The 57,671-nt window shown below is 40.3% G+C and carries 54 protein-coding genes (2 of these 54 running past the window's edge); 22 read left to right on the top strand and 32 right to left on the bottom strand.

Translation table 11 applies throughout. The annotated features are described in order from the left end of the window. The 3 genes from BM291_RS03995 to BM291_RS03985 form a co-directional block, all read right to left on the bottom strand. Positions 1-665, bottom strand: the 5' portion of a protein-coding gene (locus BM291_RS03995; protein WP_092894870.1) for a CBS domain-containing protein. Its footprint begins 1 nt before the window's first position; only the first 665 of its 666 coding nucleotides appear in the window; the start codon lies at positions 663-665; only part of the stop codon is in view: it crosses the left edge, with 2 bases visible at positions 1-2. A 93-nt stretch (positions 666-758) separates the two neighbouring features. Next, positions 759-1,958 (bottom strand): chromate efflux transporter, encoded by a 1,200-nt coding sequence (gene chrA / locus BM291_RS03990; protein WP_092894869.1) that lies wholly within the window; start codon positions 1,956-1,958, stop codon positions 759-761. A gap of 3 nt (positions 1,959-1,961) precedes the next feature. Further along, positions 1,962-2,939: an isopenicillin N synthase family dioxygenase gene (locus BM291_RS03985; RefSeq protein WP_092894868.1), complete on the bottom strand. Its 978-nt coding sequence runs from the start codon at positions 2,937-2,939 to the stop codon at positions 1,962-1,964. A gap of 74 nt (positions 2,940-3,013) precedes the next feature. On the opposite strand from BM291_RS03985, the gene BM291_RS03980 reads away from it, so the two are divergent. Further along, positions 3,014-3,781 carry a hypothetical protein gene (locus tag BM291_RS03980; protein WP_092894867.1) on the top strand — a complete coding sequence of 256 codons (768 nt, stop codon included), beginning with the start codon at positions 3,014-3,016 and terminating at the stop codon, positions 3,779-3,781. A 39-nt stretch (positions 3,782-3,820) separates the two neighbouring features. Then, positions 3,821-5,095, top strand: coding sequence for a serine--tRNA ligase (gene serS / locus BM291_RS03975; protein ID WP_092894866.1), 1,275 nt, complete (start codon positions 3,821-3,823; stop codon positions 5,093-5,095). Between the two features lie 160 nt (positions 5,096-5,255). On the opposite strand, the gene BM291_RS03970 is transcribed toward serS, so the two are convergent. The 10 genes from BM291_RS03970 to BM291_RS03925 all read right to left on the bottom strand — a co-directional run bounded on the left by BM291_RS03970 (position 5,256) and on the right by BM291_RS03925 (position 12,727). Continuing rightward, positions 5,256-5,639, bottom strand: a complete 384-nt coding sequence (locus BM291_RS03970; protein WP_092894865.1) for a DUF3037 domain-containing protein — start codon at positions 5,637-5,639, stop codon at positions 5,256-5,258. Continuing rightward, positions 5,617-6,411, bottom strand: a complete 795-nt coding sequence (locus BM291_RS03965) for a HipA family kinase (RefSeq protein ID WP_092894864.1) — start codon at positions 6,409-6,411, stop codon at positions 5,617-5,619. The genes BM291_RS03970 and BM291_RS03965 overlap by 23 nt, the downstream gene beginning before the upstream one ends. A gap of 119 nt (positions 6,412-6,530) precedes the next feature. After that, the gene (locus BM291_RS03960; RefSeq protein WP_092894863.1) at positions 6,531-7,412 is read right to left on the bottom strand and encodes a bestrophin family protein; all 882 of its coding nucleotides are present in this window, start codon (positions 7,410-7,412) and stop codon (positions 6,531-6,533) included. A gap of 75 nt (positions 7,413-7,487) precedes the next feature. Continuing rightward, the gene (coaE, locus tag BM291_RS03955; protein WP_092894862.1) at positions 7,488-8,093 is read right to left on the bottom strand and encodes a dephospho-CoA kinase; all 606 of its coding nucleotides are present in this window, start codon (positions 8,091-8,093) and stop codon (positions 7,488-7,490) included. Next, complete coding sequence (locus BM291_RS03950) at positions 8,086-9,048, bottom strand: YbbR-like domain-containing protein (RefSeq protein ID WP_092894861.1); 963 nt, start codon at positions 9,046-9,048, stop codon at positions 8,086-8,088. Before BM291_RS03950 ends, coaE begins: the two co-directional genes overlap by 8 nt. A gap of 8 nt (positions 9,049-9,056) precedes the next feature. Continuing rightward, positions 9,057-9,374, bottom strand: a complete 318-nt coding sequence (gene yajC, locus BM291_RS03945) for a preprotein translocase subunit YajC (RefSeq protein WP_092894860.1) — start codon at positions 9,372-9,374, stop codon at positions 9,057-9,059. Between the two features lie 2 nt (positions 9,375-9,376). Next, positions 9,377-9,919 carry a DUF1573 domain-containing protein gene (locus tag BM291_RS03940; RefSeq protein WP_245786763.1) on the bottom strand — a complete coding sequence of 181 codons (543 nt, stop codon included), beginning with the start codon at positions 9,917-9,919 and terminating at the stop codon, positions 9,377-9,379. A gap of 96 nt (positions 9,920-10,015) precedes the next feature. Next, on the bottom strand, positions 10,016-10,318 hold the full coding sequence (locus BM291_RS03935; protein WP_092894859.1) for a YtxH domain-containing protein: 303 nt from the start codon (positions 10,316-10,318) through the stop codon (positions 10,016-10,018). A gap of 7 nt (positions 10,319-10,325) precedes the next feature. Then, the gene (gene nusB / locus BM291_RS03930; protein ID WP_092894858.1) at positions 10,326-11,510 is read right to left on the bottom strand and encodes a transcription antitermination factor NusB; all 1,185 of its coding nucleotides are present in this window, start codon (positions 11,508-11,510) and stop codon (positions 10,326-10,328) included. Positions 11,511-11,626: 116 nt separating this feature from the next. After that, positions 11,627-12,727, bottom strand: a complete 1,101-nt coding sequence (locus BM291_RS03925; RefSeq protein WP_092894857.1) for a Glu/Leu/Phe/Val dehydrogenase dimerization domain-containing protein — start codon at positions 12,725-12,727, stop codon at positions 11,627-11,629. Positions 12,728-12,872: 145 nt separating this feature from the next. Here BM291_RS03925 and BM291_RS03920 point away from each other — a divergent pair, with 145 nt between their 5' ends. Both BM291_RS03920 and BM291_RS03915 read left to right on the top strand, forming a co-directional pair. Then, entirely contained in the window at positions 12,873-14,663 is a 1,791-nt protein-coding gene (locus BM291_RS03920; RefSeq protein ID WP_092894942.1) for an ABC transporter ATP-binding protein, read from the top strand. Positions 14,664-14,751: 88 nt separating this feature from the next. Continuing rightward, complete coding sequence (locus tag BM291_RS03915) at positions 14,752-15,069, top strand: hypothetical protein (protein WP_092894856.1); 318 nt, start codon at positions 14,752-14,754, stop codon at positions 15,067-15,069. A gap of 66 nt (positions 15,070-15,135) precedes the next feature. On the opposite strand, the gene BM291_RS03910 is transcribed toward BM291_RS03915, so the two are convergent. The 7 genes from BM291_RS03910 to hemW form a co-directional block, all read right to left on the bottom strand. After that, positions 15,136-16,503: a peptidylprolyl isomerase gene (locus BM291_RS03910; protein ID WP_092894855.1), complete on the bottom strand. Its 1,368-nt coding sequence runs from the start codon at positions 16,501-16,503 to the stop codon at positions 15,136-15,138. A 52-nt stretch (positions 16,504-16,555) separates the two neighbouring features. Further along, complete coding sequence (locus tag BM291_RS03905) at positions 16,556-18,556, bottom strand: peptidylprolyl isomerase (protein WP_092894854.1); 2,001 nt, start codon at positions 18,554-18,556, stop codon at positions 16,556-16,558. A gap of 87 nt (positions 18,557-18,643) precedes the next feature. After that, positions 18,644-19,057, bottom strand: a complete 414-nt coding sequence (locus BM291_RS03900; RefSeq protein ID WP_092894853.1) for an ATP-binding protein — start codon at positions 19,055-19,057, stop codon at positions 18,644-18,646. A 1-nt stretch (position 19,058) separates the two neighbouring features. Beyond that, positions 19,059-19,391, bottom strand: a complete 333-nt coding sequence (locus BM291_RS03895; protein ID WP_092894852.1) for an STAS domain-containing protein — start codon at positions 19,389-19,391, stop codon at positions 19,059-19,061. A gap of 3 nt (positions 19,392-19,394) precedes the next feature. Continuing rightward, a complete protein-coding gene (locus tag BM291_RS03890) occupies positions 19,395-21,470 on the bottom strand; it encodes a SpoIIE family protein phosphatase (RefSeq protein ID WP_092894851.1) in 2,076 nt (691 codons plus the stop codon). A 119-nt stretch (positions 21,471-21,589) separates the two neighbouring features. Then, on the bottom strand, positions 21,590-21,901 hold the full coding sequence (locus BM291_RS03885) for a DciA family protein (RefSeq protein ID WP_092894850.1): 312 nt from the start codon (positions 21,899-21,901) through the stop codon (positions 21,590-21,592). A 14-nt stretch (positions 21,902-21,915) separates the two neighbouring features. Next, complete coding sequence (hemW, locus tag BM291_RS03880; protein ID WP_092894941.1) at positions 21,916-23,037, bottom strand: radical SAM family heme chaperone HemW; 1,122 nt, start codon at positions 23,035-23,037, stop codon at positions 21,916-21,918. A 46-nt stretch (positions 23,038-23,083) separates the two neighbouring features. On the opposite strand from hemW, the gene BM291_RS03875 reads away from it, so the two are divergent. The 8 genes from BM291_RS03875 (at position 23,084) to porN (ending at position 32,406) form a co-directional block, all read left to right on the top strand. Beyond that, positions 23,084-24,787: a BamA/TamA family outer membrane protein gene (locus tag BM291_RS03875; protein ID WP_139229029.1), complete on the top strand. Its 1,704-nt coding sequence runs from the start codon at positions 23,084-23,086 to the stop codon at positions 24,785-24,787. A 2-nt stretch (positions 24,788-24,789) separates the two neighbouring features. Beyond that, positions 24,790-25,911 (top strand): DUF4271 domain-containing protein, encoded by a 1,122-nt coding sequence (locus BM291_RS03870; protein WP_092894848.1) that lies wholly within the window; start codon positions 24,790-24,792, stop codon positions 25,909-25,911. Positions 25,912-25,943: 32 nt separating this feature from the next. Beyond that, positions 25,944-26,717: a uroporphyrinogen-III synthase gene (locus BM291_RS03865; protein WP_092894847.1), complete on the top strand. Its 774-nt coding sequence runs from the start codon at positions 25,944-25,946 to the stop codon at positions 26,715-26,717. A gap of 77 nt (positions 26,718-26,794) precedes the next feature. Next, on the top strand, positions 26,795-27,775 hold the full coding sequence (locus BM291_RS03860; RefSeq protein WP_092894846.1) for a PorP/SprF family type IX secretion system membrane protein: 981 nt from the start codon (positions 26,795-26,797) through the stop codon (positions 27,773-27,775). A 170-nt stretch (positions 27,776-27,945) separates the two neighbouring features. Next, positions 27,946-29,040, top strand: a complete 1,095-nt coding sequence (gene porK, locus BM291_RS03855; RefSeq protein ID WP_092894845.1) for a T9SS ring complex lipoprotein PorK/GldK — start codon at positions 27,946-27,948, stop codon at positions 29,038-29,040. Positions 29,041-29,099: 59 nt separating this feature from the next. Next, positions 29,100-29,903: a type IX secretion system motor protein PorL/GldL gene (gene porL, locus BM291_RS03850; RefSeq protein WP_092894844.1), complete on the top strand. Its 804-nt coding sequence runs from the start codon at positions 29,100-29,102 to the stop codon at positions 29,901-29,903. 39 nt (positions 29,904-29,942) lie between these two features. Beyond that, on the top strand, positions 29,943-31,556 hold the full coding sequence (porM, locus tag BM291_RS03845; protein ID WP_092894843.1) for a type IX secretion system motor protein PorM/GldM: 1,614 nt from the start codon (positions 29,943-29,945) through the stop codon (positions 31,554-31,556). Between the two features lie 31 nt (positions 31,557-31,587). Further along, positions 31,588-32,406 (top strand): type IX secretion system ring subunit PorN/GldN, encoded by an 819-nt coding sequence (porN, locus tag BM291_RS03840; RefSeq protein ID WP_092894940.1) that lies wholly within the window; start codon positions 31,588-31,590, stop codon positions 32,404-32,406. A gap of 16 nt (positions 32,407-32,422) precedes the next feature. On the opposite strand, the gene uvrC is transcribed toward porN, so the two are convergent. The 3 genes from uvrC to porW all read right to left on the bottom strand — a co-directional run bounded on the left by uvrC (position 32,423) and on the right by porW (position 39,224). Then, a complete protein-coding gene (gene uvrC, locus BM291_RS03835) occupies positions 32,423-34,228 on the bottom strand; it encodes an excinuclease ABC subunit UvrC (RefSeq protein ID WP_092894842.1) in 1,806 nt (601 codons plus the stop codon). Between the two features lie 64 nt (positions 34,229-34,292). Next, on the bottom strand, positions 34,293-36,599 hold the full coding sequence (locus BM291_RS03830) for a penicillin-binding protein 1A (protein WP_092894841.1): 2,307 nt from the start codon (positions 36,597-36,599) through the stop codon (positions 34,293-34,295). 3 nt (positions 36,600-36,602) lie between these two features. Next, on the bottom strand, positions 36,603-39,224 hold the full coding sequence (gene porW, locus BM291_RS03825) for a type IX secretion system periplasmic lipoprotein PorW/SprE (RefSeq protein ID WP_092894840.1): 2,622 nt from the start codon (positions 39,222-39,224) through the stop codon (positions 36,603-36,605). Between the two features lie 145 nt (positions 39,225-39,369). On the opposite strand from porW, the gene BM291_RS03820 reads away from it, so the two are divergent. The 8 genes from BM291_RS03820 to BM291_RS03780 all read left to right on the top strand — a co-directional run bounded on the left by BM291_RS03820 (position 39,370) and on the right by BM291_RS03780 (position 46,770). After that, positions 39,370-39,597, top strand: a complete 228-nt coding sequence (locus tag BM291_RS03820; RefSeq protein ID WP_092894839.1) for an AtpZ/AtpI family protein — start codon at positions 39,370-39,372, stop codon at positions 39,595-39,597. A gap of 448 nt (positions 39,598-40,045) precedes the next feature. Then, entirely contained in the window at positions 40,046-41,089 is a 1,044-nt protein-coding gene (atpB, locus tag BM291_RS03810; RefSeq protein WP_092894837.1) for a F0F1 ATP synthase subunit A, read from the top strand. 37 nt (positions 41,090-41,126) lie between these two features. Next, positions 41,127-41,387 (top strand): ATP synthase F0 subunit C, encoded by a 261-nt coding sequence (gene atpE / locus BM291_RS03805; RefSeq protein ID WP_092894836.1) that lies wholly within the window; start codon positions 41,127-41,129, stop codon positions 41,385-41,387. A gap of 72 nt (positions 41,388-41,459) precedes the next feature. After that, on the top strand, positions 41,460-41,954 hold the full coding sequence (locus tag BM291_RS03800) for a F0F1 ATP synthase subunit B (RefSeq protein ID WP_092894835.1): 495 nt from the start codon (positions 41,460-41,462) through the stop codon (positions 41,952-41,954). A gap of 9 nt (positions 41,955-41,963) precedes the next feature. Further along, on the top strand, positions 41,964-42,524 hold the full coding sequence (atpH, locus tag BM291_RS03795) for an ATP synthase F1 subunit delta (RefSeq protein ID WP_092894834.1): 561 nt from the start codon (positions 41,964-41,966) through the stop codon (positions 42,522-42,524). A gap of 25 nt (positions 42,525-42,549) precedes the next feature. After that, a complete protein-coding gene (gene atpA, locus BM291_RS03790; protein ID WP_092894833.1) occupies positions 42,550-44,127 on the top strand; it encodes a F0F1 ATP synthase subunit alpha in 1,578 nt (525 codons plus the stop codon). 64 nt (positions 44,128-44,191) lie between these two features. Continuing rightward, positions 44,192-45,064, top strand: coding sequence for an ATP synthase F1 subunit gamma (atpG, locus tag BM291_RS03785; RefSeq protein ID WP_092894832.1), 873 nt, complete (start codon positions 44,192-44,194; stop codon positions 45,062-45,064). 146 nt (positions 45,065-45,210) lie between these two features. Then, a complete protein-coding gene (locus BM291_RS03780; RefSeq protein ID WP_092894831.1) occupies positions 45,211-46,770 on the top strand; it encodes a sulfatase family protein in 1,560 nt (519 codons plus the stop codon). A 181-nt stretch (positions 46,771-46,951) separates the two neighbouring features. Here the strand turns inward: BM291_RS03780 and BM291_RS03775 are convergent, their stop codons facing one another. After that, positions 46,952-47,590 carry a GDSL-type esterase/lipase family protein gene (locus BM291_RS03775; RefSeq protein ID WP_092894830.1) on the bottom strand — a complete coding sequence of 213 codons (639 nt, stop codon included), beginning with the start codon at positions 47,588-47,590 and terminating at the stop codon, positions 46,952-46,954. Positions 47,591-47,857: 267 nt separating this feature from the next. On the opposite strand from BM291_RS03775, the gene BM291_RS03770 reads away from it, so the two are divergent. After that, complete coding sequence (locus BM291_RS03770) at positions 47,858-48,697, top strand: hypothetical protein (RefSeq protein WP_092894829.1); 840 nt, start codon at positions 47,858-47,860, stop codon at positions 48,695-48,697. Here BM291_RS03770 and BM291_RS03765 read toward each other — a convergent pair. Beyond that, entirely contained in the window at positions 48,694-50,052 is a 1,359-nt protein-coding gene (locus tag BM291_RS03765; RefSeq protein ID WP_092894828.1) for an acyl-CoA dehydrogenase family protein, read from the bottom strand. The two genes, BM291_RS03770 and BM291_RS03765, sit on opposite strands and share 4 nt — an antisense overlap. A gap of 188 nt (positions 50,053-50,240) precedes the next feature. On the opposite strand from BM291_RS03765, the gene BM291_RS03760 reads away from it, so the two are divergent. Next, complete coding sequence (locus BM291_RS03760) at positions 50,241-50,840, top strand: class I SAM-dependent methyltransferase (protein WP_139229028.1); 600 nt, start codon at positions 50,241-50,243, stop codon at positions 50,838-50,840. On the opposite strand, the gene BM291_RS03755 is transcribed toward BM291_RS03760, so the two are convergent. The 7 genes from BM291_RS03755 to BM291_RS03725 form a co-directional block, all read right to left on the bottom strand. Next, positions 50,832-51,725 (bottom strand): AraC family transcriptional regulator, encoded by an 894-nt coding sequence (locus BM291_RS03755; protein WP_092894826.1) that lies wholly within the window; start codon positions 51,723-51,725, stop codon positions 50,832-50,834. The genes BM291_RS03760 and BM291_RS03755 overlap by 9 nt on opposite strands. Before the next feature lie 58 nt (positions 51,726-51,783). Further along, positions 51,784-52,062 carry a DUF983 domain-containing protein gene (locus tag BM291_RS03750; RefSeq protein WP_092894825.1) on the bottom strand — a complete coding sequence of 93 codons (279 nt, stop codon included), beginning with the start codon at positions 52,060-52,062 and terminating at the stop codon, positions 51,784-51,786. 191 nt (positions 52,063-52,253) lie between these two features. Further along, positions 52,254-53,603: a neutral/alkaline non-lysosomal ceramidase N-terminal domain-containing protein gene (locus tag BM291_RS03745; protein WP_092894824.1), complete on the bottom strand. Its 1,350-nt coding sequence runs from the start codon at positions 53,601-53,603 to the stop codon at positions 52,254-52,256. A gap of 158 nt (positions 53,604-53,761) precedes the next feature. Then, a complete protein-coding gene (locus tag BM291_RS03740; RefSeq protein WP_092894823.1) occupies positions 53,762-54,925 on the bottom strand; it encodes an AIR synthase related protein in 1,164 nt (387 codons plus the stop codon). A gap of 121 nt (positions 54,926-55,046) precedes the next feature. Then, complete coding sequence (gene hemH, locus BM291_RS03735) at positions 55,047-56,075, bottom strand: ferrochelatase (RefSeq protein ID WP_092894822.1); 1,029 nt, start codon at positions 56,073-56,075, stop codon at positions 55,047-55,049. 101 nt (positions 56,076-56,176) lie between these two features. Continuing rightward, positions 56,177-57,412 carry a cation:proton antiporter gene (locus BM291_RS03730; protein ID WP_092894821.1) on the bottom strand — a complete coding sequence of 412 codons (1,236 nt, stop codon included), beginning with the start codon at positions 57,410-57,412 and terminating at the stop codon, positions 56,177-56,179. A 6-nt stretch (positions 57,413-57,418) separates the two neighbouring features. After that, on the bottom strand, positions 57,419-57,671 hold the end of the coding sequence (locus tag BM291_RS03725) for a universal stress protein (RefSeq protein WP_092894820.1). 578 nt of this gene lie beyond the right edge of the window; only the last 253 of its 831 coding nucleotides appear in the window; its start codon lies beyond the right edge, outside the window; its stop codon occupies positions 57,419-57,421.

Here is a 57,671-nt window from a genome sequence, read left to right as displayed (position 1 = left end):
TAAATATCTAAAAATCTTAACAAATTACCGATTCTGTCCTCTTCGCTAGTTACGCCAGATTCTTCTTGATAATGATCTATAATTTTATAGCCGAATCGCTCCAACGTTGCTTTGATGTGTCTAAGTTCTGTTTGATCGAGCTTCAAAGTGAGTTTGATCTTAGAATCATCCAAAGGATCAGTAGTGATAAATGAGCTTAGAACTTTGGCATTTTCTGATTCGATGATTCTAGAGATCTCGGATAGACTATAATCGGGCATACTCAAAGATAGAATCACTACACTTCCCTGCGATTTTATAGAAAGACTATCAGCAAAAGCAGCAATGGAATCCTCCATAGTCACGATTCCTAAATAATTTGATTCCCTGTCTAGAACTGCTACAATATTTGAATTTTGCTCTGAGCTGACTCTAAGCACATCGTAAATGTGTTTATCTGAAAAAACCCAACAATCAGGATTTGAGGGTTCAATATCAGCAATTAGGGTGTCTGGATTATTTATTTCAAATATCCTTTCCTCTTTGATCAATCCTAAAAAAACACCTTTATCGATAACTGGAAGTACGTCAGTTCTGATTTCTTCCATCCATGCTAAAGCCATTCCAGTTTTGTCAGAAAGCTTTAGTGGTGGGATCAGATTATTGATGTATTCGTAGGCGTGCATAGAAGAAAGATAGGGAATGAATTTAGATTTTAAAACGTGACTTGGGCTATTCTTGTTCCTTTTGGGGGAAATAAGCTGGGCATTTCTTCCGATTTATAGAAAAAAGCTATTGTAAATAATGCCTAATACTACACCACCAGCGATGATTAGAGGCGATGAGATTTTAGTGAACTGTAGTAACACATAGGTAGCTAATATGAAAATAATATTTAATCCATTTGCTTCAAGGGGCTCAAAAAGCAAGTAGGCAGCAGCAATTAACATCCCGCATGATACGGCGTTTATTCCCTCCAAAGCTGCTCTTACAGGGCGATATTTCTTAAGCTGATCCCAAAACCTGATCACAAAGAATATAAGGAAGATTCCAGGTAAGAATATTCCGGCAGCTGCTATAAATCCACCAATAAAGAAACCAGCTGTTCCAAATTCCTTCATCGAAAGTGCTCCTACATAAGATGATATGCTGAATGTGGGGCCTGGAATACCTTGAGAAATAGCATATCCTGTCAGAAATTCTTCCGAAGTGAGGAAATGTTTGAAGTCTACAAACTCAGTATACAAATACGGAACAAGTACTTGGCCGCCTCCGAAGATCAGACTTCCATTTCGATAGAAGTTCTCGAAAAGAATGACTGGTTGATATTTGGTGACCGCTCCCAATACCGCAGCTAAAATTAATACCCCGCCCCACAGGTAGAAGTTGGACCATTCGATGACCAGTGGAGCATCTTTCTCCTGTTTTGGTTGCTGCTTATATTTGATAGAGGTACTCAACCCTCCGATAGTCAGTAATACAGGGAAGATATAGGGGGAGCTATAGAAGAATGATACAAATGCAGAAATCAGTACCAGTACCATTGCTTCGGTGGTCTTGATGGTCTTTCCTATTATCTTTTGTGCGGCAAAAATGATAAAGCCAATTGCCATGGGTTGGATAAACCTCGCAAAATCCAATGCCCCAGGAGTATTCTCTTGAAGAAAGAAAATGAGCATTGCCGCAAAAATCATGAGTAAAGTGGCGGGCAAAATCCAGACAATGAGGGCAAGGTAGGCTAAGTTCGGACCACCAACTCGGTAAGCGATGGCACAAACTAGTTGAGTGGAAGATGGGCCGGGGAGCATGTTGCATAATGCATTCAGCTCCCATAGCTCATCTTCCTGAATATAGGCACGCCTAGTCACCATCCGCTCTAATAGCATGGCAAGAAATGCTTGCGGGCCACCAAATGCAGTTAGTGAAAGTGTAATTGTGTCTTTCAGAAATAAATAATATCGGACCTGTTTTACCGACATCCCTTATTTTCTGAGTCCTAGTTCACGAAGGCGTTCTTCCAAGAATTCACCTGCAGAGACATCTTCGAATTGTTTTGGATGATCTGTATCCACACAGCTTTCTAGGCAGGTAAGATCCATTTCAGAGCGCGGATGCATAAAGAATGGGATTGAGTACCTGCTTGTATTCATCTTTTCTCGAGGTGGGTTGACCACACGGTGAATGGTGGATTTCAATTTCTTATTTGTCAATCTCTCCAACATGTCACCCACGTTCACGACCAATTGATCAGGTAGGGCAGTGATTGGGATCCATTTCCCATCTCTTCTCAATACCTGAAGTCCATCTGCACTTGCTCCCATTAATAAAGTGATCAAATTAATGTCCCCATGCTCAGCGGCTCTTACTGCGTCAGCAGGAACTTCATCTGGGTTTTCAATGGGGAAGTAGTGGATTTGTCTTAGGATGGAATTTCCATGTGCGACTTTGTCCTCGAAGTAATTTTCGTCCAAATCCAATGAAAGCGCGATAGCTTGAAGCATGGCTTTGCCTGCACTTTCCAATGTGCGATACGCTTCATTTGCATCGTTTTGAAATTCCGGAAGTTCGGAAGGCCAGATGTTTGGCGGGTATTCGGCTTTGATAGGATCTGAGTCAGGGATTCGGCTGAGTTCCTGCCCAACATGATAAAATTCCTTTAAATCACCAGTGTTTCTGCCTTTGGCATGCTCTTTTCCCTTACCTGTATAGCCACGTTGAAATCCGATTTCTGGTTTTTCGTAATTGGTTTTGATTGTATCAGGGAGTTTGAAAAAATCTTTGATGGACCCATAAAGTCTATCTTGGAGATCTTGTGACAAACCATGATTCTTAATTGCCACGAAACCAATGTTTTGGTAAGCTTCTCCGAGTTTCTGTACAAATGCTGCCTTTTGGGCTGGAGAGCCAGAGGTGAAATCAGCTAAGTCTAAACTTGGTATCTCGTCAAATAGGATTTCCATATGGGTTTGTATTATAGTTATACGTCTAATTTATCTTTAAAATTAAATATCTTTAAACTCAATTTACATGCTGTATGAATAAAATCCTGACTTTACTCTTTTTGATTTGCCTTTTATCAGCTTGTTCTGCCGAAAAACAGCGAGTGAACGAGGAAGTAGTAGTAATGCCTCCTAACAACGATGCACAAGAACCAGATGCTCCTCAGGTAAAATTTTTTCAATATGAAGATCAAGCCGCGTACCCAGATGCAATACTTGAATTATATACCCCATTGGGAAATCAGATTTTCAAACCGGGGAAGGTGCCTTTTGAATTTAATGTCAAAAATTTTCCGTTTGACTTGAGTGCAACCAAAGAGTTTAAGCTGTATAATATATTAAATGGTGGCGATCCTGTTGGCTTTTATTCTCCAATCTTCCAAAGAGAGCTTACTTTAGGGAGTTATCGCGTAGTCGCCTACTTGGTAGATGAAGAAGGATTGGCTTTGAAAAATTTTGGCAACTATGTGGATAGAGACTTTCAGGTAGGTGAATCTAGACCTTTTCCTTATTCAGCCGAACCTTACCTTGCTTTGAATTTTCCTAGGTCAGATCAGTTCTACGAGGTTGGAAGCGAAGTGATTATTGATTTTCTGGTAGTAGGAGGCGATATGAAGTTGGATGGACTAAAAGTGGTTATTGAGGTAAATGATCTAACCTATGAAATAGATCATATGGCCCCTGTTCGCATAGAGAATTTGCCAGCTGGTGCTTATCAAGTGAAAGTGAGATTGCAACGATCTAATGGAAAAGAGCTAGATGGCCCATTTTCAAGTGTGAGTAAAGCCATCATTGTTCGTTAACATGCTTATCTTTGAAGCTTCAATTTCAAAGATTTTAAGATGCTTTTAGTTAATCAAATTCGAGAAAACTTCGACGGCGTACTTGCCGGACTTCAAAAGAGAAATTTCCCAAATGCAGAAGCTGTACTGAATCAGGCAGTTGAGCTGGACGAGTTGAGAAAGTCGAGCCAGTCAGAGCGTGATCAAATACAAAGCGAATCGAATGCAATTTCGAAGGAGATTGGGATATTGATGCGTGAGGGAAGAGCAGAAGAGGCAGTTAAAATCAAAGAGAAAACAGCAGAGCTTAAAATTCAGGTTAAAGACTTGGAAGAGCAAAACTCTAAGGCTGAAGCCGATTTGCTCGCTTTGCTCTATACCATTCCTAATGTTCCGCATGTATCTGTTCCTGCTGGCAAATCAGCGGAGGACAATGAGGTGGTATTGGAGAACGGAGCAATTCCTGACTTATATGAAGGTAAGCTTCCACACTGGGACTTGATCAAGAAGTACGACATTATTGATTTTGACCTTGGTGTGAAGATCACTGGGGCAGGATTCCCTGTTTATAAAGGCAAAGGCGCTAGACTTCAACGTGCACTCATAAACTTTTTCTTGGACGAAGCTTTAGCACAAGGCTATTACGAGATTCAGCCACCAATTTTGGTGAATGAAGACTCTGGTTTTGGCACTGGTCAACTTCCGGATAAGGAAGGGCAGATGTATTATGCTGATGCGGATAAATTGTATTTGATTCCAACAGGGGAGGTTCCAATCACGAATATTTATCGTGATGTGATACTTTCTGAAAGTGATCTTCCTATAAAAAATGTAGGTCATTCTCCATGTTTCCGTAGAGAAGCAGGCAGCTGGGGAGCGCACGTAAGAGGGCTAAACAGACTTCATCAGTTTGACAAAGTAGAGATCGTGCAGATCACTCATCCTGATAAATCCTATGAGACTTTGGAAAGCATGAGTTCTTATGTACAAGGTCTGCTGCAAAAGCTTGAGTTACCTTATCGCGTACTAAGACTTTGTGGAGGTGATATGGGCTTTACTTCTGCTTTGACATATGATATGGAAGTGTATTCTGCCGCTCAGGAGAGATGGTTGGAAGTTAGTTCTGTTTCTAACTTTGAAACATACCAATCGAACCGACTGAAACTGCGTTTCAGAGGAGCTGATAAGAAAACCCAGTTAGCACATTCTCTGAACGGTTCTGCTTTGGCATTGCCTAGAATTGTAGCTTCTATCTTAGAGAATAATCAAACACCTGATGGAATAAACATGCCGAAGGTGCTTCATCCGTATTTAGGATTTGATAAGATTTCCTGAGAAATACGACTATAAAAAAGCGTGAAGATTATTTCTTCACGCTTTTTTGATTTTTAGGCAATTCCAGTTAGCTCTCGCTTAGGTATATCGGCTTGTTTTTTTAATCCGATGGTTGATAGGTTTTTTTCTTAATTCTTGAATCTTATAGCTCAAGTCTACATTACCGCACATTTTCATCAAAAAGCCTTTCCAGCGTTTTCTCCAAATCATCGGCAAAGCCAGAATGCGGTCTTGAAGTTTGGATAATAGAGCTTCTAACCGCCGTTAGCCATCTGAATCTTGAGGCTAAATCCATCGTCGCGATATTGCCTCCATTGTTTGCGCCAGCGCATATTTTTTCAAAAGAAGCCAAATTCAATTGTATCATTTCTACGTCAGCCAAAGGATCTAACATCAACAATTTCTTAGAATCAAGCTGAATCTTGCTCCGCAGAAAGTCTCTTTTCCAATGACAGATTACTACTCCGACATTGATAAATTCTTCTCTCTCCACCCGTGGTACTACGCGGATGACGGCATATTCATATAAGTGCTGTTCTTGCATCTTGAGCTTCTTTTATGAATTGATCAGAATAGGAAAGGCGAAGAGTGAGGAAGTCTAGGTAGACTTGTCTGCTCTCTTCAGCATCTTCGGAATCGCCACCAGCAAGTAGCCATACCTCAGGTATAGTATTTACGATTGCTTTGATTTTTTCATGTGTCAAAATCTTTTTGAAATCTTCATTCACTGCTTCTAGCTCCGAGGCTACAGGAAGGAGCACATGGTTTTTGATAATTGGGAATGGGCCTTCTGCATTTTTTCTCCAATTAACCCAGGCATGTTGAAACAAAAACGACGCTCCGTGATCGATCAGCCAAAGCTCTCGATTCCAAATCAGCATGTTTGTGTTTCTAAAAGTTCGATCCACATTTGTGATGAACATATCCAACCAAACAATTTGCGAAGCTAACTTTGGGTCTGTGCTCATGGCTACAGGATCATAATTGATGGCACTGGAGAGGAAGTGCAATGCAAGGTTTAATCCCTGACTTCCTTTTAGAAGGTCTTGGATTTCTTCGTCTCCTTCCGATCTGCCAAAAGCAGGATCTAAATTGGCAAACACGAGTTCAGGAACTTTCAATCCCAAAGCTCTTGCAATTTCTCCTCCTAGCAGTTCAGCTATAAGTGCTTTTTCGCGCTGACCTGCTCCCCGAAATTTCAATACGTATTTGAATCCGTCATCCGCATCTGCCAGTGCAGGCAAGGAGCCGCCCTCCCGTAAAGGCAGGATATAACGTGTCACGTTTACCGTGCGAAGAGTTACATTTTCGTCCATTAGATTTTCAAAACTGGTAGGTATGGTTTAGATAAGCACTATTGGCTTAGACAAAGTTCCTATTTGAAATACCGAACAAATTCTCAGCAATCAAAATTACAGGGAATATGAAGGCGAGTTCAAATTAATTCTTGAACATGCTTTTGAATGTTTTCAGACAATTTACCCATGGGTAAATCATTTGCGTCATTGCCAAAAGGCTCTTCGATTTCTTCTGCGACTATTTCCAAGCTGGCTAACACGTAAAAAATGAATGTGACAATAGGAGCAGCATAATAACCTAGCGAAAAAACATAGCCAAGCGGTAAGGTAAGTACATAAGCTAGGATGAATTTTTTGATAAAGGAACTGTAAGAATAAGGAATCGGGGTGTTCTTAATTCGCTCGCAAGCTCCGCATATATCAGTGAATGAAACTAGTTCATTATTTAAAATGATCAATTGATCACCTGTGATCTTTTTCGCTTTATAAAGGTCATTTACTTTGGCAAACATCAATTTAGCCACTTGGTTTGGGACATGCTTTTCGGGGTCGATCTCAGGCTTTATTTCTCCATCTTTCTCGTCATCCAGCATATACATAGTTACGTTATTCTGTAAATGTTCCTTTAGCGCGAAAGCATAAATCGGAATAGTTCTTCTGAAAAAGTGTCTGCATTCTTCATCCTCGTTGTCCAGAATTCCGGCTAATTTGATGGCTAAGTTTCTGCTGTTATTTACCAGTTGACCCCAAAGCTTTCTGCCTTCCCACCATCTGTCGTAGGCTGTGTTTGTGCGAAAAACAAGTAGCAGTGAGATCACGAAGCTTAGCAGGCTATGCATAATAGGGATATTCTGTACCCAACTATTCTTTCCGATATTCAGGTAATCCATTTCTAGCCAAGCTATTCCTAGCGAGTAAAGAAAAATCACAACCATGAATGGACCAAGCTTGACTAGCGTATCAGATTTTTGGACTAAAAACAGAATTTTAAACCAGTCCTTAGGATTGTAGGCTTTCATAATTGATCAAAAGTGTTTTGTAACCGAAAGAAGAAAAATAGGGATAATGGTCCTTTTATCACACACTTGAGATGTCTAATTCTCTGAAATCAGTTGCTGATGGATTTTTAGAACCTGCGGAATCAAGAGCTTATTATCTGTATTCTTGATAACAAAATCAGCTAATTCGTTTTTCTGCTCATCGGGGAGTTGTTGATTGATAATTTGATTGACCTGCTCTTCCGAACGAAAAGGATCTCTCATCAGTGTTCTTGCAATTCGTACTTTAAGAGGGGAGCTGACATTAATCACATGGTCCAACGAATCATTACTTCCTGTTTCGAAGATCAAAGCTGCTTCTTTTAGCACGTAAGGAGCAGTTTGCTGAAATGCCCAATCCTTAAAATCCCGTCCAACCGCAGGATGAACAAGTGAATTAATTGTTTTTACTTTCGGTGGGTCGGAAAAAACTGTTTTTGCTAGAAAATCCCTATCAAGAGCTCCGTCACTAAGGTAAGACTCCTCTCCAAATGCATCTTTAATCTGACTTTTGAGATGTTCGTCATTTCCCATCAACCACTTGGCTCGATCATCAGCGGAATAGATAGGAATACCTAGTATTGAAAAAATTTTGGCTACAGTAGATTTACCAGATCCGATTCCACCGGTGATACCTACCAAAATGGGACTGTGATTACTCATATTTCAGCTTCAGGATTTCTGGAGTGATCACTACTTTATCTAAGTAATCAGGCATTGGCTTCACTTGAACCGTAATCGTGCTATCCTCTTTGTTTCTTTTGTAGTAATCGAGAACGGCTTCGAATTCAATATCTTTTAATTCAGCTACTTTTCTACCATCGATTAGATAGGAAATCATTATAACGACTTCATTATCCAAGGTAACTGATTTTGGAAAATTCATTTTATTGATTTTCAGCCTTTTGTTTCCTTCCAGAAAGGCGATGACATCGAATTTAATTCTGATGTCCTTATTTTCTATCTGTACAAGGTTGATCAAAGAGTCAGGTACCTCAAGAGTAATCACTTTGTCTATTGACTTATTGATGCGCGTTTCGTCTAGGCTAATAGGGAAGTTGCTATCCAGGCTGTCCAGAATTGAACTAGGCCCTCTAAGAGTGATTGTTTCCGAGCTAAAAGTAACTTGGTCAAAAATCCTATAGTTCTTAGCCATGGAAAAGCTATTTGAATCAAGAACTGGCTTTACTTTGATCGACTTAATTTTGTCTATTTTAAACTTAAGAGAATCGTCGAGTACGGAGACGAGTTGGGTAGGAGAGAGGAATTCACCCAGAGATCTTTTGAGATCGGATGTAAGGAGGTAGTTTTTTGCAGCAGGATTTTTAATCTCAATAGGATAAGCGTCGTTGTTGAAGTTGAAATACTTTCTCAGGAGATCCCAGCCATTACCAGAAATTTCTATTTCCAACGTTTTTGGTAGCCCTGCTACAGCGATAAACTGGTTTTGATCGTAAACAATCTCCACTGGAAAATCGACAATAGTATTATAATCGTCCTTATTCAGGGCGTTTAAAATCCAAAAAGTGGTAGCTGCTGCAATGCAGAGGACTACCACTTTCAGATTAGAGAGTTTTTTGGGAGAAATCCTTTGGGAGGATTTTTTAGTTTCCGGCAAAATTCAATTTATTTTTTTATTTCTGGCTTCTTTGAGAAATCTAGAGAAATAGCTGATTTTTCCACTTTGACTTTAAGGCCTCTGTCAAGCTCAAGCATAACGGCATCGCCTTCTACAGAACTTACTTTACCATGAAGTCCTCCGATGGTCACTACTTCATCTCCTTTTTTTATTTCTTCAATAAATTTCTTGCTTTCCTTTTGCTTCTTTTGCTGAGGTCTGATCATAAAGAAATACATGATCAGAATAATTGAACCGAATAGGAAAACTTGTCCTAAAATTCCACTACCACCTGCGGCAGCTTGAGCTAATACTGTAGAAATCATAATTATCGTTTAACCGGGCCTACTGGTGCGGCCGCGCCTGCAATTTTTGGAGTAACTGTACCTTTTAATCTTAATCGGGTTACAGCTGGGTTTGTATTAGCTTGGATGCTGACAGTAGGAGCTTGAGCGCCTGACTTAGCAGCAGAATTGAATACAACTTTCACATAACCTTCATCGCCTGGCTTCACTGGTGCTTTGGACCAGTCAGGACTAGTACAACCACATGATGCGGTGATATTAGAGATTACTAATGGAGCTTGTCCATTATTTGTGAATTTGAAGATATGCTCTACTACTTGGCCTTCGTTGATAGCACCAAAGTCATATTCCATTTCTGGAAATGCAAATGCACCCTGCGTAGCTGGGTCAGCCACAGAAGTAGCCTGAGCATTCACTGGAGTTACCGCTGTGTTACCGGTTTCTAGTTGAGCAATTTTGTCTTCGAGTGCCTGAATCTTGGCATCTTGATCACTTTTTTGGTTACATGAAGTTCCCAATGCAAGTGCGACGGTGAATACCGCCATATTCAATACGTTGATTTTCATCTGTATATGTTTTGTTTTTAAATGGTCATATGGAATCTCGCTTTATCGATTATCATTCCTTTGTATAAGGATATGTCGCGCTCGATTTCATAACGATTAATTATTTCCTTGATTGATTTGATCTATTAATTTATTGACATCGCTAAGCAGGTTTTCTGCTTTGTTCTTAGCTTCAGAAATTACGCGCTTCCCTTCGGTTTTTGCCTCATTTAGATGCATTTCTTTTCCATCTACTAAGTCATCGATCAATTCCTCTAATTCTTTCTTGTATTTAGAAAGTTTGAAAGAAAGTCGATCACGGGTGTTTGTTCCCGCGTCAGGTGCAAAAAGTACCCCAAGTGCTGCGCCCGCGCCTGCACCTAGAAGGAATGCGATGAGTGAATTACTGCTCTTGCTCATAGTTATATTATTTATTGTCCAAAAGGCCTCTACCGCTCTTACGGATTTCTCCACTTTCGGTTAACTCTTTTGCCATAACATCTAGCAATCCATTGACAAATTGCTTGCTTTTGGGCGTGCTGTAGGTTTTAGAGATATCGATGTACTCATTAATACTTACTTTGACTGGGATGCTTGGAAAGTTTTTCATCTCTGCAATTGCCATAGAGATAATCACCTTATCTGTAAATGCCAGTCTTTCAATATCCCAGTTTTTAGTTTTTTGAGAAATAAGAGCTTTACTATTTATGTCATTTTCAATGGTGAAGTTAAAGATATTTTGAAAAAACTCCTTATCCTCATCCCAGTTCATAGCAATCTCTGGCATTTGGCTTTCATTTTCTTCATGAAGGTTAGCCGCATTTTTCAAAACCTTTGATGCTAAGCTTCTCACAACGGATTTATCTTCTACCCAGTTAAGGTCTTTCTCTGAAAAGAAATTGAGGATAACTTCGTTTTTGAAAATCACTTTTTTCAATATGTCATCTGCCAAATCAAAATCCTGCTCTAGCGTTGGGCTTTCCAGTTGAAGGTAAGCCTGATAATGGTCCGATGGCTTCACATAGTCTCTAAACCATTCTCTTATTTCAAGTTCAATATCATCCAAGTGTACATTGTATCTAGCTATTGCGCCTTTGTACAGATTAGATTCTCGTAGTGTGCGTAAGACTTGGTTGTTTGGAAGATTCAATTCATTCCCAAACCCAACTGGATTGTTGCCTGCGAATTTCTTTTTCTTCTCAATTTCTTTTTCCACATGTGCAGTAAAAGCCTGAAGTAGCTCAATAGCCAATAGATAGAGCTGTGGGATGCGTTCGGCAGATACTACCATATTCTTTAAGAGGAATTGGTGATCCTTTTCGTTTGCATCATGAAACTTTGTCAAAGCCTCCAATACGACTTGCTTTACTTTGCGACTAGCGTCGCTTGATTTCAGCAGGTCTTTAGAAGTAAGGTTTTGATCAAAAAGCTTGATAGCTTCCTCAGCCTCTTTATTAAGTGCGGTTTTATCTTGCACTTCCATGCTGTTCAGATCCGGCATGAATGAAGTTCGGATAAAATCTTTTGAGAGGTTTAGGTTGGAACCCTTGCACTGTTCGTATGCATATAGGTTTTGAAAAGCCTTTACTCTGAGTATTCTTCTGTTTAGCATGTCTTCGAAATGAGTTGCAAATATAGGTAATTTGACGGGGCTATTGCCTAGTTGGCATAGACAAAAAAACCACCGGAAGTCATTTCCGGTGGTTTAGAAAAGGATATGGTTAATGCTTAAAAAGAAAGCTTCACTCTTCCGATGGCTTCAATTCTTGCTTTTGCTGTTTCTATTGCAGCTTGCTGAGCAGGGATATTTTCCTTTTCAGATTTGTCCAAAATACCTAAACAGGTATCATAGATTTTTTCAGTTTGCTTGTAAACGGTCTCTCTATTGTATCCGCCAAAGTACTCAGCGCCTACATTAATTACACCGCCAGCATTGATCAGGAAGTCTGGTGCATATACTATTCCTTTTTCTACTAGAATTCGGCCATGTTTGGCTTCGTCCTTCAGTTGGTTATTTGCACCGCCGGCAATCACTGCACATTTCAATCGATCGATAGTTTGATCATTGATAGTAGCACCTAGAGCACAAGGAGAATAAATATCCATTTCCATGTCGTAGATTACATTTGGGTCCACTACCTGAGCTCCTGTAGCCTTAGCTACTTGCTGTAATTTGTCCTCGAAGATATCAGTCACTAATACATGTGCTCCTTCTTTGACCAAGTGTTCTATCAAGTATTTACCTACTTGACCCACACCTTGAACTCCGATTCGCTTTCCTTCTAGCGATTCCGAGCCAAAAGCTTTTTTGGCAGCAGCCTTCATCCCCATGTACACACCATAAGCTGTAACTGGTGAAGGATCTCCTCCTCCGCCTTTGATTTCAGGCAGACCAGTGACGTGACGAGTCTCAAGTCCAATGAATTCCATGTCAGAAGTATTCATATTCACGTCTTCTGCAGTCACATACCTACCGCCAAGACTCTGAACGAATCTTCCGAAACGTCTTAGAAAGGCTTCATTTTTCAATTTTGGATCGCCCAAAATCACTGCCTTACCACCGCCGAGATTCAGTCCGGCTAAGGCATTTTTGAATGTCATTCCTCTGGAAAGACGAAGGACGTCTGTAATCGCTTCCTCTTCAGAAGCATAAGGCCACATACGGGTTCCGCCCAATGCTGGACCCAAGGTGGTGTTGTGAATTCCGATCAATGCCTTAAGGCCGGTTGCTTCATCATTACAAATCACAAGTTGCTCGTGATCCATTGTGGTGATTTGGCCAAAGATCGAACCTTCACGTACTGTTTCGGTAGCTTTAATCTCTAACATGTGAACTTAGCTTTTTAGAATGTGTTATATTTGGGTACTCCTTGCGATAATAGCCGATACAAAATTAAATACTTTTATTGGCCTTCAAAGGATTAATATACCCAGTTTTCCTAATCTAATTCCTTCATTTTAAAATTTTTATTTGGTGAAACCACTTTGGCGACTCAATAAGTATTTGTACAAATACAAGGGCTTGATCCTTTTGGGGATAGTTTTTACGGTGATTTCTAACATTTTCGTAATTATCCCAGCGCAACTAGTCAGACTTGCAATAGATTATGTTGTTGAAAGTTTTTCTATTTATAGGCCTTTGGAACAAGGTGGAATGGGTGATCAGGCACAAGATATTTTCTTAAAATTTGTTGTAGTCTTTGGAGTTTTGATCCTAGTAATGGCTTTGCTACGAGGAGTTTTCTTGTTTTTCATACGTCAGACCCTCATCATCATGTCCCGAAAAGTGGAATATGATATTAAGAATGAGATTTTTGATCACTACCAAAAATTGCCTCTTAGCTTCTACAGAAAAAATAGCACCGGTGATCTGATGGCAAGAATCACAGAAGATGTGAGTCGTGTGCGGATGTATCTTGGTCCAGCTATCATGTACGGTTTGAATCTCTTGATTCTTTTCCCGCTAGTGATTACCTATATGATCACTGTGAATCCTGTTTTGACGCTTTATGCACTGCTGCCACTTCCAGTTCTTTCCTTAAGTATCTATTATGTGAATAATATGATCAATGAGCGCTCTGAGAAGATTCAGCGAAGTTTGAGTGGGTTGAGCACTTTTGTTCAGGAAGCATTTTCGGGCATTCGTGTTCTAAAGGCGTTCGTACGAGAAAGTGACAGTGCTAATGATTTTGCTACAGCAAGTGAAGACTACAAATTAAAATCCATTCGGCTCACTCGAGTGAATGCGCTTTTCTTTCCTATAATTATGGCCCTTGTCGGTGTGTCTACAATTATCACCGTGTACGTTGGAGGTCTGCAGGTGATCAGTGGAGAGATAGGGTATGGAGTGATCGCAGAGTTTATTCTCTATGTAAATATGCTTACCTGGCCGGTAACTTCCCTTGGTTGGGTAACTAGCATCGTGCAGCGTGCAGCAGCTTCGCAGACAAGGATCAATGAGTTTTTGGATGAAAAAAGTGAAATAATAAGTACTAATAATATCAAAGCAACTATCCATGGAACAGTGGAAGTTGAGAACCTCTCGTTCATCTATCCTGATTCTGGAATTCAAGCGCTTAAGGATGTTAGTTTTCAGATCAAAGAGGGTCAGACTCTGGGGATAATTGGAACGACAGGCTCTGGGAAGTCAACTATTGCCAATCTACTGATGCGTATGTATGATCCTTCCACTGGTGTGATCAAGGTAGATGGAAACCCGATAGATCAATATGATATCTCTGACCTTCGCAGACAGATAGGATATGTGCCACAAGACGTATTCTTGTTTTCAGATAGCATCGGCAATAACATTGCTTTTGGCATAGAAGAGTCTGATCCTAAGATTATAGAGCAGGCAGCTAAAGATGCAGACGTGTATCAAAACATTGTAGAATTTCCGAAGGGATTTGAGACAATGCTTGGAGAGCGGGGAATCACCCTTTCAGGTGGGCAGAAGCAGCGTGTGTCCATTGCAAGAGCGATAGCCAAGGAACCTAAGATTCTTATTTTAGATGATTGCCTTTCGGCGGTTGATACTAAAACGGAAAATGTGATCTTGACGGCGCTGAAAAATATAATGAAAGATCGAACTTCCATTATTATTTCCCATCGTGTGTCCTCAGCTAAGCTAGCAGATCAGATCATTGTCTTGGATGATGGTAAAGTTATAGAAAGAGGAAACCATGCCTCACTGATGAAGCAAAAAGGAGTTTATGCTGAGCTTTATGAAAAGCAAACTCAGGCAGGGGAATCCATTGATAATTAAGGTTTTTAATCTTATTTTAATTTAGGAAATCAGCTTTCGAAAAAAGTATTTAACTTGATGTCTATCAGTTCATCTAAAATTTTTAGTCATGGAAGAAAAGAAATCCAGCACTCAAGACATAGAAAAAGTACTCAAGGAAATCGGAGACAAAATTGAAGAGCTTGTAAAGAAAGGTGCTGACGCAGGAATGGATGCGAAAGAGGATATCGAAAAGAAGATCCAAGACTTGAAAGAGAATAAGACTACCCTTGAATCAGAATTTAAAAAGGGTAAGGAGATTTTAGAGCGAGAATTTAAAGAACGTACTGAAGACTTCAAGCCAAAGCTGCAGGAATCTAAAGGGTTGTTCAAAGAAGGATTGAAGCAAATCGCAATGGCTTTTAAGGCACTGTTTGCAAAGAAGTAAGTAGTAAGGATTGAATCCTTTCAATAACAAAAAAAACTGCCCGAGGATAACCTCGGGCAGTTTTTGTTACTTTTCTGCGAGTGCATTACATCGATCATAGGCGGGATCGAGGTCAATGAAAATATCTTCTTTGGCTGTAATAAACCATTTCCCAAGAAGTTCATCCTCTTTTTTACGTAGTGCAGCTGCTTTTAGCTTTTCGTAGTCATCTTCCATATTCGCTCGGTGCGCAGGGTATTTAGCCTTATAATATAGAATCCGGACTTTGGTGCCTTCTCTTGGATCTTCAAACTGCATAGGCATAGTGATGTCACCTACCTTCATCGTATCTATCATAAAGAATAGCAATGGATCTTCAAGCGTTCTTAAGGATAGACGATTTGAATTGTTGGAAGGATCAGTAAAGAAACCACCGGCATCTGAAGTACTTCTGTCATCAGAAAAGTCCTTTGCAGCTTTAGCAAAATCCAATCTTCCTGCTTCAATTTCTGTTCTTAAACTGTCAAGATATCGTTCTGATTTTTCAATGTCAGCAATAGTTGCCTTTGGAATCCTTAAAATATGTCTGGAATTGTAGGAACCGTCATTGCGTCTTTCAAGTAATTGAATGAGGTGAACACCAAAAGCTGTTTCTACAGGATCACTTAATTCACCTGGCTTCAATGCTAGAGCTGTAGACTCAAATTCCGGTGCTAATTCGCCTCTTCTAAAAAAGCCTAGATCGCCTCCCTGTGCTCCAGATCCTGGATCTTCGGAATATTGTTTGGCAAGGTCTGCAAAATCAGCTCTTCCTTCACCGATATCTTTTTTGAATTGATTCAATTGTTTGAAAATATCATCTTTTGTCTGAGGATTCACTTTAGGTTTTACTACAATTTGACCTACTGTAGCTTCTGAAGTGAATAGCGGTAAGGAATCTTTTGGGATACTGTTGTAAAACTCTCTTACGTCATTAGGAGATACAGTCAACCCTTCTGTAATCTGACTTCTCATACGTTGTACGATTAGTTGTTCTCTGATCACATCTTCTATTTCATCTTTTAGCTGATCTGAGGATTTGCCATAAGCTTCGACAAGTGTATTTTCATCTCCGCCAAATTGCTGCATAACCATATTAAATCGCTGCTCTGTCTGTAGCATTACTTCAGCGTCAGTGACAATAACAGAATCAACTTCTGCTTTGGCGACCATTAGTTTATTGATCATCAACGATTCAAATACTTGGCAACGAGAAACAGCTGCTTGTCCCTGCTGATTCTGAGATAGAGCTTCTATATACGCTTTCTGTACATCTGATTCCAGTAAGATATAATTATCCACCTTAGCCACGATTTTATCAAGAACCTGTCCTGTTGGAGGAGTCTCTTGAGCAAATGATGCAGTTATCAGCAAGCTGGCGATTAGAGTGAAAGTAAGTCGGTTTAGCAATTTCATGGATGTTTTTCCGTCTCTTAATACTAGGGTGACGGTTTTCTTTTGTGAATTATTATTGATTTAAAGCAATGAAAGTTTCCTCTTTTGCTTTAGGGTTGATCTTAATTGGGTATTTCTTACGTAGGGATTCAACGAGGCTTTCATCCAAAAATTCCTGGTAATCTCGTATCACCAACCCGCGCGTTTCATCGAATTTCTTTGGACTTGCTGGAATCCTTTCTCCTAAGAGAACTAAATGCAAATGACCATTTACTTCAAGTTCCTGATAGCTCTCTTTCAGATCTGCCTTTGACAAAACTGCGTGGTCACTGTATTCGATGTTTCCGGATTCTGTTTGGTAGGCTAAAGGATTGGAAAGTTTATAGCTGCCTTCAAAAGAAGCTTTTAACTCTTCAGAAAGTGGTTTTCCTACTAGCATTTTGCGAGCAGCATCTAGCTGAGTCATGTCAAGCACTTTGACGATGAAAGCGTCCACTCGGCCTTTCCATTGGTAATCTCTAATGTTTTTTTCGTAAAACGACTTTTGTGCTACGGAATCCATAAGGCCTTTTTGCCAAACTTCATCATTCATCAGTGAGAATAGCAGGATGCCATCTCGATACTCCTTCAAAAGCATTCTATACTCCTTATTATTTGCAGCTAAGTCCGCCTCTTCAGCCATATTAAGTTCTGATGCAGCAAAGCGTTCATACCAAGTGTCAAATATACCCGCTTTATTTCTGAGGGTAAACTCTTCTTCTGCCATGAAATCGGCTAGGTCTTGAGCTACAAAGCTTTTTCCTTTGAGCGTAAAGATTTGATTGTTGGCTAGATCTTTTTCTATCAGAGTCTGAGCAAAGCTATTTTTGGTGACGCTTGCCATTTCGGTTCTCAACTTGGCAACATTCACCTCATTTTCATCAAAATTGTATCGTGATTTCTGTATAGCCATCACCTGAGAAAGGATCATTGTGGAGCGAGAGTCTCTCAAGATTTTGGAACGAATACTCTCTTCCATTGCTTCAAAGCTCTCTACTGGCCTTTTATCTTCTAATCTTAAAATATGATAGCCATAGCGCGTCCGAATAGGAGGGGATACTTCACCAATTTCTGTCAATGAAAACGCAGCCATTTCAAAATCTGGGATCATAGACCCTACACTGAACCAAGGCAGCATTCCGCCTTTTTGACTACTGGCAGGATCTTCAGAATAGTTTTTTACAATGTTTTCCCAAATGGTACTTTCTTTCTGAATCTCATTATATATATCGGCGACTTTACGCTTAGCTAGATCTTCACCATTGGGTGCTTTCTCATCTATCCTTACCAATATATGTGAAACACGAACTTGCCCAGGGTTGGGTTGGCGATCGAGTACTTTTATGATATGATAGCCGAAGTTGGTTAATACAGGGCTGGAAACCTGTCCTGCTTGTAAGTTATAGGCAGCATCTTCAAAAGGCTGAACCATTTGCAACGCTGTGAAATAGCCCAAATCACCTTTATTTACTTGCGCAGAAGGATCATCAGAATATTCTACAGCAAGGTCATTGATGCTTCCATTCTTTTTGATCTCATCCTCGATTTTTAAGGCCATTCGTAGTACGATCAAACTATCTTCTTTACTCGCTTCTGGCGGGAATTGAAGAAGAATGTGGCTAGCACGGATAATTTCCTGCATTCTGGAATAGGCTTTTCTTAATTCCCCTTCTTCCAGAGAATTTCTGATAAGGAATGGTGCTTTTAGATTTTCCCGAAAAGATTCAAATTCTCTAAGAAACTCTTCTGATTGATCAAGTCCTTTGGCTTCAGCTTCTCTTACTTTAAGCTTGTAATTGATGAAAAGATCAAGGTTTTCATCAAACTCTTCTCTGGACATTCCAGGTGTACCAGGCTCAGATTTATTGCCTTTAGAAAGTAGGTAGATCAACTCATCTTTGTCCACTGGTTTTCCACCTATGGTCAATAAAGGATCATCCTGCCCAGATGCCTGAACAAAGGCCGTCGCAGGGACGGAGAATTCAAATGCTAGGAGAATAGTGAATATAAGTGCCGAAATGGTTCGGTTTGTCATGTTTTAAATGGCAGAATTTGAATGCAATTTTACAAATTTATTAGGATTTCAAGTCAAATGTCCCGAATACTAAGCATTTAACAAGAATTAGGACTGAAACCATTTGATCAACCGGCAGGTATTAGTGCCCTTGTTGGATTCAAATTCTATTTCATCCATTATCTTCTTGACCAAAATTATGCCTAAACCGCCTTTTCGCTTTTCTCCTTTTACTTTATTAAGGTCAGGGACCTCATAATCAAGCATATTAAAGGCTTTTCCCTCGTCAGTAATTTCAAAAATTAATTTCCCGGGATTTTGTTTGACGTTGAGTTCTATATAATCTAATGCGTTGCAGTTATGGGAATGGATGATCAGATTAGCACATACCTCTTCTACAGCCAGTGTGATCTGGTGTTGGTCAATGTCAGAAATACGTAACTCTCCCAGGGTCTTTTTTAAAAAGACTCTCAGCTCAGAAAGTGCTGTAGTTTGACAAGATATTCTCATCTGATGTTTCATTTCAGGCAAGTAGTGCAGTTTTTTTGTCTGGATAAATTTGGATGAGCTGATCTAATCCCAAAATCTTAAATACTTCAAAGACGCGATCAGATAGGGAAAAGATTTTTAAATCGATTTCTTTTTCCTGAAAATCTTCAAGATAAGACATGAAAACGCCTAATCCCGCGGAAGAAATGTACTCCAGACCAGTACCATCTACTAAAATGGAGCTACTGCCATCCGTAACTAACTTAGTGATGGCTTCATCCAGTATGACGGAGTTACTCGCATCTACTTCCCCTTTGAGGAAAAGTATATGGTGTCCGTTTTCTATTTGGGTTTCTATTGTTAGCATCTTTTAGCTGTCTTTTTGTTGGGTAAATTTTACCACCATCATAGAATAATCATCATCTATTAATCTATCACCACCTACAAAGGCATGCAGGGAATCAATTATCTTAGTCTGAATTTCTTGAGGACTGAGTTCGTGATATACTTCTAGTAAGGTTCTGATGCGCTCAAAACCGAATTGATGGGATTTTTCATTTTTTGCTTCTACGATACCATCTGTAAATAGGACCAGCGCATCTCCTGCTTGATACGTAAATGTCTTCTCCACAACGTGTTTTTCATATTGCATGTTTCTTAAAATACCTAAGCCTAAGCCATCAATCTGTAAATATTCAGATTTATTAAGACTTTTCTGATGAAAAAGGGTGGGTACATGACCAGCTCGGGAATGACAAATGGTTTGTTCTGCAGTATTGATGATGAAAATCGATGCTGTAATGAAATGGTTCCTTTCCAGACATTTACCCAAAGCAGAATTGGCTTTGATCATAAAATCCGATGGACTGAGATTTAATTGTATCAGACTTTGGAAAATGCCTTTCATCTGAGACATGTGGAATGCTGCAGAAGTCCCTTTACCGGATACGTCTCCGATAATCAACACGTAGCGGTCCTCATCTAATTTATAAGTATCGTAATAGTCACCACCGACTTCATCCGCAGCATTGGAATATGCACAGATTTCGAAGCTTTGATTATGGTCTAATTTGGTAGGTAGAAGTGATTTCTGTACCCGTTGGGCAATTTTCAACTCTTCCTGGTAGCGCTCGTTAAGGATGGCTTGATTCAACAATCGATGATTTTCTACCGCAATACAAGCCTGTCTCGCAAAAGTGCTAATGATAGTCAACATCTCTTTATTGAATCCATCGCGGACTTCCTTACAGAGTACAATTTTCCCAAATACTGATTTATTTATTACCAAAGGGACCAGCAGAACGGATTCATACTTAGGATGGACAACCTTAAGAGTGAAAGGATTTAAGTTGTCAGCGCGTTTTTCTGAAGCCCAATCTTGCACTGTTTTATCGTGTTGAATAAGTTCAGAAATTTCTTCCCTCGTTTTACGATCTATAAAACGCTCCTGAGTAAGGCCTTCCGGAAATTCTTCACTGGTCATTTCCAGCCAAGCTGCATCAGCGTACGCTGCGCTCATGCAAGAATCCATCAGTATATCCAGTACTTCTTCCTCATTTTCTTCAGGCTGAATAGATTGACTTAGGCGTTGAAAATTAATCGCTTCGGTTAGTTTTTGCTCAAAAACTGAGGAAGTTGGTAGGTTGAAAAGAGTTACTAAAAAGCTAAGAACGGCGTACACCAGTACAAACCAGAAAAGAGCTAAAAGGAATAGACTGCCAGTTAGGTTTACGGGAGTGATTATGTTGTCCGTAGATACATAGGTGTTCCATATCAAATAGGCAACAGAGAAAATAATAATGGCAAGGAAAAGCAAGGACTTCCATTTCTCTTTAAATGTCAGATAGGGTATCCATTTCAAATTAGCAGAAAGGATTGTTCCCAAGATTCCGAGTAATGCGAGGCTAAAAAAGTAGGTGTATTCAGGATCACCTCTGTCGAAAAACACGACAAACATGGAAATCAGCATGGCTATTTCATAAGCTTGCCATTGCTTTACTATTCGTTTTGATTTTTGATAAAGGATCAGATGCTGCCACAAAATCGCTGTGGAAATCACAAAAATGGTGATAAGACCAAACTCTACATGGTAGAAGAAGTTATCAAGGAAAGGGTCATTTGCTAGTTTGCTTTGCCCTAAGGATGATTTGAATAAATCAATGATCACAAAAATTGCTACCGCAAAAATCCCTGTTGACGCTCCTCGCCAAATGAGATTTAGGAAGTCACCTTGTGAGCTCTTATTTATAGAGTATTTATAAAACCCATAAACACAAATAAAATATAGTGTTTGCAAGATCCAGGTGAACTCAATCGCTATACCAGACTCAATTTGATTGAGAATACCAATAAGCCGAACTAAATCAACAAATAGCAAGGCAAGCCATACCAAGATGGCGAGCAACAAGCTTAGCTTTCCGATATGGATTGGTGGTAGTTTGATCATGGATGCGCTACCACAATAATACTCATTCGGAATGGAAAATAATGAAGGAGGTGAAGTAAGTGGAGGTAGTCAGATGTTAAAAAGTCTAAATAGAAAGGTGGCCAAGTGAATTTTCAAATTTACATACAGACCAGGTCATCAATTATTCCTGCTCCATACTTCTCATCGATCAAGGTGAGGACCTTGCTTTTATGCATTAGTAATTCCTTCTTGATTGGGCCTGAATTTAGTTTTACAAAGAGCTTTTTGTCTTTTATAAAAACTGACGTAGTTCGATCTGCTATGGTTTTTCCTACAATTTCTGGCCAATCATGAACCAAAGACTTCTCTCTGAATTTGCCTTCCAATCGGTAAGCTTTGAGCAGATCGTTGAAAGCGGACTCTAATGGTGCCACTTCTTTTTTTCTGCTGAAATATCCGTCTCTTGCCATAATTTATGTAAATCTCAAACAAAAAGTGCCGCCGCGATGCTATCGGCTAGCAGTTTTCCGCTTTTGGTCAAAGATAGTTTTTTATCCTGCCAAAGGAGCCAGCCTTCCGAATCCATTTGAGATAAAATAGACTTTTTAGAAGTTAGGAGATCATGACCGAAATCTCTGTGGATAAATTCGAAGTCAATGCCCCAAAGTGTTCTAAGGCCTGTTAGTATATATTCATTTAAGCGCTCGTCCTCAGTGAGGTTATCCACAGCAAATGGGGGTGTACCGTTCTCCATGCTTTTTAGATAAAGAGAATTGCTGGATGGATTTGCGCCTCTGTTTTTTCCGTCAAAAGAGTGAGCACTTGGTCCTACTCCTAGGTAAGGCACCCCTTTCCAGTAGTTCGTGTTATGTAATGCAAATTGATCAGGCTTTCCAAAATTGGAAACTTCGTATTGAATATATCCCGCTGTTTCGGTTTGCTCTTGCAGAATTTCAAATTGCTCAGCTACAAAATCTTCATCAGCAGGCTGAAATTGCCCTTTTTGTGTCCAGTTTCCCAGAGCAGTTTTAGGTTCTACTGTAAGTGCGTAGCTAGAAATATGACCTGGGTTTTGGGCGATTGCTTCTGATAAATCACGCTTCCATAACTCATGATTGGGCTGTGGAAAGCCATAGATCAAGTCGAGACTGAATTTTTCAAAGCCTACTTTCCTTGCCTTTTCTATCGCCGATCTAGACTCTTCGGCAGAATGAGCGCGGTTGTAAAATTTCAAAACCTCCTCATCGAAACTCTGAATTCCCAGACTTAATCTGTCTATTCCAAGATTTTGCCAAGAGCGAAGGTTGTCCTCGCTCAAATCATCGGGATTTGCCTCCAGCGTTACTTCTTTCCAATTCGAATTATAGGTCTTGGCAATCTGATTCAGGATTTTCTCAATCAGTTTAGGTTTTAATAGAGAAGGTGTTCCTCCTCCAAAATAGATCGTTTCTAAATCCTTATTTAGTAAGTATTCGGCCCTCAATTCCAGTTCTTTGCAAATCATATCAGCCATTTGCTCCATTCTGTCCAGATTGGTGCTGAAGTGGAAATCGCAATAATGGCATGCCTGCCTGCAAAAAGGAATGTGTATGTATATGCCCGCCAATGTGAATTCTATTATTTTGCGAATATAATCAATCCCCGATAGCCCTTTGAAAACCTTCCTTTTGGCATGCTTCCTTTTTTTTGTTGCCGGAGGGTTCATTTGCGTGGCACAAAATAGCTATTGGGTAAAATTGACTAGCGATGAGCTGGAAGGATATGCGGATTGGAAAGCCTTTTCTGGTAAAATAGCAGGAAGGAATTACCTTGACTCCATTCAAAGCTCTCTTCAAAACGAAGGATATCTAGGTCTTTATTTGCTAGAAGATGATATAGCGAATGATTCTGCACGGGTGAAATTGGTCTTAGGCAAGAAATATATCTGGGATTTCATTTCTGAAGGAAATGTTCCTCGTGAATTCTCTAAAGATGCTAATCCAATCACTCAGGAATATTCCTCAGCAGTAGCATGGATGAGGAAAGTGATCCGTGAAGCAGAAAACCATGGTTTTCCTTTTGCGGAAATAAAGCTGGATAGTATTCAGCGAAGTGGGAATAGACTTTCCGCAGTTTTTAGCTATGATTCGGGCCCTCTGATACTTTGGGATAGCGTGAAAGTAGAAGGAGAAACCAAAACACAAGAGAGTTATATTCAGAATATTACAGGTATTCGTCCAGGGACTCCATTTTCCCAAAGTCAATTTGAAGAGGCAAATCAGATACTTACACGCTCTCCATATTTTCTGCAGACCCAATCGCCCTCCGTTGAATTCCAAATCAAAAAGGCTCAGCCGACATTTACTTTAAGAGATAGAAATACCAATGTTTTGGACGGCATAATAGGATTACTGCCTAATGCCAATGAACCTGGTAAAATGCTTATTACGGGGCAGTTGGATTTGGAATTATACCATTTGGGGGGCAAAGGAAGAGATGTTGCTGTTCATTGGCAGCGGCTGAATGTGGCGACACAATCTCTGGACATTTCCGCAAAAGAGTCATTTCTTTTTAATTCCCCACTCGATGTCAGCCTGGGATTCAATCTCCTAAAGCAAGATTCTACATTTTTAAATAGGTATTTGAGTTTGGATTTTGGTTATCACATGAGTTCGAATAGTTATCTGCGGTTTTTTACGAGAAGGCAGTCCAGTGATGTGCTGAGTACCAAGTCCTACGAGGATGCTACTAAACTTCCAGATATAGCAGATTATCGATGGAATCAGTATGGGGTGGGTTGGAACTGGAATAAATTGGATTCGCCGTATTTCCCTAGGAGAGGTTTTCTTATTAGCAGTGAATTTGCAATGGGGAATAAGAGGATTCTTGAAAATACGGGATTCCCGCCTGAGGTATATGTGGGGTTGGATTTGAATAGTCCGCAATATCTGGGAAAGGGTGAAATTGAGAAGCATTTTTACATTAGTCCTATATGGGGAATGTGGTTTAAGGGAAGTATGGGATTCACTCAAAATAAAAATCTCCTTTTGAATGATTTATTTCGCTTAGGCGGACTGAAAAGCATTCGTGGCTTTAATGAGAATTTCTTTTTTGCGAGATCATATGGTTATATTAATATGGAGCAGCGACTTTTTTTTGGAGAAAACTCATTTCTAATGGTATTTGCTGACTTTGGGATTCTGGAAAACCCGTACTTTGCACCCTCGCTTGATAAACCGGTCTCTTTTGGTGCAGGAATCAATCTGGAGACTGGCTCTGGCATCTTTCGATTTATCTACGGAGTCGGGAAGTCTAATTTACAACCTTTACAATTCTCCTATTCTAGGATTCATTTTGGCTACTTAGCCAGATTTTGAGTATGAAAAAATTGATCAGCAAGTCAATACTTATATTCTCACTGTTTTTTACAGTGGGGTCACAGGCGTTTTCTCAGGTTTTGGAAGATTATAATTCAAAGTGGGAAGAAGGAGAACGCGAGACTTGGTTTAGCTCAAATGATCGTTTGCTATTGGAATTGGATATAGAATCTTTCCCACTAGCCTATTTTTCTTTTGAATTCCCAGATCATTCTGTGGTTTTTGTAGGAGAGAAACTTTGGTTTTTTACAGATCAAGACACGGCGTTCACGGAGCAAGTAGCTGAGTTTAAAAAGGAATTTTCTGGAAATCAGGCAAATCTTACTGTTTTTAAGAATGGAATTTCATCGGAACAGGCAAGTGTAAAGAAGATATTGCAATCGGAGAGGATAGAAACTACTATTAATGGAGATATACTGCTTTCAGAAAAGAGGGGTTTTGATAGGCAAAGTATTCGCGACTTTTTTGTTTTAGGATTACTAATATCGCTCTTATTGATTTCGCTTTACAAATTGGCTTACCCATTCATTTTCGCTATGATGATTAAGCCTCTCTCTTTGCTAAATGCAGAAGATTTTTCGGAAAGTGGGAGTTTGCAGAAGTTTTTCTCCTTAGATATTCTGTTTTATGTTTTTATAGTTAATATGCTTTTGTCACTCGCGATGGTGACTAGTGTGGTGGTGTTTCGTCAAGAGTGGTTAGAAGCACGTGTAGCATTGGGTTTTAACGTCCTAATTATGCTTTGGATTGGAGGAGCATTTTTTCTATTGATACTTACTATTGTCAAGTTTACTGCAATTAAAATTTTATCTTATTTATTTGATTTGGGGAAATTAGAATTCCCTCACTTCTTTTACTTATTGAGATTAGTAGTAATAGCAACTATTGGTTTAATATTGATATGTGCATTTTTCTTATTTAATGAGTTCTCAAGTGTCAAAAGAGCCTTGGAGTTGTCCTTTGTAGGTTTTTTCTGGATATATATATTAGGTATTCTAGGTTTGTTCCTAATTATGGTGAATAGATTGGGCTTTAAGAAATATCATTTATTTACTTACCTTTGCATCGCAGAATTAGTGCCCTTTTTAATCTTGGCCAAATTGGTGCTTGATTTGGGTCATTAATCTCGGTAATCACCAAATGGAATAATAGAAGTATGAGCGCAGTTACCAAAGACAGGTTTAGACCAGTAAAAAGTATTCTAGTATCTCAACCAGCCCCAGCGGGGGCGAATTCTCCCTACGTGCAGTTGGCTGAGAAATATAATCTGAAGATAGATTTTCGACAGTTTATTAAGGTTGAACCAGTTGTGCCAAAGGAATTCCGCAAGCAGAAGATTGATATATTGAAGCATACAGCTGTGATTTTCACGAGCCGGAATGCGATTGATCACTTCTTTGCTATCTGCAAAGATTTCAAAATCGAAATGCCTGCAGATATGAAGTATTTTTGTATTTCAGACCAAACGGCTCATTATCTTCAGAAGTATATAGTAATCCGAAAGCGTAAATTATTCGTAGGTCAGAAGACGGCACAGGATTTATTTGATTATTTCAAAAAGCATAAATCAGAGAAATATCTATTCCCGTGCTCGGATATTCGTAAAGATGATATTCCGGAATACATGGAAAAGAATGGGATTGCGTTTACAGAAGCCATTATTTACCACACGTTGGAGGCTGATTTGTCTGATTTGGCTGACGTTAAATATGATATCCTTGCATTTTTCAGTCCATCGGGAATTAAATCGTTGAAAATTAATTTTCCAGATTTTAAACAGGGGAATACTAGAATAGCTGCATTTGGACCTACTACGTCACAGGCTGTGAGGGATTTGGATTTAATTTTAGATATTGAAGCACCTATGCCAAATGCTCCAAGTATGACTGGTGCATTGGAACTTTATATCAAAAAGGTGAATAATTTGTAAATCATAGGATCTAAATCTGTGGTTTTTCAGTTTAAATTCTTACAATAGATCTTAAGTTAGTCGAAAACCACAATACAATGATTCGAAGAGGCCATGGTAAACACTTTTTGAGATATTCCATTCTCCTACTATTCTTTTTTGAGGTTTCTTCGCTGATGGCCCAGCAGGATCCTCAATTTACTCAATACATGTATAATGGCATGTATTACAACCCAGCATTTGCAGGTAAAGAAGGCGGATTTAGGTTTTCGGCCTTGCATAGATCTCAATGGTTGAATTACACCACTAACTCAGGACAAGGAGGTGCGCCTGTTACTCAATTGGTAACCGCGCAAGGAAGGCTAAAAGGTAAAAATATTGGATATGGCCTTACACTTGTCAATGATCAAATAGGTGCAACTGGTAACCTGGAAGTCAATCTTCAGGGTGCTTACCATAAAAAGCTTAACAAATCTACGTTAAGCGTTGGTGCATATATAGGTATGTATTCCAGTTCGATCGATTATGGCGAGCTTATTGTAGTGAATCCCGAGCCAAACCTCCCGAATTCTGGAAAGGAGAGTCAACTAAACTTGAATTTTGGGGCAGGCTTGTTATTGGATGGGCGTGATTATTATATAGGTTTAAGTAGCCGGCATATTAATGAGCCTAACTTCGATTTTGGAGATGGCTCTTACGCAAATCAGCTGAAGAACCACTCGTATTTGTTGGTAGGATATAGATTTAGACCAGTAGGGCAACTTGCTATCGAGCCAAGTTTTCTGCTAAAATCAGTGTCTTTTAATAATTTTTCCTACGAAGTGAGCGTTATTGCTACGCATCAAAATAAGATAAGCGGAGGAATTGCTTTTAGAGGAGAGGAGTCAGTGTCTTTTATTTTAGGATATAGTCTGTTGAAAGATAATTCGCTAAAATTGGGATATGCGTTTGATTTGGTTGTAGGTGGAGTAGAAGCAAAATCTCCTACTAGTCATGAGCTGATGCTTCGTTATACCTTATCTGATATGAGTAGAGAGGTACAACGAGTAATTCAAAGAACGCCACGATTTAGATTTTAAAATATTGTATTAAATAGTATAGTTTACACCAAGTTGATTTTTAAACATATATAATCATTGACCTTTATTTTGGCAGGTTATTTGCATTATTGTGCCAAATTCAGCTAAATTTCGAATCTTGAAGATACTTTACACAGCGTAATTATTTGATGAACGAAAAAACGTCATTTATGTATAAAAAAATCAATGTTCGCTTAGTGCCCATCACATTAGGGTTGGCAATAGCGACACTTTTGCCGGGTTGCGGCCTTTTTAATAAGAAAGGTTCAGCTAGCGAAAAGATGAATAGAAGGGGAGAGGTGACGGGTGTTCCGAAGCGAGCAAACTGGCAACAGAGTCTTCCCTATGATATGGTTCCAGTGAAAGCCGGGACTTTCTGGATGGGGCAATCTGATGAAGATATAGCCTACACTCAATCCGCCTTAAATAAGCAGATTACGATTTCAGAATTTTTCATGGACAAATACGAAGTGTCCAACAATAAGTATCGTCAATTTTTAGAATCTGTAAAAAGCGGAACGCTTGAGACAGGTACTTCTACTACTTTGAAAGATCCACCTCAGTTGAATTATGATGAGCTAAGACCTGATACGACAGTATGGTCAACCAGCTTTGCATACCACTATGGAGATCCTTTAATGGAATTCTACTTTGATCATCCAGCCTTTGATAACTATCCAGTTGTAGGGGTATCTTGGGATCAGGCTAAAAAATATTGTGAGTGGAGAACTTACCACATGAATGCCAATGACGAATCTGACTTTGATGCACCAAGCTTTCGTCTCCCATCGGAGGCAGAATGGGAATATGCGGCAAAAGGAGGTAAAGATGTTGCCAAATATCCATGGGGCGGACCTTATTTAAAGAACAAGAGAGGCTGTTTAATGGCTAATTTCAAACCTGGAAGAGGTAATTACATTGATGATGGGTTTGCTTACACTGCTCCTGTAGATGTGTTTGCTCCAAATGGTTTTGGGTTGTATAATATGTCTGGAAATGTGGCTGAGTGGGTACTAGATGCCTACGCTACTACATCCAGCTCTATTACTTGGGATTTGGATCCAGTCTATCTTGATCCAAATGAGCCTAGAAAAGTAGTAAGAGGTGGTAGCTGGAAAGATATTGCTCATTACCTTGAGACAAGTACAAGAACTTATGAGTATGAAGATGTTGCTCAGGCACACATTGGTTTTAGAACAACGATGACATTCATAGGTAGATCCGGTTCAATGGATGTGAAAACGTCAACTAGAAGAAGAAGATAAAAGTAAAATACATACCCACAAACGAAACTTACCTTAAAACATTAATTTAAACTTTACACATGGCTAGCAACAGCAATTCGTTCTCAACAAAATTTTATTCCAGCATAATGCCAAAGATTTATGGTATCGGTGCTGCAGTCGTTATTTTAGGTGCGATGTTCAAGATTTTGGATTGGACTGGTGCCAATTGGATGATTGGTATTGGACTTAGTACAGAAGCGCTAATATTTTTCTTTTCAGCTTTTGAACCAACTCACAAAGAGGTGGACTGGGCTGTGGTTTATCCAGAGCTTGCAGGTGATGCTCCTGCAGCGCCAAGAACACAACGAGTAGCAGCAGGTGGAGATCAAGTTTCTCAGAAACTTGATGAAATGCTTGCTAACGCTAAAGTAGGGCCAGAACTTATTGAAAGCTTAGGTAAAGGAATGCAAAACCTAGCTACTTCTGCTCAGAAGATGGGTAACCTATCGGATGCAGCTGTAGCAACTAATGAGTATGCTACTAATGTTAAATCTGCTGCCAAGACTTTGGTAGATATGAATGCATCTTACAGTAAGACAGCAGCGGCACTTACAGAAATGTCATCTGCATCTCAAGATGCAAAAGCGTACCATACTCAGGTGGTAACTGTTACAAAAAATCTTTCAGCTTTGAATTCTGTCTATGAGATGGAGCTTCAGGATGCAAATAGCCATGTGAAGACATTGAATAAATTCTATGCAAACATGACTGCTGCTATGGAAGGTCTTACCGAAGCTGGTAAAGAGACTCAAGCATTTAAAACAGAATTATCAAAATTGAATCAGAACGTTAGTTCATTGAATAAAATCTATGGTGGAATGTTATCCGCTATGAAAGGTTAATTTCTCTTCAATTCATTTAAAATCCATTAAAACCTACAAATGGCAGGAGCAAAAGAGACACCTAGACAGCGGATGATTGGTATGATGTACCTGGTTTTGACGGCCCTATTGGCCCTCCAGGTAAGTAATAAGATCCTCCAGAAATTCGTATTGATTAACGATGGGATGGAAAGAACATCCAAGAACTTTATCAATAAGAATGTTAAAACTGTTGAGTCTATCGCGTATACGGTAGAGCAGCAGGGAAATAAAGACGTAGACGTACCTAAGGTAGCTGCATCACAGAAAATTAGACAAGCGACTTCAGAAATCTACGATTACCTAGAAGGAGTAAAGCAAGACTTGATTGTACAGTCTAATGCAAAGAATGATGAAGGTAACTTTGTCAATGCAAACCTTAAGAATACAGAAATCACAGGTAATATGTTCGTCAATAAGGGCATAGGTGAAGAGATGAAGAATAAGTTGAATTCTTATCCTACTCAAATCACTGAGATATTATCTGGTATTGGTCTTGGAGATTTGAGATTTGATCCTATCGCTAAAGATGCTAAGGACATTGAATTATTTGTAAACGATAGAGAAGCTCAGAACTTAAGCTTTGAGAAGCTTAATTTTGTCAAATCTCCAGTGGGTGCAGTTATTGCATTGATTTCTCAGTACCAAAATGAAGTTTTGAATATTGAAGGTGAGTCATTGACTGCTGTGCAGAATACCATTGGTTCATTCTTTTTCAAGGCGGATGTGACGGAAGCTAGAATTGCAGCGTTATCTAATGTAGTTGCAGCTGGTACAAAGTTTGAAGCAGATATGTTTATTGCTTCTAGTTCTACTTCAGCGGCTCCTACTATGACTATAGACGGTCGTTCAGTGACAGTTGATCCAAAAGGATTTGGTAAGATTGAATTTACTGTGACTCCAGCTGGATCATATGATGAAAGAGGATTAGCAAAAAGAACGCTTAAAGGTGAGATTATAACCAATATTGGAGGAGAAGATAAAGTGCTTCCTGTTGACTATGATTATTTTGTTGCTCAGCCAGTCATTAAAGTCTCTTCTGAAGTTGTTCAACAGCTATACGCAGATTGTGCAAACGAATTATTGATTGAAGTACCTGCTTTAGGTAATACTTATTCTCCTGAGTTTACGGTTAGTAATGGTAACTCTATTAAAGGAAGTAAGCCTGGGCAATTAACAGTAATTCCTGCAGCATCAGGAAAAGTGAATATTGGGGTAAGTAGTGGAGGAAATAAAATTGGTACGGTAGATTATGATATCAAGCCTGTTCCAGCTCCTACTCTAGTTCCTGTCACTTCCAATGGTGCTGAAGTTGATTTGAGTCAAGCGCAAGCGGTTAGCTCTATGATGGGTCTTAAGTTGCTTGCGAAGGCAGAACCAACTTTCGCGAGAACAATGGCTAAAGACGCAATATTTGAAGTAACTGGTGGAGAAATGAGATTGTTGAGAAATGAAGTGCCAAGACAAACAGCTCAAATCTCAAGCGGAAATAATTTGGCTATGCGTTCCTTGTTGGAAAGTGCTAAGCCTGGTGATGTGCTAGTCTTTGAAATTAGACAAGTGACAAGAACCAACTTTCGAGGAAATAAAATTGCCTCAGAATTAAGACAAGTTGTACCTATTCGTATTAAGTAATAAGAATAGGGATCAAGATAAACGAATGATTATGAAAAAGTTTCTTCCAAAATTAATCTTGTCTCTGCTTTTAGCAGCAGGCATCGCTCCTCTAATTGCTGAGGCGCAGATTCCAGCTACAAGCGTTAATCCTTCGGGATTTGGCGATCGTCAATTTGACATGGATACTATCTACTCTGCGAAGAGAATCCGCGAGGATGATAAGATGTATCAAGTTGGAGTTTGGAGAAGGATTGATCTTAGGGAAAAGTATAATCTTCCTTTATACGGTCAAGGAGATACTAAGGCTAATGGAATAGTTAATCAAATCTATAAAGCCGTAGTAGAAGAGAATGCTATTGAAGTTTTCGGTGATGAGAACTTCACTCAGCCACTTTCCATTGCAGAATTCCAAGACAATTTCTGGCTAAACGCAACAGGGGACAGTATTTTCTCTAAGCAGCTTTATTACCTAGACTTTAGAGAAGACTTTGTTTTTGACAAACACCACTCTGATATGGTATTTGACATCAAATATCTTGAGTTGGTAATGCCATCTGAGACTAATTCTAACGCTGGTCAAAAAACTATTGCTTTCATTCGGTATAAGGACTTCTATAATCACTTCAAAAATCATCCTGAAGCTAGATGGTTGAATTTCCAGAATATCTCAAAGAGTTTGACATATGATCAGGCTTTTGAAACAAGGTTGTTTAGATCTGTAGTTAGAAGGTTTACTAACTCGGAAGAAGCTTTGATTGCGGATCTTGTATCAGTTGATCATCCTAATCCTGAGATGCAGGCGTATGTAAATGCACTTGCATTTGAATATAAACTGTTAGAATACGAGAACTCCCTTTGGGAGTGGTAATATAAAAAGGGGCTTTTTAAGCCCCTTTATTTTTTTCTTTCCATGCTACCAATATTTTGGCTCTATTGGCCCCAATCACTGTAGCTATTTCATCTTCAGTTGCCTCGCTTATTTTCTTTACTGATTTAAAGTGACTCAGTAACCTGTCTGCAGTGCTTTCCCCTATTCCTGGTATATCCGTTAGCTGAGTACCAAAAGCATTTTTACTTCTTAAGTTTCTATGAAAGGTAATTGCGAATCGGTGCGCTTCATCACGAATTCGCTGTAGTAATCGTAAGCTTTCTGATTTCTTGTCAATGTGAATTGGGTAGGAGTCCCCTGGAAAGTAGATCTCTTCCAAACGCTTTGCTATGCCAATGACCGGCATCTGTCCATATACACCTAATTCTTTTAACGCTTCTACCGCAGAAGATAGCTGTCCTTTACCGCCATCAATTACTACTAACTTTGGCATTGGCTTGCCTTCCTCTAATAATCGCTTATATCTCCTTCCTACGACCTCTTTCATACTAGCGAAGTCATCGGGTCCTACTACGGTTTTTATGTGGTAGTGCCGATATTCTTTCACAGCTGGTTTTCCATTTAGAAAACATACCATACTAGCCACAGGGTTTGTTCCTTGGATGTTCGAGTTATCAAAGCACTCGATGTGATCTGGGATTTCCGGTAAGCTTAGGTCCTGTTGAAGTTGACGAATTACTCTGTCTTTTTTGTCTTGATTTAGGCCGAGTAGTAACGCTTTTTCCTTTTTATAATACAGTGCATTCTTCAGTGAAAGCTCTATGAGCTTTTTCTTATCTCCAATTTTCGGCATCACTACATTCAACCCTTCTATTGGCTCTGATAATTCTATGTTTAGTAATACCTCTTCAGCATCACTTTGAAATTGGTCTTGAAGTCTTATTAACGCTGTCAAAAGTAATTCCTCGTCAGATTCATCCAGTTTCTTCTTGAGTTCAACATTCTTAGACGTGATCAAGGAACCATTTTTTACTCGCATGAAATTCACATATGCACTTTTATCATCAGAGACTATGGTGCAAACGTCTATGTTATTGATCGAAGGGCTCGCTACCAATGATTTTGCTTGGTAATTTTCTAGCGATTCTAATTTCCCCTTTAACAGGTGTGCTTTCTCGAATTCCAAATTCTCAGCATGATGCTGCATCTCCTGCTTGAAGTAGGTTTTTGCCACACCTAAATTCCCTTTCAATATATGCTTTACATGCTCTAAGTCCCTTTGGTAGTCAACTTCTCTTTGTAACCCAACACAAGGGCCTTTACAGTTGCCAATGTGGTATTCTAAACATACTTTGTAGTTACCTTCATCTATTTTATAAGGAGATAGATCCAGCTTACATGTTCTGATTGTGAAAAGCTCGCGTATCAATTCAAGCACATTGTTCATTGCTTTTACGCTTGCAAATGGCCCATAGTATGTGCCTTTTTTAGGAATAACTTTCCTTGTAGGGAATATCCTAGGGAAGTTCTCTTTGGTCAATAAGAGGTATGGGTAAGTCTTATCATCGCGAAGTAGAATATTATACTTAGGATGAGATTTTTTTATTAGGTTATTCTCTAGAAGGAGCGCATCAAATTCGCTGTCCACCAACGTGATTTCAATTCTACGGATCTCTTTGACCATTTTTCTGGTCTTAAGATTTACCCCAGCATTTTTGTTGAAGTAGCTACTCACTCGCTTTTTAAGACTTTTGGCTTTGCCTACATAGATTAATTCATCTTCCTCATTGAAATACTTATACACGCCTGGGTGATCAGGAAGTGTAAGATGAGCGGTAGGCAAAAAGGAAGATGACTGCATGGGCTAAAATTAAAAAAAAACAGCCTTGTATTAAGGCTGTTTTTGAAAGAGGATTTATGTTTTTCTAAAAATCGTTTTTCTTAGCGTCATAATCAAAGTCAGCAAATCGTTGGCTTTCTTTTTCATAGACATCACAATTTATCTCAATACTTAATGGGCGATCAGGCCTAGGGAATGGACCCTTGGTGTAACCGAGGCTTTTATCACCATATACCTTAATCATATAATTCTGCCAGATTGGTCTGGCGGTCCTGCCTCCTTGTCCTTCATACCAAGTTCTGAAGTGAATAGCACGATCATCTCCACCTACCCAAGCTCCACTTACTAGATCTTTGCTTATCCCCATGTACCAGCCATCGGATGCATTTTGTGTAGTACCTGTCTTACCGCCTAGTTCTAGACCCTGTCGCAAATCCCAATTCACACCTTGACTCGTTCCGCCGCTTTCTTCAAAACCTCCTCTTAACATATAGGTCATTAAGTAGGCGTGTTCTTCACTCATTGCAGGCCTCTTTTTCGCCGTAAATTGCTGTATTACATTACCATTTTTATCTTCAATCCGGTCTATATAAAATGGAGTGGTATGCTCGCCTTTGTTGACGAAAGTTCCAAATGCTCCAACCATTTCGAAAATAGACACATCATTTACACCAAGGGCCAAAGCTGGTACTTCCTCCAAATCACTGGTAATACCCAGCCTACGGGCTGTCTCGACCACTATTTTTGGACTCAATTTCTTCATCATATAGGCCGTGATGGAGTTGACGGATTCAGCCATAGCATGTCTGATGGTCATTTTCTTATAGGAAAACTTACCATCTGCATTCGATGGACTCCATGCAGGTTGACCTGGTATATAGACTTCTACTGGCTGATCAATGACGCTATAGCATGGGCTATATCCATTTTCAATTGCTGCTGCATATACGAATGGCTTGAAGGTAGATCCAGGCTGTCTTTTTGCCCTTGCTACATGGTCGAATTTAAAGTATTTGTGATCTAAACCACCCACCCAAGCTTTGATCTGGCCCGTATGTGGATCCATACTCATAAAGCCAGTTTGAAGGAATTTCTTATAATACCTCATGGAATCCATAGAACTCATAAGGGTGTCTATTTCACCTTTTTCCCAAGAGAAAACCTTCATTTGTTTTTTCTCATTCAGCTTAAGATTGATAGAGTCAGTGTCATTTCCATACCGAATTTTCAGTAATCTATAAGCTTCCGTTCTTCTCACTGCATCTTCGATGAAATTTGGTATGACACGATTGCTCCCATCTACCCATGGATCTCTAGTGCCCATTTCCTTGTAGAATTTAGCTTGTAGAATTTTCATGTGATCTTCTACAGCTTCTTCTGCATAGCGCTGCATTCTACTGTCAATGGTCGCATAAACTTTTAATCCATCACCATATAGGTCGTATGCAGTGCCATCTGATTTTAGGTTTTCTTTAGTCCATTTAATCAAATCTGCTTTTACGATTTCACGGAAATAGGTAGCCAAACCTTTATTTTGATTTGCTACACTATAATTCAATTTGATTGGTTTGCTGGATAGTGAGTCAAATTCTTCTCTAGTCAAGTAATCATTCCTCATCATTTGAGCCAGAACCGTGTTTCTTCTTCGAAGTGAATTCTCTGGATTGTATACTGGGCTGTAATAGGTAGGTGCCTTGAATAGACCTACAAGCACCGCCGCTTCTTCTGTAGCTAAAGTGGCAGGTGTTTTATTGAAGAAAGTCTCTGAAGCAGTTTTAATTCCAAAGGCATTAGAACCAAAGTCCGATGTATTTAGATAAAGGGTGAGTATCTCATTTTTTGTATATGCTTTTTCCAGTTGTGTGGCAACAATCCATTCTTTCGTTTTGATAATAAGCATACGAAGTCCAGGGATAGAGCTAAGTAAACCATTACTGGCATCAGTTCTAGTCTTGAATAAGTTCTTGGCTGTCTGCTGACTCAATGTAGAGCCACCACCTGCATCTTGTCCCAAGAGAATGGATTTTACAAACACTCTCATCATCGCTTTCATGTCGATTCCCGAATGATCTTGGAATCGAACATCTTCAGTAGCTATCAATGCTTGGACGAGCTTAGGAGAGAGTTCGTCGTATGACACTGGACTTCTGTTTTCACGAATATATCTACCGAGAAGCATTCCGTCAGAAGAATACAATTCAGAGGCTATCTGCGAGTCCGGATTTTCCAGTGCTTTGAAATCAGGAAGAGATCCAAAAAGCCCAAGGAAATTGATGCTGATCATCCAAACAAACAGAATGAACCCAAAAATCCCTGCTATAAAGGCGATCCAAAGATATTTTATGGTCTTAGATACCCAAGTGGTATCCTGGGGTTTTGCTTTGTTACTCATAGTTTACTTATAAGCGGACTTAAAGAAAGTCCTATATTCTTCTAAATTTTTGCTTTTGATTAATACTTGAAAGTTTTCAATCGATATCACGAATGAATTGGGCTTTACCTGATCTGGAAGTCCTTCGGATTTGAATTCTTTTTGAAACTTACTGTAATATTCTTTTGCTTTTTCAGCATTTGAAAAAGGACTAATGATGTAAATCGCATTTTCCCTATTCATGTTCATATTTCCTGTTCTCAATCTATCCTTACCGAAATTTGTTGAATGGAAACTATCCAAATCAGCCAATAGATTTTTCACTTCTTCTACTTGTCCTGGATCGATCGCAATCACAAATATGTGAGTTGCTGATGCATTGTATTCATAGGGCGAGTCAGATAAAGCTTCATTCCCCCCATTTTCAGCTAATTCCGAACGTTCTACTTGTGCGGAGTCGGCTGCTACTATTTCTTTTGGATTAAGCTCAGCTAGCTCTGCTGAGGATAGTAAAGGTTTTAGCATATTCCTTGCCAATTCTACCAAAGCTTGATCTTGCGTATTCTGAATATAAATTTCCAGTCGTTCTCTATACCTAGCACGGCTCTCCGTTTTGCCAGAATTCATAATATCTAAAAGGAGAAGTCGCTCGGTATTGCGAGTAAGGGGGTAATCTTCTAGTGTAGCTCTAATGATATCCTTACTCGATTGAAATTCCCCTTGATAATAAGCGTTATAAGCTTTTTCGTATCTTTTTGAAGATTCCACATAAGCTAGATTCCCAGAAGCAGCATCTGGGTTGTTTACTGAAAAAGTATATTGCGACTCAGGAAATTCTCTATTCAAACGTCCTACATATTGTTGTGAATTTCCTGCCAAATCTTTTTGCGCTAAGTACAACAAATAATAAGCTTCTGGCTTTCTGGAAGAAGCTGGATATTCTCGGACTAAAGTCTCAAGGTTATCAATGCTTTGTTCTGTTTCCTTCAGATCGAAGTATAGAAGTTTACCTAATTCAAAGTAGGACTCCTCAAGTTCAAGATTTAGGACATCAATTTGTTCTGGAGAATTAGGAATCTCAGCCATTAATCCTTCTACAGTTGGGAGTTGATTGACCAGGCTTTCTGCTTCAGTAGCTGTTGAATCACTTTCTGTAGGTTCAGTAATTGTAGGAGCAGAATTCTGAAAACTTATAGCGCTTCTTCTCCAATTATCTTGCAATGCTCGATTGCCCCATGTTCTTCTGAAATCTATGGCTCCTTGCTGCATTGCAACTCCATTGTCAAAATAGAATGTAGAGCCTGATCCTTTGTCACTGAATGCCAGTAGGTTGTCGAAAATACTAGAAGCTTTAGGTTTCTGAAGAGCTTCTGCTTCACGCATTAATCGTTCTTCTTCCGATTTAATAAAATTCTCAGCTACTAGTTTTTGTTCATCAGGACTCAATTGTGCCAATTTTAGCAGACTATCATTGTCTTGTATCCGTTCAAAGTGGAATACATACTGATCAAGCGATTCTTTTTGACTTGTGATTTCGAGGGCTATTGGATCAGATTCATTAATGAAGGTAAGTGCAGAATCTAGGTAATACTTGGTTGCTCTGTAATCCTTAAACTCGTTAAGATTTATCTCAGCAAGTTTCTGATAGATATACCCTTTCACTCTTGGGTTACTCCCAGGCTCCTTTGCTGCTTGGTGAAGTAGCTCAATGGTAAGTTCAGTATCTCCTTGCTTTTCCTCAAAGAGAGCCTGCTCGTAGACTACTACATCTTTTAAATCCCTGTTTTTGGGATCCTCGTATAGGTCATCATAATATTTCCTGACTTTCTTGAGATCTTTTGAAGCGTTTAGCTCTGCTACCTGCTGTGCGTAAAGTTGCGCATAGAAACTTCGCTCATAGGGAGGGTTTCCTTCTAGAGCCTGGTTGTAGTAATCATAGGCTAGTGCATCTAAGCCTTCTCTTTGGTATCGCTGTGCAAGGATAAAGTTGATCCTGGATTTCTCTTTTTTATCCTGAGAATATTCGATTGCCTTATCTAAAGCCCCAATTACTCCACTTTTATCCCCTCTTTTTTCATAATAATAGGCAAGGGTTCTATACAGTTCGTAACGGTTTCTTTCCGAGATACCACTTTCCTTGGAGAGGTAGTCAATAGTGAAGTTTGCGTTTTCTACTTCCCCCTGATCCACATAGAGACGAAGCAAGGTGATCAGTGTCTGATGCCGTAGATCCGGACTTTTTGAATTGACATTAATGTATTTGAAGGTATTCTGAGCGTCATCAAAGTGTGATTGATAATAATCAAGCTTTCCGAGAAGGTAATAACTATCATCAACCCAATTACTGATTCTATGCCATTCGATGGCTTTGGAAGCCAATTCACGGGAAGATTGAAGTTTCTCCGCATTGGATTGAATCGTGGCAGAATCAAATGGTATAAAAACAGGAAGGATCTGAGTGTAGTCCTCTTTGTAATTTTGAAAAACTTCAGTTTCTACCTCTGTTAATTTGACATCAGCAAGGTAATAGGCATTGAAATGCGCAGTGACATTATGAAATGTCCTGTTAGTAAAGGTGTTGCGCTCAGAAGAACACGCTACGCTAAAAAGTAAAATGACTATCGCTAGTCCAGAAAATATCCTCATGAGTGGTTTTGCCCAATTCAAGTAGCAAAATAGGTTTTTTGGTTTACTTAGTGAACGAATTGAGCCTTCTATTATTTCTTCATTTTCATGTGGCAGGATATTCGCTCGTAGTTTTCCATATTTTTAAGGAATAGAAAACAATCCTATGACACCAGAATCAAAAAATACAGAACCAAAGAGCACACCTGTTTATGTAAAATACATAGGTTTATCGTTTCAGCTTTTTGGAGTAATTGGTGGCGGCACTTGGTTTGGGTGGTGGCTGCAGCAAAAGAGTGATATGAAATTCCCCGTATGGTTACTTCTTTTTTGTTTCCTTTCCATTGGGATTGCCTTTTACCAATTATGGAATTCGATTCGGTCGGATAAGTAGTTAGACAAAAGAAAATTTGGGATAAATTTGTGATAAATTAATCCCCATGGTTTTGAAATCTAACCATCATTTAAAATTTTTCCTTCTGACAGGAATTTTGAGTTTACTGGTGATATTGCTTAGCTGCTTGCTGCCATCTACGATTCATGCTGACATTTGGAAAATTCTGTTATTTCTAGCAATATCCTCTTATTTGGTAGGTGTAACAAGCATTTGGCTGCTTAAAGGTTCTACTGAAAACCTTATTCAGGTTAAAATGTTGGGTATGGTAATTAGGTTAATCGCCTCCTTATCCTTCATAGGAATCATGGTTTTTATGGGGACAGAGAATATTCTAGTGTTTGTTGTGGATTTCTTTATTCTCTTTTTGTTCTATCTGGTTTTTGATATCTACACCTTTCTGGCTAACTTGCGCCCGATTTCGAAGTAGCCCTCAAAAAAAGAGTAGATGACGCGCAAATTTCTTTCCCTAAGTATTTTATTGTCAGCGTTTTTGCTGAGTTTATCCAGTGTGTCTTTTGCTGCTGGAGCTGATTCTGAAGATGGAGGTGAAGACCCTACGGGCTTCATCATGCATCACATCAAGGACTCACACGAATGGCATTTTTTCAATGTTGGCCACACTCATGTGACACTTTCATTGCCGGTGATTGTATATTCTGGTGATAGAGGATTGGAGATATTTAATTCTTCAGACTTCCAAAATCATGATACACATGCTTTCGGCGAAGAATATGCACACGAAGGGTATTTTATTGATTCTCATGATCACATGGGAAGAGTAGATGGTGCTAGTTTTACGGATTTATCTATTACAAAGAACGTCGCGATGATGTTTTTAGTGATTGCAGTGGTTTTGATTTTGTCTCTTTCTGCAGCAGGTCATTATAAGAAGCATGGTGCTGTTGCTCCAAAAGGAGCTGCGGCATTTGTAGAGCCTATAGTGATCTTTGTCAGGGACGAGATAGCTCTTACTGCTATAGGGCCGAAGTATAAGAAATTTGTTCCTTACCTTCTTACTCTATTCTTCTTTATCTGGATAGGTAACTTGATCGGTTTGCTACCTGGTGCAGCCAACCTTACAGGTAATATCGCTGTCACTGCGACACTAGCAGTTTTGACATTCATTATTGTAAATGTCAATGGTAATAAGGATTACTGGAAGCACGTCTTCATGACTCCTGGAGTTCCTATTCCTTTGCTTTTGGTGATCGTTCCTGTTGAGATTATTGGTTTGTTTACTAAGCCTTTCGCTTTGATGGTTCGTCTTTTTGTAGCAATTACGGCAGGACACATTGTGATCTTGGCTTTTATAGCTTTGGTCTTTATCTTTGAGTCGTACACTATAGGTGTGATTAGCACGCTGATGGTGACATTTATCAACCTGATTGAGCTATTGGTAGCTACTATCCAGGCTTATGTCTTTACACTCTTCACTGCCATGTATATTGGATCTGCGGTAGCAGAGCATGCACATGATGAAGCGCATTAATTAGGAATTTCTTTGTTCAATTTATAAATAAAAACGTATGTTAACTTCAATCTTATTATCAGCTGGAATGGCACTTATGGGTGCTGGTATCGGTGCAGGTATTGTTGCGATTGGCGCAGGACTTGGTATCGGTAGAATTGGTGGACAAGCTATGGAATCTATTGCTCGTCAGCCTGAGGCTGCTGGTAAAATCCAGACTGCTATGTTGATCATTGCAGCTTTGATCGAGGTGGTTTCCCTGTTTGCAGTAGTAGTATGTCTACTTATTGCTTTGAATGCAGGCGGTATCGCTTTCTAAGAACAAATGAAACGGGATTGGTCTTTCAGGCCAATCCCTCTTTTTGAACAATAACGAAATTATATATATCTAATGGATCTTATTTTACCTAGTTCCGGACTGATCTTCTGGCAGTTGTTTGGGTTTTTAGCACTCTTGTTTATCCTAATCAAGTTTGCGTGGAAGCCGATGCTTGCAGCTATTGAAGAGAGAGAAACCAGTATCAACAATGCATTGAAAGCAGCAGAAACTGCTAGAAATGAAATGGCTAACTTGAAAGCAGAGAATGAAAAACTTCTTGCTGACGCTAGACTGGAGAGAGATACCATCCTGAAAAAAGCACAAGATGTGTCAGTAAAAATGATCGATGATGCGAAGAACGAAGCTCTAAAGGCAGGTGCTTTGATGATCGAAAATGCTAAGGCTGTCATCGAAACTGAAAAGAAGGCTGCTTTGGCTGATGTGAAGAATCAGGTAGCTGCTCTTTCTTTAGACATTACTGAGAAATTGTTGAGAAAAAATCTATCTGACGACAAGTCTCAAAAGGATTTGGTTGATGGATTTATCAAAGAACTTAAGCTTAATTAAAACTCCTCCATGTCAAACCAGAGAGTAGCATCCCGCTATGCCAAGTCAATCATGGAACTTTCTTTGGAAAAAGGAAGACTAGAGGAGGTACATACAGATTTCCTAAGACTGACTGCATTGGCAGAAAGTAATCATGAATTGTCGGTTGTTCTTAGGAATCCAGTTGTCAATTCTGATAAGAAACTGAATGTGCTGAAAGCGCTTTTTGCTAATAAAGTTGAACCGCTTACGATGACTTTCTTCGAAATCGTGTCGGGTAAGAACAGAGAAGAGATTCTTCTTGACGTAGCAAAGGAATTTGAAAACCAGTATAACCTACATAAGTCTATTCAGGTAGCTGAAGTGACGACTACTTTCCCTATCGATGACAACCTTCGTAAGGAGTTTGCAGAAGTAGTGAAGGAGATTTCTGGTAAGCAATCAGTACAATTGGTAGAGAAAATAAATCCAGACCTGATAGGTGGATATATTTTGACAGTAAATGATCGTCAGATTGACGAGTCATTGAGTAGCAAACTGAGAATTTTGAAAACTCAGTTTACCCAAAATCATTACGAAAGTAAAATCTAATCAAAAGCATTAATCTTAATATATCATGGCAGAAGTAAGACCTGATGAAGTTTCGGCAATTTTAAGAGAGCAACTCTCTGGTGCAAGAACCGAAGCAGAACTCGAAGAAGTAGGTACAGTCCTTCAAGTGGGGGATGGTGTAGCTCGTATCTATGGACTTTCTAAGGCTCAAGCTGGTGAATTGCTAGAATTCGACAATGGTCTGAAAGCAATGGTACTGAACCTTGAAGAAGACAATGTAGGAGCTGTACTTTTCGGAGATTCCAGAGGAATCAAAGAAGGTGATACAGTAAAGAGAACGAAGAGAATTGCTTCACTTCAAGTAGGTGAAGGAATGCTTGGCCGTGTAGTGGATACCTTGGGTAACCCTATTGACGGTAAAGGCCCTATCACTGGTGAATTGTACGAGATGCCTTTGGAGCGTAAAGCACCAGGTGTTATCTATCGTCAGCCAGTAACTGAGCCTCTTCAGACAGGTATCAAAGCAATCGATGCAATGATTCCTATCGGTAGAGGACAAAGAGAATTAGTAATTGGTGACCGTCAGACTGGTAAGACAGCAGTAGTTATCGATGCTATTCTTAACCAAAAAGAGTTTTACGACAAAGGTGAGCCAGTTTTCTGTATCTACGTTGCAATCGGTCAGAAAGCATCTACCGTTGCTGGAGTAGTAGCAGCATTAGAAAAAGGCGGCGCACTTCCTTATACAGTAATTGTAGCAGCTCCAGCATCTGAGCCAGCTCCAATGCAATTCTTTGCTCCATTTACGGGTGCCTCGATCGGTGAATTCTTCCGAGATACAGGTCGTCCTGCATTGGTAGTTTATGATGATCTTTCTAAGCAAGCTGTAGCTTACCGTGAAGTTTCTCTTCTTTTGAGAAGACCTCCGGGACGTGAAGCCTATCCAGGTGACGTATTCTACCTTCACTCTAGATTGTTGGAAAGAGCTGCAAAAATTAATAAGTCTGACAAGATCGCTCAGGAAATGAACGATTTGCCAGATTCTATCAAACATTTGGTAAAAGGTGGTGGATCTTTGACTGCACTTCCAATTATCGAAACTCAAGCTGGTGACGTTTCTGCATATATCCCAACTAACGTAATTTCTATTACGGATGGTCAGATCTTCTTGGAGACTAACTTGTTTAACTCCGGTATCCGTCCTGCGATTAACGTAGGTATCTCCGTATCTAGAGTAGGTGGTAACGCACAGATTAAAGCGATGAAGAAAATTGCCGGTACCTTGAAATTGGATCAGGCAGCTTTCCGTGAATTGGAAGCATTCTCTAAGTTTGGTTCTGATCTAGATGCGACTACTAAGCGTACGATCGAAAGAGGAAGAAGAAACCAGGAAATCTTGAAGCAAGCACAGTACTCTCCAGTATCTGTAGCACATCAAGTAGCTATTATCTATGCTTCCGCAAAAGGATTGATGGATACTGTTCCTGTAGAAAAAGCAAGAGCATTTGAGAAAGAATTCTACACCTTATTGGATACTTCTTATCCTGAGGCGCTTCAACTGATCCTGAAAGGTGATGTGGACGGAGCTGCAAAAGTTCTTTCTAAGGCAGCTGCAGAATTAGCTCCTAAGTTCTCTAAATAATTGATTTGAATTCCGGAAGGCGAAAGTCTTCCGGTTATTTATACCCTAGCACAACGCAACCAAGATGGCAAATCTTAAGGAAGTAAAGGAACGGATAACGTCAGTAGTCTCTACCCAGCAGATTACTAAGGCCATGAAAATGGTGTCCGCCGCCAAACTTAGAAGAGCGCAGGACAAAATCACACAGATGCGTCCTTACTCTCAGAAGTTGACCCAGATCCTGAATAACGTATCCGCTGCTTCAGAAGGAGCTGCAGATATTGTATTTGCTGAAAAAAGAGAAGTGAGAAATGTATTGATCATTCCTGTGACTTCAGACAAAGGACTTTGTGGTGCTTTCAATTCAAACATTATCAAAGCTGTAAATGGCGCCATAGCTAGACAGTTTGTAGGTATGAATATTACTATTCTTCCTATCGGTAAGAAGGCATTTGAATCTTTTAAGAAGAATGACTTCAACATGGTATCTGATTATTCTCAGCTATTTCAAGATCTTACTTTTGGAAATGCTAGAAGCGCAGCTGAATTTGCTATGAACGCATTTATTGCTGGCGAATATGATCAAGTTGTATTGGTATTCAATGAGTTCAAAAACGTAGCTACTCAAGAAGTTAAGGTGGAGCAATTCCTGCCAATGGCAAAGGATGATACCGCTGAAGAGAAAGTGCCTGATACGGACTACATCTTGGAGCCATCCAGAAAATACATTATCGAAGAGTTGGTTCCGACTTCTTTGAAAATACAATTCTACAAAGCTGTACTAGAAAGTAATGCTTCAGAGCATGCCGCTAGAATGATAGCCATGGATAAGGCCACAGAAAATGCAGGCGAATTGCTGAAAGAACTTCGATTCATGTACAACAGAACTCGTCAGGCAGCAATTACCAATGAAATTCTTGAAATTGTTTCAGGTGCTAATGCACTTGAAGGTAAATAAAAACAATAGACCTACTTTCCAAAACCACAGCTCGGAAGGGTTGTGGTTTTTTTGTTTTGAGAGCTCCTTCCTAATTCATTCATATATTTTTTACTCTCAAAATTGGTTCTTTTGCCCTAAATTGCTGATCTAATAAATAGCCTTTTATGAAACACCTCCTTCAGCTACTTGCTCTGGTATTAACCTTCCAGCTTTATTCCTGCTCACCTAAAGAACCTCAAGTAAAACAGCCAAACATCATAGTGATTCTTGCAGATGACTTAGGCTATGGAGATGTGAAAGCTTTTAATCCAGAGGGCAAAATTGCCACTCCGTTTTTGGATCAATTGGCTTCTGAAGGAATGATATTCACCGATGCGCATACACCTTCAGCTGTTTGTACTCCTACGCGATACGGATTTATGACGGGTAGGTATAATTGGAGGAGTACGTTGAAAAGTGGAGTATTGACAGGTAATTCTAAAGCATTAATTCCTGATAGTCGAAGTACCATGGCTTCTGTGCTTAAAGCGCAGGGATATAGCACCGCATTTATAGGTAAGTGGCACCTAGGATGGGACTGGGCTACGCTGGATGGAGATCCGCTGACGGCTGAGGGTTGGGGACCACATGATTTTGATCAGATAGATTTCACTAAGCCAGTGACTCATACTCCCAATGATCTAGGTTTTGACTATGCCTATGGACATAATGGTTCCCTGGATATGGCTCCTTATGTGTATGTAGAGAATGGCCAAATCACAGCAATTCCTGATACAGTAACCGTCAACAAGGGCAAATATTCTTGGTGGAGAGAAGGACCAACTTCCCCAGATTTCGATCATGAGAAAGTTACCCCGAATTTCTTTGAGCGATCTATAGCTTACATTCAAGAGCAGGCAAAGGAAGAAAAGCCATTTTTCCTATACTTGGCTTTACCATCTCCACATACACCGATTTTGCCTCCAGCAGAATGGCAGGGCAAAAGCGGATTGGCTCCCTATGCCGATTTCATGATGATGATTGATGAGTATGTAGGTCAGTTGAATGAAGCAATCAAAAAGGCGGGGATTGAAGAAAACACATTAATAGTATTCACGAGTGACAATGGAGGTTCTCCAGCTGCAGGTCTGGATGTGATGCAGGAAGCCGGACACTTCAGCAGTTATATCTACCGTGGGCACAAAGCTGATATTTTCGAAGGAGGACATCGAGTTCCTTTTATTGCCAAGTGGCCAGCTAAGATTCAGAAAGGAACTTCTAGAAGTGAAACAATTTGTCTAACTGATTTGATGGCAACAGGAGCAGAGCTTTCTGGGTATGAGCTTAAGGATAACGAAGGCGAGGATAGCTACAGTTTGGTGTCGCTTTTTGATGCCAATAACAAAGTGGCCCAATTCCGTGAAGCCACCGTTTCACACTCTATCAACGGGAGCTTCGCGATCCGTCAAGGAGACTGGAAGCTTATTATGGCTAAAGGTTCTGGAGGTTGGAGCTTTCCAAAACCAGGTGATCCATCTGAAGCCGAACTTCCAGATGTTCAATTGTATAATTTAGCTTCCGATCCAGGAGAGACGAATAATATCTATGCTGAAAATGGCGACAAAGTAGCTTCGCTAAAAGCATTGTTGTCCAAGTATATCAAAGAAGGAAGAAGCACCCCCGGCGCTCCACAATCCAACGATCAAATCGATGGAGAATGGAAGCAAATTGGGTTTGTGGAGTAGTGATAGATTTAATAGTGGGAAATTCTCCCGCAACGGCGCAACGGCGCAATGTGTTAATTTGCAAGTTTGAGTAACTGCTCATCGCCAAAGTGAATCTATCCACTTTCGTGTTAACCCTCCAGGTTTCCAAAACCTGGAGGGTTTAATGCTAAAAGCACCCGACATCCGTCACCGGACTTTTTTACAATCGAATCGCTCTTGCAATCACTTTCGCCATAATGCCTAATCCTTCGGTGTTTGGATGTACACCATCAGCAAAGAGGTCTTCGTGTCCCATAAAAGGAGTGAATAAATCGACTAGCTCAGAACCGCTTTCGTCAGCGATATCCACTAGCATCATGCGCTGCTCATTGTTCATGACTGAAGCCGTAATACCGAAGTTGTCCTTGGTCACTGGCACTGGCATGATCACATATACTTTGCCGTCTGCAGGCATGGTTTTCTTGAATTCTGCAATCATGTCTAAGTAATCTTGTCTGAATTCTGAGGCAAACTTCCAGTTCTGAGGTTTGGAATCATTCGTTCCTAGCATGATGATCAGCACATCTGCTTTGAAATCTTTCACCTGCTGAAACTGTGGTTCATTCCAAAAGGGGTAATCTCCTTTTCGAAGTAGAGTTCTTCCACTAACACCGAAATTACCGACTTCATACGCATCACCGAGTATGGCTTGCATCTGTAGTGGCCAGCTATCAGGATTGTCTCTGCCTGGACCCTGCGTGATGCTATTGCCTACGCAGGCAATTTTGATAGGTGCTTGCGCAAAAGAAACCGTGGCAAAAGCGAGCAGGGCGACTAAAAGTAAATTGAGTTTTTTCATAAGTAAGGATTAGATTTTAGGTTTATTGATTTGAGAATTAGAAGTGTAATCTGGGCCTCAGCTTCGCTCGGCCACTGGGTTTTATGTTGTTAAGATGGGAGTGGAAGGAGGCTCTGCAGCCTACTTCCACTCCCATAATATTCATTTTAAATTTCGGACCCCGAGCAGAGTCGAGGGGGAAGGATATAAGGCCGTTAAAATAACAATTATCTGTGAGCATTAGTCCACCAACTATGGACTTTTGCCCATTCACGCTATCTTTAGCCTGTGCAGTTTCTTTTTAAATTCTATCAGCGCATTACCTGGCTTTCCATTGATGTAGTTCTAGGCACTATGGCGGGAATGCTATTTTTTTCGCGAGCCTTGAGAACAGAACTTGCATGGCAAGAGTACGCCTTGCTAGGAATGGCTGTCTGGTGTATTTACACTGCTGATCATTTGATGGATGCCCGGAAATTGACCGTGGATCATGCCGAGGATAGGCATCATTTTCATCTGATTTATCGGAAACCCTTACTCGTCCTACTTGCACTAGTCGGAGCAGTTGGACTATTTTGGGCGATCGTATTCTTCGGTTTTTCAAACGAGCTGTTTTTCGGAGCAGGGCTTGGATTGGTGATTTTGGGGATCATGCTTGCAGTGCGCAAGTTGGGTGCAAAGCAGGTGAGATTAAAAGAACTCAGCTCAGCAATTTTCTATGTAGTAGGGATTTCTTGGTTGCCATGGTATGAAACAGTGGAAATTGATTACACCTGGACTGCTTTTGCCCTCACTATTCTTTATATGGGATTAGCCTATCTGAACCTAATTATGCTTTCAAGTTTGGATTCTGAATCTGACAAGGAAGCCGGGTTTTCGTCCATCGCCACCATTATTCCTCAGGAAAAACTCGATCCGAGAATTCGCCAACTGGCAATCGGATTAATTCTCGTTGCTTTAATCGGATTGGTATTGGTGAATTCTCTTTATAGGATCTTCCCGAGTTTAGTACTGATTATGCTGTTGCTGCACTATCTGAGCTTTTTCAAATCTGGCCTGAGACCTGAGCAAATCAGAATGCGTATGGAGATTGTATTTCTTATACCTGCCCTTTTGCTCTTGTTTTAAACAAAAGCACTGTGTCCTGTAATTGCACGGCCAACGATCAAAGAGTTGATTTCCTTGGTGCCTTCATAACTATAAACTGCCTCGGCATCTGCTACAAATCTCGCGATGTCATGGCGTAGCAAAATGCCATTTCCTCCAAATAATGCCCGGGAATTATCCACGATAGAGCGCATTCGAAGTGTACAGAATACTTTAGCAAGGGAAGCATGCTCATCTTTCAAGATGTCTGTGTCCTGCATCTCAGACAGTCGGAAAACCATCGTCTGCATAGCTGTCAAGTCTCCAAGCATAGTTACCAACAAATCCTGAACGAGCTGGAAGGAGGCTATTGGGCGACCAAACTGCTTTCGTTCATTCGTGTAAGCCAAAGCCAATTCATACGCTCCTCGTGCACATCCTACAGCTTGCCAAGCTACCCCAGCTCTGGTCATCCGAAGGACTTTCGCAGTATCCTTAAATGAATTTGCTTCTTGGAGTCGATCCGTTTCTGGAACTTCACAATTCGTCAGGGTGATCAATGCATTTTGCACTGTTCTCAGTGCCATTTTATCTTCCAATTTTTCAGCAAGAAATCCAGGGTTTCCTTTTCTTACGATAAATCCTTTGACTTGCTGATCTTCCAAATCTCTTGCCCAGATGATGGTCATATCTGAGAAGGTGGCATTTCCTATCCATTTTTTCTGCCCATTGAGCACCCAAGCATCTCCTTCTCTTTTACAAGTAGTCGTCAAACCTCCTGCAACACCAGATCCCACTTCAGGTTCTGTTAATCCAAATGCACCAATTTTTTCCATTTTCTGCATAGGAGGAAGCCATTCTTTCTTCTGCTCTTCTGATCCACATAGGTAGATCGAACCCATAGCCAAACCACTTTGCACCCCGAAAAAAGTAGAGATCGACGTGTCGATTCTGGCCATTTCCATGGCTACAAAACCTTCCAGCAATGCGGAGTGTCCTGGACAGCCATAACCCTGATATGTCAATCCAGCGATGTCCAACTCCGCCATTTTTGGAATTATCTGCATCGGGAATTCTCCTCGATTCCAGTAGTCATTTGCGATGGGCTTGATCTCTCGCTCCATGAATTCTCTCACCCGAAGTTGGATGTCTCGTTCATGGGACGGTAGACTTTTGCCCAACTCATAGAAATCTCCATTGACAGGAGGGATGACCTTAGGTTTACTGCCTACCTTCATCATTCCCATCATTTTAGAAAGATCCTCTTCGCTCATCTGCGATACCAGACCTACCATTTTGGAGATGTCTACTTTTTCTGAAAGCTTAGAGATTTGATCCAGATCGATACTGGACAAAAGTTGGCGAAGTCCACCGAGGGTTTTAAAAACATTTTTCATACAAAGGTATTTTGGAGTTTATTCTATGTGATTATCCGCTTAAGTGATAAATGCATCAAAGGATTTGCTGAACTCAATCATTGAGGCCACTTCGGTCTCCCATAATCCGTCTTCCCGCCAATTGATCCATGAAAATAACGCCACTGGCATATTTGCGCGTTAAAACTTTAATCTATTCCTTTAAACTAGTGAAAGATCATTACAGTTTCCTAGCTCCATTTTACAATCACCTGACCAAACTGGTTTTTGGCGATCAATTGATGCTGGCAAAAGCCCATTTTGTAGAAGAGCTATCGAGTAAAAAAATCTTAATTATAGGAGGTGGAGATGGGCTTGACTATCTGGGCTTCCAAGCTCAGCTATCAGGTGAATACTGGGAGATCTCCCATGCGATGCTCAGCAAGGCTAAGGTGAATCTGGTAAAAAGCAGCTTGACCTATCATTTGGACTTTTTCCAAGCTGAAAAGGGAAAGTTATTTGATGAAGTCTGGCTTCATTTTGTGCTGGACACGATGAAAGATGAAGAGATTCACAGTCTTTTGGGAGAAATTAGAAAAAGTATTAAACCAGCAGGAAGGATTTACCTCTCTGATTTTTTTGCTCCCAAAAACTTCTATCAACGATTTATGCACAGGAGCATGATTACATTTTTTAGACTAGTGACAAAGCACAAGCGGGCAAGTATTCCTGATTATGAGAAAATTTTCCTTGCCAACAACTGGAAGAAAAACTCAGAAAAGAAATTTCTGAAAGGTTGGGTGAAAGCCCAGATTTGGCAATCAAACTGAATTCTTTTCCAGTTGTTCTCTAAATTGTTCTGGAGTCGCTCCAGTCTTCTTTTTAAATAGTCGACTAAAATAGGAAGCATCTTCAAATTCCAATTCATAGGCTATTTTGGAAATATTCAGGTCAGCATGAATTAAGAGTCGTTGAGCTTCCAAAATTACTCGGTCTAGTACAAGTTGAGTGATGGTTTTAGAGACAGTTCTTTTACAAAGTGCGTTGAGTTGTTTCAAACTTAGATTTAGTTTCTCTGCATAGAACCCCGCTTCTCTATGCTGTTTGAAATTGCTTTCAAGTAGCATTTCTACTTGTTGAAACTGATCATAAACGATTTTCTCATCCTTTGAATAGGGATTTTTCTTGGCTTTAAATCTTTGAAAGTATATAAGCAACACATCAATGTAGTTTCTCAAGAGATCATTCGTAGCCCATTGTGGGTTGCTAGTTTCTACTAGTATTTTTCCAAAAACATTAAAAATCTCATCTTTTTCCAATGAACCTGTTTCCAAGTGTGGAAAAGCTTGAGAGGAATTGAAGAGAGAATAGCCTTTCAGTCTGCTTCTAGAAAAGAGGGAAGCGTAAAACGCTGCGCTAAAAAATAAAATATGTCCATCCGAATCTTCAGACAACGACCAAGAATGAACTTGACCTGGTCTTAAAAAAAATACGGCTCCTCCGCTAACGGGATAGCTTTGAAAATCAATTGTATGTGAGCCTTTTCCCTGAGAAAATAATACAATAATGTAAAAATCGTGCTTATGAGGTTTTTGAATGAACTGGTGTGTGGCCAGATGATTTTTCAACCCTGCGTAATAGAAATTGGTGGGATCAGGAGTGGCTGGCTCAAAATCGAGAATTTGAAATATAGGCAGTGGGCTATTCGGCATCATTGAAATTTCTCATAATTCATGAGATTTCCAATTTAGCCATTTTTGATTCGGTGGATTTTCAGTTAGAAGGCTGCCGATCGTCGCCGCGATACGGGATAAAGATTGCGATCCATATGGATCTACTGACTCGGTAAATAAAGGGCAGAAAAACGATGGCTGCGACACCCAATAGCGTCAGTAGTAGTGTGAGTGAATAATCTGGCTTTATCACAGTGAGTGCTATCCAGGCGGCAATAAAAATACCTGTATTGATCCCGTAGCTAATGAACATAGCTCCGAAATAATAGCCAGGCTCAGGCTCAAAAGATTGTTCGCAGTGGGCGCAACTTTTATTCATGAACGTAAATTTGGTCGGACTCAATAATTTGCCTCGCAAAAACATATCTCCTTCATGGCAACGAGGGCACTTGCATTGATATATGCTCTTTAGGGTGGAAAACTTCATAGGACTTAATTTTCCACAAACTTATGACGGAAGTTTTTTTTGTAGCTGGATAAAACAGACCAATCCAAGGACATTTGGGACTTTTATGGCGTTGATTTGTCAATGATTTTCAAAACCATCTCATCAAAGTACTGCCCGTTTCCAGGTCCGTACCAGTTCATTTCCCGGACTTCATGAAAGTTTTCGTCATACAAACTATCTGGCGTAATGTACCCGATGTAGCCACCATTAAACGTAGTAACAATAAGATTCAATCCTTTGCTTTGCGCCAGCTGTTCCCACTTTTCATAGAATACTCCCGATAGCTCGCCGCTAGAAGCGATCATCAGCGTATTGCCGATCTGAGTAATATCCAGATGAGCATTGGTATCGCCTAATAGGTAATTGAAAAGCCAGGGACGAAGGCGAAGATTATCTGAAACTCTCAGATGCGGTTCTCGCAAAGTGATTGGCAAGTATCCACTTCTGATTCGGTGATTTTTGACCGTAGCAAAATAAGTCATCCTCAGGTTCAGCGCCGAATCCAGCTGATGTGCGTATAGCTCGACCAGTTCGGGCGTGTTTCCAGGTCTTAGCGGGCGGTGACTTCCTACAGTTCCGGCAGCGTACATGGCAAAGTCAAAATCACCTTCTTCCAATTCTTTGGTCAGGTAAAAAGGATAATCACCGGACAAGCCCATAAACTTGGTGCTCATCGTGGTAGCATGTGCCGAATAGGTGAGGAAAGTGGCTTTTTTGCCAGACTTTTTGGTGAAAATAAGCTGACGGACATAGGGGTCTGTCGGCCCATCTTTCACGAATCTATTGGCAACCAGATCACCTGCGTCCGACTTGCGATAGGTGATAGAAACAGTGTCTTGAGTGGCGATGGCATTTTGCAAAGCAGAAAGACTACTCGACACAATCAAATCCACGATGCTTTGATCGAAGCCTCCAAAAGCAATTTCTCCCATAGGGCCAGGCATGTAGCCACCCATTCCCGAGTGAGTATGTGTAGCAGTGGAAATCACCTGATCTACTGGTAGATTTGCTTCTTTGATAGCTGACTGAAGTTGCGCAGCAAGAGTCGGGTGTACGATCAGCAGTTCATAATTGAGCCAGGCAATTCGAGTTTTGCCATTGGAAAGAGCCAATGCTTTGACATAGCTGCTGTCTTGGACGAACTCGTATTTTCCTCTAGGCGCATAGCCTACCAGAGCAGCAGGTTCGGCTGGAGTCATATTAGAGCGTGACCAACCTGCGATCCAAGCGTCTCCCTGTGATCCTGAAAAAGTCGTCTGATCTAATCGCTCCAAAGTCTCGGTATAAAAGTCCTGATTTTGAATCGGTGAGCGATCTACTTTGGTCAAAATGATCATTCCAATTACCATCAAAACAACAAAAGCCCAGATTAGGACTTTTGTTGTTTTGATTAAGATGCTTTTTGCTATCATAGTTTATTGATATGAATATCAGTTTTTCAGCCAGTAATGCATTGTAGGATTTGGTAAACATAAGCATTGAGGCAACATCGGTCACCCGTCTTCGGTCTTCCAACCATGCAATCAAAGAAAGTTAGTTTACTGACATCATTGCGGATAATCAGAATAAATTAATATTCAAAAGTGCCATGAGGGCTAGTAATCGTTACTTTTTTACCTTGATGCGGTTCTACTCGACCAATGATCTGTGCTTCTACGCCATAAGATTCTGCGATGTCGATGATCTCTTCCGCGTAGCGCTCGTCCAAATAAACTTCCATTCTGTGGCCCATGTTGAAGACTTTGTACATTTCCTTCCAGTCCGTTCCACTTTCTTCCTGTATGATTTGGAAAAGGGGAGGAGTCTCAAAAAGATTGTCTTTGATCACATGCACATCATCTACAAAGTGAAGCACCTTCGTCTGCGCTCCACCGCTGCAATGCACCAAACCATGAATCCTAGGTCTCATGTAATTCAACACATCTACCATAATAGGTGCATATGTTCTGGTCGGAGAAAGTACCAACTTACCAATATTCACAGGAGCTCCTGGAGCTGGATCGGTTAGATTATATTTTCCTGAGTACACCAGATCTTCGGGAACAGAAGCATCAAAGCTCTCGGGATATTTTGTTTTCAATACTTTGTTGAACACATCATGACGCGCAGAGGTAAGTCCGTTGCTTCCCATGCCGCCATTGTATGCTGTTTCATATTTGGCCTGACCAAAAGAAGCCAAACCTACGATCACATCACCGCCTTGAATCTGATCATTGGAGATCACTTCGTCACGTCGCATTCTGCAGGTAACCGTGCTATCCACGATGATCGTACGAACTAAGTCTCCCACATCGGCAGTTTCCCCGCCTGTGAGTACAGCATTGACGCCATTGTCGCGAAGCATTTGAAGAACTTCTTCAGTGCCTTCGATGATGGCAGAGATCACTTCGCCAGGGATTAGATTTTTATTTCGGCCAATCGTAGAGGAAACGAGGATGTTATTGATCGCACCCACACAAAGCAAATCATCGGTGTTCATGATGATGGCATCCTGCGCGATACCTTTCCACACACTCACATCGCCAGTCTCTTTCCAGTAGGAATAAGCCAAGGAAGATTTGGTTCCAGCCCCATCTGCATGCATGATATTGCAGTATTCGGGATCGTTGCCAAGTGTGTCTTCCACGATCTTACAAAATGCTTTTGGGTAAAGACCTTTATCAAGTTTTGAAATGGCCTGATGCACATCTTCTTTGGAGGCGGAAACTCCGCGCTGCATGTATCGCTCGTTCATGGAGGCAAAGTTAATAGGTTCTATCCAAAATGGATGAATAAGAGGGGTAAAGTTCAGTTGCTTATCGGGAGGATGATTTTAACCACAGAATGCGCGCACTCCCCAGTTAACGTCAGGTAACTCAAGAATGCTCCAGCACCATCTCCTTCACACATTCTACCCAGGTGTTTTCAGAATTCAGACTTGGAACCAAGTCCCATTCTTCACCGCCTAGTTCAAGGAATTTATCCCTGTATTCTCCAGCGACTTCTACGGTGGTTTCCAGGCAGTCGGCCACAAAAGCCGGTGAGAAAGCTAATACTTTCTTCACTCCTTGTGCTGACAATTCGGTGATGACTTCATCCGTATATGGCTTTACCCAAGGATCCTTTCCTAACCTAGACTGGAAGCAGTTCACCGCTTTATCGGCTGGTATTCCAAGTTTTTCGCAGATCAAACGTGTAGTTTGAAAGCACTGCGCACGGTAGCAATAATGATTCTTTGCTCCATATTTATTACAGCACGCTCCTAGTTGGCAGTATCCATCGACAGAACCTTTGAGGATCTGACGCTCAGGAAGTCCATGATAAGAGAAAAGTATTTTGTCGTATTCCTTGCCTTCGAGCATAGCTCGTCCGCGTTCTGCCCAAGCTTCCAGAAACAATGGATGCTCGATGAAATTACTGATAAATGAAATGTCTGGGATAATCTGCCAGCCTCTGGCTATCTCCATCACTTTGTCCTGAACGGAACCTGTAGAGGCAGAAGCATACTGTGGGAAAAGTGGAAGCACGATGATTTTAGTCACATGTGCTTTTCGTAGTTCTTCCAGTCCAGCTTCTATGGATGGAGTTTGGTAGCGCATGGCAATGGCCACTTTGTATTGCTTAGCATCTAGTTTTTCGATCAAGCGATCTCTGAGATCTTCGGTATGAAAAAGTAGCGGAGAACCTCGATCTGTCCAAAGTTTGCGGTATTCATGCGCAGATTTTGGTGCGCGAAAAGGAGCGATGATCAAATTGATCAACATCCATCTATTGATGTAAGGAATGTCGATCACCCGTCCATCCATTAGAAATTCACGAAGGTATTTTCTTACGTCGCCGGTAGCGGTACTATCTGGGGTTCCCAGGTTCACCAGCAAAACGCCGATTTTTCCCGATTTATTCATGTGTGCTCTAATTGAGAGGATTTCCGATTATGAACCCAAAAATACGTCCTATTGTTAGATTTAGCCAATTGATCTTGAGAATCACTGAGTGAAAAAAGCTCTTAGATTTTCAGATTCCTTGCCCAGCCTATCAAAGGTCCAGCACTCATACTGGCGATTATTGCTAGAATTACCAGTCCTATAAAGAGCGGTTCGGTCACCAAACCGTTTTCTAAAGCGATCAGCCCCAGTACAATATCCATACTTCCTCTAGTGCTCATACCAAAGCCAGCGACAATGGATTCTTTGCGCGGAACCCCTGCAAGTCTTCCTCCGAAGTAAGCTCCATAATACTTGGTCACTAAGCCCACAATAATCACAACTCCGACGATTCCCGGATCAAATCCTGTGATAAAGTTCACCTTTAGACCAATCGAGACGAAGAAGATAGGAGCGAAAATGTTATTGATAAACTGATGTAAAATCTCCTTGGCTTTTTCTGTCAAATACTCCGAATCGCCAAGTGCTACTCCAATGATAAATGCACCAAAAATGGCATGTATTCCTATGAATTCTGTGAATGATGCAGCTAAAAAGCAAAGTGCTAAGGAAAGAGAAAGTAAGCCGCCGGGCCAAGCCATTTTTTTATTAATCCATGGTAAGACTCGATTGATGAGTCCTTTCCCTATGGTCAGCATGCCTAAGGTGAAAAGTAGCGTGAGTCCAATGGTTGGCCAAACTCCCAGTCCTTCACTTCCAGACTCAGAAAGTGATAAAATCACGGAGAAAATCAGCCAGCCGAGTACATCCACGATCATCGCTCCCGCTATGATAAGCAAGCCTGATGAAGTCTTGAACAGGTTTAAATCCATGAGAATCCTGGCTACAATAGCCAAACCTGTGATGGAAATAGCTAGCCCGAAAAAGGTGGATGCGACTATTCTATCGTTGATATTGACTCCTAGAAACTCTGGGAAGGCATAGGCTACGACAAACCCGGCTATGATCGGCAAGATCATAGAGGCTACGGCTATGTAAAGGGCTTTTTTGCCCTGACTCCAAACGATATGTAACTCTACTTCCAGACCTGCGATGAATAGCAATAGCACCACCGAGATCTGGACGAAGCCATCGAAGGCTATATTGGTCATCTCATTCGAAGCAAATAAATACTCATGTGCGCCGGGAAAGAAATTCCCAAGTATAGTTGGGCCGAGGATTATCCCGGCAAATATTTCACCTACTACGGCTGGTTGTTTGAATTTTCTGGCTATTTCAGCAAATACTCTTGCCAGAATAAGAATGGACGCGAGTTGGAGGAGTAAGTTAATTACCTCCGTATGGTCTAAAGTTTCCATGGAGGTTTAATTTTTTACGATTAATAAATTACAAGGTAAAGTGCTCAATAGGTCTTCCAAATCATGTGGAAATATCCTGTCGAAGAAATTCAATTTATGATCATCACCTACCACGAGCAAGTCAGCGTCTATTTTCTCGCAGAATCTGGCAAGTTCAACAGCCCATCTTCCACCAGTCACTTTTATATTAAGCTTCAAATCTCCCGGATCTATTTTTTTCATAATTTCCTCCACGTACTCCATTTCATTCTGCACTAAC

The sequence above is a fragment of the Algoriphagus aquimarinus genome, from assembly GCF_900112005.1.
GTDB classification, from domain to species: Bacteria; Bacteroidota; Bacteroidia; order Cytophagales; family Cyclobacteriaceae; genus Algoriphagus; species Algoriphagus aquimarinus.
Note: the sequence above shows the minus strand (reverse complement) of the source record. Positions and strands in the feature narration are given on the sequence as shown.

What these genes read in the sequence shown, in the direction of transcription:
- BM291_RS03935 (WP_092894859.1), bottom strand. Translation starts at nt 10,318, where the DNA reads ATGAGCAAGAGCAGTAATTCACTCATCGCATTCCTTCTAGGTGCAGGC.
- porK (WP_092894845.1), top strand. Translation starts at nt 27,946, where the DNA reads ATGTATAAAAAAATCAATGTTCGCTTAGTGCCCATCACATTAGGGTTG.
- BM291_RS03755 (WP_092894826.1), bottom strand. Translation starts at nt 51,725, where the DNA reads ATGATGCCGAATAGCCCACTGCCTATATTTCAAATTCTCGATTTTGAG.
- BM291_RS03775 (WP_092894830.1), bottom strand. Translation starts at nt 47,590, where the DNA reads ATGAAAAAACTCAATTTACTTTTAGTCGCCCTGCTCGCTTTTGCCACG.
- BM291_RS03900 (WP_092894853.1), bottom strand. Translation starts at nt 19,057, where the DNA reads ATGAAACATCAGATGAGAATATCTTGTCAAACTACAGCACTTTCTGAG.
- BM291_RS03890 (WP_092894851.1), bottom strand. Translation starts at nt 21,470, where the DNA reads ATGATCAAACTACCACCAATCCATATCGGAAAGCTAAGCTTGTTGCTC.
- BM291_RS03780 (WP_092894831.1), top strand. Translation starts at nt 45,211, where the DNA reads ATGAAACACCTCCTTCAGCTACTTGCTCTGGTATTAACCTTCCAGCTT.
- BM291_RS03800 (WP_092894835.1), top strand. Translation starts at nt 41,460, where the DNA reads ATGGATCTTATTTTACCTAGTTCCGGACTGATCTTCTGGCAGTTGTTT.
- BM291_RS03960 (WP_092894863.1), bottom strand. Translation starts at nt 7,412, where the DNA reads ATGAAAGCCTACAATCCTAAGGACTGGTTTAAAATTCTGTTTTTAGTC.
- BM291_RS03985 (WP_092894868.1), bottom strand. Translation starts at nt 2,939, where the DNA reads ATGGAAATCCTATTTGACGAGATACCAAGTTTAGACTTAGCTGATTTC.
- BM291_RS03940 (WP_245786763.1), bottom strand. Translation starts at nt 9,919, where the DNA reads ATGAAAATCAACGTATTGAATATGGCGGTATTCACCGTCGCACTTGCA.
- chrA (WP_092894869.1), bottom strand. Translation starts at nt 1,958, where the DNA reads ATGTCGGTAAAACAGGTCCGATATTATTTATTTCTGAAAGACACAATT.
- BM291_RS03860 (WP_092894846.1), top strand. Translation starts at nt 26,795, where the DNA reads ATGATTCGAAGAGGCCATGGTAAACACTTTTTGAGATATTCCATTCTC.
- nusB (WP_092894858.1), bottom strand. Translation starts at nt 11,510, where the DNA reads ATGCTAAACAGAAGAATACTCAGAGTAAAGGCTTTTCAAAACCTATAT.
- BM291_RS03910 (WP_092894855.1), bottom strand. Translation starts at nt 16,503, where the DNA reads ATGAAATTGCTAAACCGACTTACTTTCACTCTAATCGCCAGCTTGCTG.
- atpB (WP_092894837.1), top strand. Translation starts at nt 40,046, where the DNA reads ATGACGCGCAAATTTCTTTCCCTAAGTATTTTATTGTCAGCGTTTTTG.
- BM291_RS03980 (WP_092894867.1), top strand. Translation starts at nt 3,014, where the DNA reads ATGAATAAAATCCTGACTTTACTCTTTTTGATTTGCCTTTTATCAGCT.
- BM291_RS03750 (WP_092894825.1), bottom strand. Translation starts at nt 52,062, where the DNA reads ATGAATAAAAGTTGCGCCCACTGCGAACAATCTTTTGAGCCTGAGCCT.
- atpH (WP_092894834.1), top strand. Translation starts at nt 41,964, where the DNA reads ATGTCAAACCAGAGAGTAGCATCCCGCTATGCCAAGTCAATCATGGAA.
- atpE (WP_092894836.1), top strand. Translation starts at nt 41,127, where the DNA reads ATGTTAACTTCAATCTTATTATCAGCTGGAATGGCACTTATGGGTGCT.
- BM291_RS03885 (WP_092894850.1), bottom strand. Translation starts at nt 21,901, where the DNA reads ATGGCAAGAGACGGATATTTCAGCAGAAAAAAAGAAGTGGCACCATTA.
- BM291_RS03905 (WP_092894854.1), bottom strand. Translation starts at nt 18,556, where the DNA reads ATGACAAACCGAACCATTTCGGCACTTATATTCACTATTCTCCTAGCA.
- BM291_RS03765 (WP_092894828.1), bottom strand. Translation starts at nt 50,052, where the DNA reads ATGAAAAATGTTTTTAAAACCCTCGGTGGACTTCGCCAACTTTTGTCC.
- BM291_RS03870 (WP_092894848.1), top strand. Translation starts at nt 24,790, where the DNA reads ATGAAAAAATTGATCAGCAAGTCAATACTTATATTCTCACTGTTTTTT.
- BM291_RS03970 (WP_092894865.1), bottom strand. Translation starts at nt 5,639, where the DNA reads ATGCAAGAACAGCACTTATATGAATATGCCGTCATCCGCGTAGTACCA.
- BM291_RS03925 (WP_092894857.1), bottom strand. Translation starts at nt 12,727, where the DNA reads ATGTTAGAGATTAAAGCTACCGAAACAGTACGTGAAGGTTCGATCTTT.
- porM (WP_092894843.1), top strand. Translation starts at nt 29,943, where the DNA reads ATGGCAGGAGCAAAAGAGACACCTAGACAGCGGATGATTGGTATGATG.
- yajC (WP_092894860.1), bottom strand. Translation starts at nt 9,374, where the DNA reads ATGATTTCTACAGTATTAGCTCAAGCTGCCGCAGGTGGTAGTGGAATT.
- BM291_RS03895 (WP_092894852.1), bottom strand. Translation starts at nt 19,391, where the DNA reads ATGCTAACAATAGAAACCCAAATAGAAAACGGACACCATATACTTTTC.
- BM291_RS03740 (WP_092894823.1), bottom strand. Translation starts at nt 54,925, where the DNA reads ATGAACGAGCGATACATGCAGCGCGGAGTTTCCGCCTCCAAAGAAGAT.
- BM291_RS03965 (WP_092894864.1), bottom strand. Translation starts at nt 6,411, where the DNA reads ATGGACGAAAATGTAACTCTTCGCACGGTAAACGTGACACGTTATATC.
- hemH (WP_092894822.1), bottom strand. Translation starts at nt 56,075, where the DNA reads ATGAATAAATCGGGAAAAATCGGCGTTTTGCTGGTGAACCTGGGAACC.
- BM291_RS03830 (WP_092894841.1), bottom strand. Translation starts at nt 36,599, where the DNA reads ATGAGTAACAAAGCAAAACCCCAGGATACCACTTGGGTATCTAAGACC.
- BM291_RS03915 (WP_092894856.1), top strand. Translation starts at nt 14,752, where the DNA reads ATGGAAGAAAAGAAATCCAGCACTCAAGACATAGAAAAAGTACTCAAG.
- atpG (WP_092894832.1), top strand. Translation starts at nt 44,192, where the DNA reads ATGGCAAATCTTAAGGAAGTAAAGGAACGGATAACGTCAGTAGTCTCT.
- BM291_RS03730 (WP_092894821.1), bottom strand. Translation starts at nt 57,412, where the DNA reads ATGGAAACTTTAGACCATACGGAGGTAATTAACTTACTCCTCCAACTC.
- porW (WP_092894840.1), bottom strand. Translation starts at nt 39,224, where the DNA reads ATGAGGATATTTTCTGGACTAGCGATAGTCATTTTACTTTTTAGCGTA.
- atpA (WP_092894833.1), top strand. Translation starts at nt 42,550, where the DNA reads ATGGCAGAAGTAAGACCTGATGAAGTTTCGGCAATTTTAAGAGAGCAA.
- uvrC (WP_092894842.1), bottom strand. Translation starts at nt 34,228, where the DNA reads ATGCAGTCATCTTCCTTTTTGCCTACCGCTCATCTTACACTTCCTGAT.
- serS (WP_092894866.1), top strand. Translation starts at nt 3,821, where the DNA reads ATGCTTTTAGTTAATCAAATTCGAGAAAACTTCGACGGCGTACTTGCC.
- porN (WP_092894940.1), top strand. Translation starts at nt 31,588, where the DNA reads ATGAAAAAGTTTCTTCCAAAATTAATCTTGTCTCTGCTTTTAGCAGCA.
- porL (WP_092894844.1), top strand. Translation starts at nt 29,100, where the DNA reads ATGGCTAGCAACAGCAATTCGTTCTCAACAAAATTTTATTCCAGCATA.
- BM291_RS03820 (WP_092894839.1), top strand. Translation starts at nt 39,370, where the DNA reads ATGACACCAGAATCAAAAAATACAGAACCAAAGAGCACACCTGTTTAT.
- coaE (WP_092894862.1), bottom strand. Translation starts at nt 8,093, where the DNA reads ATGAGTAATCACAGTCCCATTTTGGTAGGTATCACCGGTGGAATCGGA.
- BM291_RS03865 (WP_092894847.1), top strand. Translation starts at nt 25,944, where the DNA reads ATGAGCGCAGTTACCAAAGACAGGTTTAGACCAGTAAAAAGTATTCTA.
- BM291_RS03745 (WP_092894824.1), bottom strand. Translation starts at nt 53,603, where the DNA reads ATGATAGCAAAAAGCATCTTAATCAAAACAACAAAAGTCCTAATCTGG.